General features: G+C 68.4%; 57 protein-coding genes (2 of these 57 only partly in view). 43 read left to right on the top strand and 14 right to left on the bottom strand.

Going from position 1 to position 55,615, the window contains the following annotated elements:
* The 5 genes from I5803_RS10820 to I5803_RS10800 form a co-directional block, all read left to right on the top strand.
* Window positions 1-801: the 3' portion of an esterase/lipase family protein gene (locus tag I5803_RS10820; RefSeq protein ID WP_231402385.1), read on the top strand. Its footprint begins 123 nt before the window's first position; 801 of the gene's 924 nt are visible here — the last part of the coding sequence; the start codon falls outside the window, past its left edge; it ends in the stop codon at window positions 799-801.
* A gap of 91 nt (window positions 802-892) precedes the next feature.
* The gene (locus I5803_RS10815) at window positions 893-1,546 is read left to right on the top strand and encodes a helix-turn-helix transcriptional regulator (protein WP_196986371.1); all 654 of its coding nucleotides are present in this window, start codon (window positions 893-895) and stop codon (window positions 1,544-1,546) included.
* Window positions 1,547-1,615: 69 nt separating this feature from the next.
* On the top strand, window positions 1,616-2,275 hold the full coding sequence (locus I5803_RS10810; protein ID WP_196986370.1) for a Crp/Fnr family transcriptional regulator: 660 nt from the start codon (window positions 1,616-1,618) through the stop codon (window positions 2,273-2,275).
* 120 nt (window positions 2,276-2,395) lie between these two features.
* Window positions 2,396-3,352, top strand: a complete 957-nt coding sequence (locus I5803_RS10805) for a M4 family metallopeptidase (RefSeq protein ID WP_196986369.1) — start codon at window positions 2,396-2,398, stop codon at window positions 3,350-3,352.
* Between the two features lie 95 nt (window positions 3,353-3,447).
* Window positions 3,448-6,576 (top strand): AAA family ATPase, encoded by a 3,129-nt coding sequence (locus tag I5803_RS10800; protein WP_196986368.1) that lies wholly within the window; start codon window positions 3,448-3,450, stop codon window positions 6,574-6,576.
* An 18-nt stretch (window positions 6,577-6,594) separates the two neighbouring features.
* On the opposite strand, the gene I5803_RS10795 is transcribed toward I5803_RS10800, so the two are convergent.
* Window positions 6,595-7,107: a hypothetical protein gene (locus I5803_RS10795; RefSeq protein ID WP_196986367.1), complete on the bottom strand. Its 513-nt coding sequence runs from the start codon at window positions 7,105-7,107 to the stop codon at window positions 6,595-6,597.
* A 93-nt stretch (window positions 7,108-7,200) separates the two neighbouring features.
* On the opposite strand from I5803_RS10795, the gene I5803_RS10790 reads away from it, so the two are divergent.
* Entirely contained in the window at window positions 7,201-7,902 is a 702-nt protein-coding gene (locus I5803_RS10790) for a methyltransferase domain-containing protein (protein WP_196986366.1), read from the top strand.
* Here I5803_RS10790 and phhA read toward each other — a convergent pair.
* Window positions 7,820-8,668, bottom strand: coding sequence for a phenylalanine 4-monooxygenase (phhA, locus tag I5803_RS10785; protein WP_196986365.1), 849 nt, complete (start codon window positions 8,666-8,668; stop codon window positions 7,820-7,822). The genes I5803_RS10790 and phhA overlap by 83 nt on opposite strands.
* A gap of 1 nt (window position 8,669) precedes the next feature.
* Window positions 8,670-9,800, bottom strand: coding sequence for a 4-hydroxyphenylpyruvate dioxygenase (hppD, locus tag I5803_RS10780; protein WP_196986364.1), 1,131 nt, complete (start codon window positions 9,798-9,800; stop codon window positions 8,670-8,672).
* Window positions 9,801-9,911: 111 nt separating this feature from the next.
* On the opposite strand from hppD, the gene I5803_RS10775 reads away from it, so the two are divergent.
* The 10 genes from I5803_RS10775 to I5803_RS10730 all read left to right on the top strand — a co-directional run bounded on the left by I5803_RS10775 (window position 9,912) and on the right by I5803_RS10730 (window position 22,839).
* Window positions 9,912-10,394: an Lrp/AsnC family transcriptional regulator gene (locus I5803_RS10775; protein ID WP_196986363.1), complete on the top strand. Its 483-nt coding sequence runs from the start codon at window positions 9,912-9,914 to the stop codon at window positions 10,392-10,394.
* Window positions 10,395-10,492: 98 nt separating this feature from the next.
* Window positions 10,493-11,152 (top strand): GNAT family N-acetyltransferase, encoded by a 660-nt coding sequence (locus I5803_RS10770; protein WP_196986362.1) that lies wholly within the window; start codon window positions 10,493-10,495, stop codon window positions 11,150-11,152.
* Window positions 11,153-11,232: 80 nt separating this feature from the next.
* Window positions 11,233-12,111, top strand: a complete 879-nt coding sequence (locus tag I5803_RS10765; protein ID WP_196986361.1) for a CorC family transporter — start codon at window positions 11,233-11,235, stop codon at window positions 12,109-12,111.
* 5 nt (window positions 12,112-12,116) lie between these two features.
* Window positions 12,117-13,655 carry an apolipoprotein N-acyltransferase gene (lnt, locus tag I5803_RS10760; RefSeq protein WP_354001649.1) on the top strand — a complete coding sequence of 513 codons (1,539 nt, stop codon included), beginning with the start codon at window positions 12,117-12,119 and terminating at the stop codon, window positions 13,653-13,655.
* A gap of 69 nt (window positions 13,656-13,724) precedes the next feature.
* Window positions 13,725-14,630 (top strand): glycine--tRNA ligase subunit alpha, encoded by a 906-nt coding sequence (glyQ, locus tag I5803_RS10755; protein ID WP_196986360.1) that lies wholly within the window; start codon window positions 13,725-13,727, stop codon window positions 14,628-14,630.
* A gap of 3 nt (window positions 14,631-14,633) precedes the next feature.
* A complete protein-coding gene (gene glyS, locus I5803_RS10750) occupies window positions 14,634-16,742 on the top strand; it encodes a glycine--tRNA ligase subunit beta (RefSeq protein ID WP_196986359.1) in 2,109 nt (702 codons plus the stop codon).
* A gap of 18 nt (window positions 16,743-16,760) precedes the next feature.
* Window positions 16,761-17,339 (top strand): D-glycero-beta-D-manno-heptose 1,7-bisphosphate 7-phosphatase, encoded by a 579-nt coding sequence (gene gmhB / locus I5803_RS10745; RefSeq protein WP_196986358.1) that lies wholly within the window; start codon window positions 16,761-16,763, stop codon window positions 17,337-17,339.
* A gap of 15 nt (window positions 17,340-17,354) precedes the next feature.
* A complete protein-coding gene (locus I5803_RS10740) occupies window positions 17,355-18,095 on the top strand; it encodes a lysophospholipid acyltransferase family protein (RefSeq protein ID WP_196986357.1) in 741 nt (246 codons plus the stop codon).
* An 86-nt stretch (window positions 18,096-18,181) separates the two neighbouring features.
* Complete coding sequence (locus I5803_RS10735; protein WP_196986356.1) at window positions 18,182-19,129, top strand: M48 family metallopeptidase; 948 nt, start codon at window positions 18,182-18,184, stop codon at window positions 19,127-19,129.
* An 83-nt stretch (window positions 19,130-19,212) separates the two neighbouring features.
* Window positions 19,213-22,839, top strand: coding sequence for a PAS domain-containing protein (locus I5803_RS10730; RefSeq protein ID WP_196986355.1), 3,627 nt, complete (start codon window positions 19,213-19,215; stop codon window positions 22,837-22,839).
* Here I5803_RS10730 and I5803_RS10725 read toward each other — a convergent pair.
* Window positions 22,749-23,873, bottom strand: coding sequence for an MBL fold metallo-hydrolase (locus I5803_RS10725; protein ID WP_196986354.1), 1,125 nt, complete (start codon window positions 23,871-23,873; stop codon window positions 22,749-22,751). The genes I5803_RS10730 and I5803_RS10725 overlap by 91 nt on opposite strands.
* Window positions 23,874-23,963: 90 nt before the next feature.
* Here I5803_RS10725 and I5803_RS10720 point away from each other — a divergent pair, with 90 nt between their 5' ends.
* The 13 genes from I5803_RS10720 (at window position 23,964) to I5803_RS10660 (ending at window position 33,932) form a co-directional block, all read left to right on the top strand.
* Window positions 23,964-24,374 (top strand): MerR family transcriptional regulator, encoded by a 411-nt coding sequence (locus tag I5803_RS10720; RefSeq protein ID WP_196988527.1) that lies wholly within the window; start codon window positions 23,964-23,966, stop codon window positions 24,372-24,374.
* Window positions 24,375-24,450: 76 nt separating this feature from the next.
* Complete coding sequence (locus tag I5803_RS10715; RefSeq protein WP_231402383.1) at window positions 24,451-24,912, top strand: PaaI family thioesterase; 462 nt, start codon at window positions 24,451-24,453, stop codon at window positions 24,910-24,912.
* Window positions 24,913-24,934: 22 nt separating this feature from the next.
* Window positions 24,935-26,113, top strand: a complete 1,179-nt coding sequence (locus I5803_RS10710; protein ID WP_196986353.1) for an isovaleryl-CoA dehydrogenase — start codon at window positions 24,935-24,937, stop codon at window positions 26,111-26,113.
* Window positions 26,110-26,790 (top strand): Type 1 glutamine amidotransferase-like domain-containing protein, encoded by a 681-nt coding sequence (locus I5803_RS10705; protein WP_196986352.1) that lies wholly within the window; start codon window positions 26,110-26,112, stop codon window positions 26,788-26,790. The genes I5803_RS10710 and I5803_RS10705 overlap by 4 nt, the downstream gene beginning before the upstream one ends.
* Window positions 26,791-26,835: 45 nt before the next feature.
* Window positions 26,836-27,489 (top strand): carbonate dehydratase, encoded by a 654-nt coding sequence (gene can, locus I5803_RS10700; RefSeq protein ID WP_196986351.1) that lies wholly within the window; start codon window positions 26,836-26,838, stop codon window positions 27,487-27,489.
* 19 nt (window positions 27,490-27,508) lie between these two features.
* Window positions 27,509-29,341, top strand: a complete 1,833-nt coding sequence (gene aceK / locus I5803_RS10695; protein WP_196988525.1) for a bifunctional isocitrate dehydrogenase kinase/phosphatase — start codon at window positions 27,509-27,511, stop codon at window positions 29,339-29,341.
* Complete coding sequence (locus I5803_RS10690; protein ID WP_196986350.1) at window positions 29,338-29,826, top strand: hypothetical protein; 489 nt, start codon at window positions 29,338-29,340, stop codon at window positions 29,824-29,826. Before aceK ends, I5803_RS10690 begins: the two co-directional genes overlap by 4 nt.
* A gap of 28 nt (window positions 29,827-29,854) precedes the next feature.
* Entirely contained in the window at window positions 29,855-31,036 is a 1,182-nt protein-coding gene (locus I5803_RS10685; RefSeq protein WP_196986349.1) for an acetyl-CoA C-acyltransferase, read from the top strand.
* A 1-nt stretch (window position 31,037) separates the two neighbouring features.
* Window positions 31,038-32,168, top strand: a complete 1,131-nt coding sequence (locus tag I5803_RS10680) for an acyl-CoA dehydrogenase family protein (RefSeq protein ID WP_196986348.1) — start codon at window positions 31,038-31,040, stop codon at window positions 32,166-32,168.
* On the top strand, window positions 32,165-32,605 hold the full coding sequence (locus I5803_RS10675; RefSeq protein ID WP_196986347.1) for a YchJ family protein: 441 nt from the start codon (window positions 32,165-32,167) through the stop codon (window positions 32,603-32,605). Before I5803_RS10680 ends, I5803_RS10675 begins: the two co-directional genes overlap by 4 nt.
* Complete coding sequence (locus tag I5803_RS10670; RefSeq protein WP_196986346.1) at window positions 32,602-33,279, top strand: HAD family hydrolase; 678 nt, start codon at window positions 32,602-32,604, stop codon at window positions 33,277-33,279. The genes I5803_RS10675 and I5803_RS10670 overlap by 4 nt, the downstream gene beginning before the upstream one ends.
* A gap of 87 nt (window positions 33,280-33,366) precedes the next feature.
* Window positions 33,367-33,558 (top strand): DUF3606 domain-containing protein, encoded by a 192-nt coding sequence (locus I5803_RS10665; RefSeq protein ID WP_196986345.1) that lies wholly within the window; start codon window positions 33,367-33,369, stop codon window positions 33,556-33,558.
* 173 nt (window positions 33,559-33,731) lie between these two features.
* Window positions 33,732-33,932, top strand: coding sequence for a hypothetical protein (locus I5803_RS10660; protein ID WP_196986344.1), 201 nt, complete (start codon window positions 33,732-33,734; stop codon window positions 33,930-33,932).
* Between the two features lie 25 nt (window positions 33,933-33,957).
* Here I5803_RS10660 and I5803_RS10655 read toward each other — a convergent pair whose 3' ends face one another.
* Complete coding sequence (locus I5803_RS10655; protein WP_196986343.1) at window positions 33,958-34,731, bottom strand: ferredoxin--NADP reductase; 774 nt, start codon at window positions 34,729-34,731, stop codon at window positions 33,958-33,960.
* A gap of 33 nt (window positions 34,732-34,764) precedes the next feature.
* Here I5803_RS10655 and I5803_RS10650 point away from each other — a divergent pair, with 33 nt between their 5' ends.
* Window positions 34,765-35,877 (top strand): PQQ-dependent sugar dehydrogenase, encoded by a 1,113-nt coding sequence (locus I5803_RS10650; RefSeq protein WP_196986342.1) that lies wholly within the window; start codon window positions 34,765-34,767, stop codon window positions 35,875-35,877.
* On the opposite strand, the gene I5803_RS10645 is transcribed toward I5803_RS10650, so the two are convergent.
* Genes I5803_RS10645 through I5803_RS10630 form a run of 4 tightly spaced genes read right to left on the bottom strand, consistent with a single transcriptional unit; the run spans window position 35,865 to window position 39,659 of the window.
* Complete coding sequence (locus I5803_RS10645; protein ID WP_196986341.1) at window positions 35,865-36,923, bottom strand: aldo/keto reductase; 1,059 nt, start codon at window positions 36,921-36,923, stop codon at window positions 35,865-35,867. The genes I5803_RS10650 and I5803_RS10645 overlap by 13 nt on opposite strands.
* A gap of 44 nt (window positions 36,924-36,967) precedes the next feature.
* Complete coding sequence (locus tag I5803_RS10640) at window positions 36,968-38,338, bottom strand: MATE family efflux transporter (protein WP_196986340.1); 1,371 nt, start codon at window positions 38,336-38,338, stop codon at window positions 36,968-36,970.
* Window positions 38,335-39,036, bottom strand: a complete 702-nt coding sequence (locus I5803_RS10635; RefSeq protein ID WP_196986339.1) for an SDR family oxidoreductase — start codon at window positions 39,034-39,036, stop codon at window positions 38,335-38,337. Before I5803_RS10635 ends, I5803_RS10640 begins: the two co-directional genes overlap by 4 nt.
* Before the next feature lie 32 nt (window positions 39,037-39,068).
* The gene (locus I5803_RS10630) at window positions 39,069-39,659 is read right to left on the bottom strand and encodes a TetR/AcrR family transcriptional regulator (RefSeq protein WP_196986338.1); all 591 of its coding nucleotides are present in this window, start codon (window positions 39,657-39,659) and stop codon (window positions 39,069-39,071) included.
* Between the two features lie 183 nt (window positions 39,660-39,842).
* Between I5803_RS10630 and I5803_RS10625 the strand changes: the two genes are divergently transcribed.
* Entirely contained in the window at window positions 39,843-40,850 is a 1,008-nt protein-coding gene (locus I5803_RS10625; protein WP_196986337.1) for a carbohydrate-binding domain-containing protein, read from the top strand.
* A gap of 24 nt (window positions 40,851-40,874) precedes the next feature.
* Here the strand turns inward: I5803_RS10625 and I5803_RS10620 are convergent, their stop codons facing one another.
* The 3 genes from I5803_RS10620 to I5803_RS10610 all read right to left on the bottom strand — a co-directional run bounded on the left by I5803_RS10620 (window position 40,875) and on the right by I5803_RS10610 (window position 43,367).
* Window positions 40,875-41,630, bottom strand: a complete 756-nt coding sequence (locus I5803_RS10620; RefSeq protein ID WP_196986336.1) for a YecA/YgfB family protein — start codon at window positions 41,628-41,630, stop codon at window positions 40,875-40,877.
* 34 nt (window positions 41,631-41,664) lie between these two features.
* Window positions 41,665-42,939 carry a hypothetical protein gene (locus I5803_RS10615; protein ID WP_196986335.1) on the bottom strand — a complete coding sequence of 425 codons (1,275 nt, stop codon included), beginning with the start codon at window positions 42,937-42,939 and terminating at the stop codon, window positions 41,665-41,667.
* 125 nt (window positions 42,940-43,064) lie between these two features.
* On the bottom strand, window positions 43,065-43,367 hold the full coding sequence (locus I5803_RS10610; protein ID WP_196986334.1) for a hypothetical protein: 303 nt from the start codon (window positions 43,365-43,367) through the stop codon (window positions 43,065-43,067).
* A gap of 226 nt (window positions 43,368-43,593) precedes the next feature.
* Between I5803_RS10610 and I5803_RS10605 the strand changes: the two genes are divergently transcribed.
* From I5803_RS10605 to I5803_RS10595, 3 genes are read left to right on the top strand one after another with little or no spacing between them, the layout of a single operon-like run.
* Window positions 43,594-44,397, top strand: a complete 804-nt coding sequence (locus I5803_RS10605; RefSeq protein ID WP_196986333.1) for an alpha/beta fold hydrolase — start codon at window positions 43,594-43,596, stop codon at window positions 44,395-44,397.
* 7 nt (window positions 44,398-44,404) lie between these two features.
* Entirely contained in the window at window positions 44,405-45,535 is a 1,131-nt protein-coding gene (locus I5803_RS22415; RefSeq protein ID WP_354001648.1) for a PAS domain-containing sensor histidine kinase, read from the top strand.
* Between the two features lie 60 nt (window positions 45,536-45,595).
* Entirely contained in the window at window positions 45,596-47,152 is a 1,557-nt protein-coding gene (locus I5803_RS10595; protein WP_196986332.1) for a fatty acyl-CoA synthetase, read from the top strand.
* Here the strand turns inward: I5803_RS10595 and I5803_RS10590 are convergent.
* On the bottom strand, window positions 47,149-48,054 hold the full coding sequence (locus tag I5803_RS10590) for a recombination-associated protein RdgC (protein WP_196986331.1): 906 nt from the start codon (window positions 48,052-48,054) through the stop codon (window positions 47,149-47,151). The genes I5803_RS10595 and I5803_RS10590 overlap by 4 nt on opposite strands.
* 107 nt (window positions 48,055-48,161) lie before the next feature.
* Window positions 48,162-48,668 carry a cupin domain-containing protein gene (locus I5803_RS10585; protein WP_196986330.1) on the bottom strand — a complete coding sequence of 169 codons (507 nt, stop codon included), beginning with the start codon at window positions 48,666-48,668 and terminating at the stop codon, window positions 48,162-48,164.
* A gap of 183 nt (window positions 48,669-48,851) precedes the next feature.
* On the opposite strand from I5803_RS10585, the gene I5803_RS10580 reads away from it, so the two are divergent.
* The 9 genes in view from I5803_RS10580 to I5803_RS10540 are tightly spaced (at most 29 nt apart) and all read left to right on the top strand, a layout consistent with a single transcriptional unit that may run on beyond the window.
* Window positions 48,852-49,241, top strand: coding sequence for a hypothetical protein (locus tag I5803_RS10580; RefSeq protein WP_196986329.1), 390 nt, complete (start codon window positions 48,852-48,854; stop codon window positions 49,239-49,241).
* Window positions 49,238-49,531, top strand: a complete 294-nt coding sequence (locus I5803_RS10575) for a phosphopantetheine-binding protein (RefSeq protein ID WP_196986328.1) — start codon at window positions 49,238-49,240, stop codon at window positions 49,529-49,531. The genes I5803_RS10580 and I5803_RS10575 overlap by 4 nt, the downstream gene beginning before the upstream one ends.
* 7 nt (window positions 49,532-49,538) lie before the next feature.
* The gene (locus I5803_RS10570) at window positions 49,539-49,949 is read left to right on the top strand and encodes a COG4648 family protein (RefSeq protein WP_196986327.1); all 411 of its coding nucleotides are present in this window, start codon (window positions 49,539-49,541) and stop codon (window positions 49,947-49,949) included.
* Between the two features lie 6 nt (window positions 49,950-49,955).
* Entirely contained in the window at window positions 49,956-51,674 is a 1,719-nt protein-coding gene (locus tag I5803_RS22410; RefSeq protein WP_196986326.1) for an AMP-binding protein, read from the top strand.
* Window positions 51,674-52,558 carry a lysophospholipid acyltransferase family protein gene (locus tag I5803_RS10560; RefSeq protein WP_196986325.1) on the top strand — a complete coding sequence of 295 codons (885 nt, stop codon included), beginning with the start codon at window positions 51,674-51,676 and terminating at the stop codon, window positions 52,556-52,558. Before I5803_RS22410 ends, I5803_RS10560 begins: the two co-directional genes overlap by 1 nt.
* Window positions 52,555-53,115, top strand: a complete 561-nt coding sequence (locus I5803_RS10555) for a LolA-related protein (RefSeq protein ID WP_196986324.1) — start codon at window positions 52,555-52,557, stop codon at window positions 53,113-53,115. Before I5803_RS10560 ends, I5803_RS10555 begins: the two co-directional genes overlap by 4 nt.
* A 29-nt stretch (window positions 53,116-53,144) precedes the next feature.
* Window positions 53,145-54,212 carry a class I SAM-dependent methyltransferase gene (locus I5803_RS10550; RefSeq protein ID WP_196986323.1) on the top strand — a complete coding sequence of 356 codons (1,068 nt, stop codon included), beginning with the start codon at window positions 53,145-53,147 and terminating at the stop codon, window positions 54,210-54,212.
* Between the two features lie 28 nt (window positions 54,213-54,240).
* Window positions 54,241-55,413, top strand: coding sequence for a beta-ketoacyl-ACP synthase (locus tag I5803_RS10545; RefSeq protein WP_196986322.1), 1,173 nt, complete (start codon window positions 54,241-54,243; stop codon window positions 55,411-55,413).
* A gap of 1 nt (window position 55,414) precedes the next feature.
* Window positions 55,415-55,615: the 5' end (the start) of a beta-ketoacyl synthase chain length factor gene (locus I5803_RS10540; RefSeq protein WP_196986321.1), read on the top strand. The gene runs 615 nt beyond the window's last position; only the first 201 of its 816 coding nucleotides appear in the window; it begins with the start codon at window positions 55,415-55,417; the stop codon falls past the right edge of the window.

Genomic DNA, 55,615 nt, shown 5'->3' with positions numbered 1-55,615 from the left:
GTGCTGATCGGCATGGGCTACTCGCTCTTCCTCGCAGCGGAATTCATCGCGCTGCGCCTTGCCGGACGGGCACCGGCGGCGTTGCGGCCCGGATGGAAGGAATTGCTGCGGGCCTGGCTCGCCGAAACCGCCACGGCGCCCCGCGTGTTTTGCTGGCGCCAGCCCTTTCGCTGGAAGGCGGTGCCCGACGAACTCGGCGCCTCGCGGGATGCGGGCCGCAAGCGCGGGGTCGTTTTCATTCACGGATTCTTCTGCAACCGCGGCTTCTGGGCGCCATGGCTGACCCGTGCACGCGCGGAGGGCCGTTGCTATGCGGCCGTGAACCTCGAGCCGGTGTTCGGCAGCATCGACGAGTACGCGCCCCTGATCGGCCGCGCGGTTCGTGCGGTGACGCAGGCGACGGGGCTCGCACCGGTGGTTGTGTGCCATAGCATGGGCGGCCTTGCCGCGCGCGCGTGGCTGCGGGCGCAAGGGGGCGCCGCGGTGCATCACGTGGTCACCATCGGTTCGCCGCATCGGGGGACCTGGCTCGCACGGTTTTCGCGCGGCGGCAATGGTCGCCAGATGCAAGAGGGCGGCATGTGGCTGGCCGAACTCGAGCGGGTCGAGAGCGCCCGCCAGGCTCCCGAATTCACCTGCTGGTACTCCAACTGCGACAACATCGTCTTTCCCGTCCTCACCGCCACCTTGCCCGGCGCGGACAACCGGCTCGTGCGCGGGGCCGCGCACGTCGACCTGGCGTTCCGTCCCGAAGTCATGGACGCGACCTTCCTGCTGTTCGAACGCAGCGACCCGAGGTGAATTTCTCACACGCAGCGGGCGCCTTATTCACGCCACGGCGTGCGGGCCGGTTCCTATGCTTTCCCCACAAACAACAAGGATGGGAGAAGCGATGGACATGCTTGTGGAGGCCGGCGACCCGGTCACTGCCTTTGCGGGGGACGCCGATCCTGGCCTGAGTGCGGGCCTCGCGTACCTTGTCGATGAACTCGCCCACGGCGTGATCGTCGCCACCACCCAAGGGCGCATGCTGCACGCCAGCCAGCCTGCCCGCCATGAATTGAGCCGGCGGCGCATCCTCTTCATCAGCGAAGGACGGCTGATGGCCTGCACACCGGAAGGCGCCCATGTCCTGCAGGAAGCGCTTGCGAAGGTCGCGGAGGGCAAGCGCAGCCTGGTCGAACTCGTCGCACCCTCCGGCCCGGGCCTGACGCTTGCGCTACTTCCCCTGAAAGGCGGGTCGAGCCGCTCACCCCGCGCCGCGATCCTGCTTGCGCGGGCGTCCGTGTGCGATTCGCTCATGCTCTGCTTTTTCGCGCGCAACCATGGCCTCACATCGACCGAAGAGCAGGTGCTGGGCATCCTGTGCCAGGGATCCTCGGCGCCGCAGGTCGCGCAGCAGTTGAAGGTGGCCGTGTCGACAGTGCGCAGCCATGTACGCAGCATGTGCGCCAAGACAAGGTCCAGCGGGGTGCGCGAACTCATCAACCGGGTCGCCGTCCTGCCGCCCATCGCGCCCCCGTTTCGACACGAGCCCATGCACTGATGGCGCGTTCCGCCACAGTGGGTTGCAGCTCGACCGTCTGCTAGAGTTCGCCCGTTTGGGGGAACAACAATGAATGCGAACGGCCGCACTGCTGCCCAGGAAAGACTCATCGACGCACTGAATCCCGGCCTTCGGGCCCTCGCGGTCCGCGGCGTCTTTCGCAACTACAAGAAGAACAGCGTGATCATCAACGAGGGCGAGATGGGGGACTCCATCTTCGTGCTCCTCGAGGGCGCGGTGAAAGTGTTTTCCACGGACCAGAACGGCCGCGAAATCACGTACGGGGACATCCGCGCCGGGGATTACTTCGGCGAACTGTCCCTCGATGGCGGCCCGCGTTCGGCCTCGGTGATGACACAGGAGCCTTCCGTCTGTTCGGTGGTGAGCCGCGCGGCGGTTCGCGAGCACCTCGCCGAAGAACCCGAATTCGCCCTCGACCTGGTCGCCCAGGTCATCCGGCGAGCGCGTGCGGCGACCGAGACCGCCCGCAACATGGCGTTGCTGGATGTTTATGGCCGCGTGATCGCCACGCTCGAGGGGCACGGGGGACCCGCGCGCCCGGGCGCACCCATCCTCCTGACCCAGATCACCCACCAGAGCATCGCGAGCCGCGTCGGCGCGTCGCGCGAGATGGTCAGCCGCCTCCTGAAGGACCTCGAGAAGGGCGGCTACATCGAGCTCGGTGTCAAGCGCATCACCCTGCTGAAGAAGCTTCCCGCGCGCTGGTAGGCGGTGGCGGCGATGAACTCCCCGCCCTTCGCTCCCCGCTGGCATTGTGTGTGCTGCGCTTTGCCGCCGCGGCTGTTGCGGCATGTCGCGTCGAGAGCCGAGGGCGAGCACGCGGGCCGGATGCTGGCGCACGCGCAGGCGTCGGCGGACATCCGGGCGCAACGGCGCCGCGAAGCCGACGGTGCCGTGCAGCACAAGGCGGCGGGCCGAGCCGGCCGGGCGATCTACGACGCGGGCGGAAAAAAGCAGCTCCCCGGCAAACTGGTCCGCAGCGACGCCGGCGGTGAAACGGACGACGCGGCGGTCAACGACGCGTGGCGCAACGTCGGCATCACGCTCGATTTCTACGCCAAGGTCTTCAATCGCAATTCTCTCGACGGCCGGGGCATGCGCGTGGACTCGTCCGTGCATTACGGCGATCGATTTCCCAACGCCTTCTGGTCGGGCAAGGAAATGCTCTTCGGCGATGGCGACGGGATTCACGTGCTGGGATTCACGCGCTCGCTGGACATCGTCGCGCACGAACTCGCGCATGCGGTCACCCAGCACACCGTCGCCGGCGGACTCGGCGAGTCGCACCGCGGCCGCCAGGTGGACCTCGTGGGCCAGGCCGGAGCCCTGAATGAATCCCTGTCCGACGTGTTCGCGAGCATGGTGAAGCAATGGCACGCGAAAGAAGACGTGCACGCGGCGAACTGGCTGGTCGGCGAGGGCATCCTGGCGCCGCATCTCGGGCGCGCGGTGCGTTCGCTGAAGTCCCCGGGCGACACGCGGCTGACGTATCCGGACGACGACCAGGCGGCCGACATGAGGGCCTTCGTGCCGGGTGGGGAAGTGCACACCAACTCGGGCATCCCCAACCGCGCGTTCTACCTCGCGGCCACTGCCATCGGCGGCAACTCCTGGGAAGGCGCGGGACCGATCTGGTACCGCGCGATGGGCCGCCTCACGTCCACGGCCACCTTCGCGGACGGGGCCGAGGCGACGGTGGAAGTTGCAAGCGATCTCGCGGGACCCGGCTCGAAGCCGCACAAGGCCGTCATCGCGGCCTGGCGCAAGGTGCGCGTCATCCCCTGAGATGATCCCGGGCCGCGACGGTTTGCTATCCTCTCAGCCTGCGGCACCCGGGACCCCGGCGTGCAAGAGAGAGGCGCATGCGTTGTTCGTCCTGCATGACGGTCAACCCGACCGGCAACCGATTCTGCGAAAGCTGCGGCGGGCAGTTGCAGCGCGCCTGCCCGTCCTGCGGGCACGACGTTTCCCCAGGCGCGCGCTTTTGCGGCGCCTGCGGCTCCTCGATGGAGACGGCGGCCGCCACGGCGTCCGAATCGGTGCCCAAATGGGGTGAACTCAAGCAGGCCACCGTGCTCTTCGCCGACATCGTCGGCTCCACCGAACTGATCGCCGGGATGGGACCCGAAGAGGCCATGGGCCGGTTGCGGCCCGCGGTCCTTCGCATGCGCCACTCGGTGGAGCGCTTCGGCGGCACGGTCGTGCGCACCTTGGGCGACGGCGTGATGGCGCTGTTCGGCGTGCCGCACACGCTGGAGGGCCACGCGCTGCTCGCGTGCCAGGCGGCGCTCCATATGCAGAAGGTGTTCGCGCGCGACGCGCACGGACCGCAGATCCGCGTGGGCCTGCACTCGGGCGAGATCGCGTCGGATCCCCAGGATGCGAGGGACGGACAGGGCGGCGGCGCGCACGGCCTCACGATTCACATCGCAAGCCGCGTGGTGGCACTGGCGGATCCCGGCGGGGTCTGCATGACGCAGACTTGCCGCCTGCTCGCGGGCAATGCCTGCAAGACACGCTGCATCGGCGTCCACCCGCTCAAGGGCATCCGCGATCCGGTGGAACTCCACGAGCTGCTGCGCATGGAGTTGTCGGGCGCGATGGAGCAGGGCGCTCGCAGCGGTACGTTCCGCGGCCGCGCGCGGGAACTCGCGCGACTGGTCCGCGCCATCGACGCCCTCGACACGGGAGGGGCCAATGCCATCGGCATCGCGGGCGACTCGGGCGCGGGCAAGAGCCGGCTTTGCCATGAATTCGCGCAGCTGTGCCGCGGTCGCGGCGTGCCGGTGTTCGAGGTCCGCGCGCAGCTCTATGGCCACGCGCTGCCCCTGCAGCCCATCCTCGAACTCTTTCGCACGCACTTCTTCGGCATCGCCGCTGCCGACGATGCGCAGGCGGCGCGCGATCGCATCCAGGCCCGGTTCCAGCCGCTCGACCCGGCACGCGCGGACCTCGAACTGCTGTTCGAGTTCTTCGGCGTGGGGGCGTCCGGCGCGGACGCGGGCATCGGCGCCCATGCGAGGCAGGCGCGCCTGCTCGCCTTGCTCAAGGCGCTGGTGAGGCACGACGCAGCCGTCACCCGCGTGATCCTCATCGAAGACCTTCACTGGCTCGACGACGCGAGCGAGGAATTCGTTTCCGCACTGATCGAAGCCGTCGGCGGCACGCGCACGGTGCTGCTGCTGAATTACCGCCCGTCCTACCGGTGCCCGTGGCTGGGCGTGGCGCACTTCGAGCAGATGGAGCTGCACGAGCTCTCCGGCGACGAGATGCAGGCGCTCGTCGCCGAACTGATGACGCCGGTCAGCACCTTGCCCGACCTCTGGCGCCTCGTGTGCCGGCGCGCGGGCGGCAACCCGTTTTTCGCCGAAGAGCTCGTGCGCGCCATCGCGGAGAGCAACCTGCTGTCTACGGAAACCGGCCTGCCGCTCGAGGGGCTCGCCGCGGTGGAACGCGCACTGCCCGCGACAGTTCAGGCCGTCGTCGGCGCGCGGCTGGACCGGCTGGGTGAACCGGAAAAAACCTTGCTCCTGATGTGCGCCATCATCGGCAAGGAAATTCCGCTCTCCGTCCTGGAGCATGTGGCCAGTCCCCTGGCCAGCCAGATCGAAAAGGGCCTCAATGGATTGCTCGAGGCCGGGCTGATCCTTCCGCAGCCGGCAGAAGGCGGCAGGCGCTTCGCCTTTCGCCATCCGCTCATCCAGGAAGTTGCCTACAACGGCCAGCTGAAGGTGCGGCGCGGCCAGCTGCATTCCGCGGTGGCCGAAGCGATGGAGCTCTACTACGCCCCGCGGCTGGACGAATTCGCGGGCCTGATCGCCTACCACTTCGAGGCGGCGAAGCGCCATCTCGATGCGGCGCGCTACACCGCCCGCGCCGCCAACTGGATTGCTTCCACCGATTCGGCGCGCGCGACCGGCAGCTGGCGCAAGGTGCGCGAACTGTTGCGAACGGTGGAGGCGTCGGCCGAAGTGGACAGCCTCAAGGTGCTCGCGTGCGGCAAGATCGCCTGGCTCAGCTGGCGCGACGGCCTGCCCATGCCCGAGGTGATGCGCTTCATCGAAGAGGCGCGCGAGATCGCCGGCCAGCACGACGCGCGCATCCTGGGGCTCCTGCTGTTCCTCGAGGGGCGGATGCTGCAGGCCAACGGCGGATCGGTGGACCGCTACGTCGAACTCGTGCAGCAGGCGCGCGCCCTGCTCGGCCCGGACGCCACCCCCGGCAGCCGGGTGCTGCTGGACACGGCCCTGTGCCAGGGCTACGGGTGGGCGGGCATGTTCGGCAAGGCGCTGGCCGCGAGCGACGCCGCGCTCGGCGGCGCGCAGGCCGCCGACAGTTTCGAGGAAGCCTTCATCGGGTTCAGCCTGCGGCAATGGACGCTGGTGCTGCGCGGCCGCCTGTTGATCCGCATGGGCCAACTCGATGCCGCGGCGCAGTGCCTGCGCGAAGTCACGTGCATGGACGAACAGTCGGTCGATCCCATCCTGATGCAGATCGCGCACTTCGGCCAGGCCGAGGCGGCCTGCCTCGCGGGCGACGGCGACGCCGCGGAGCGGCACGCGCGGGCCGTGCAGCAGATCGCCCAACGCCAGGGCAACGCGTACCTGCATGTGTTCGCGCATGCCTGCCGCGCGCTCGTCGATCACGCGCAGGATCGCTACGAGGTCGCGATCTCGGGCTTCCGGCGCGCGCTGGACCTGGTTCGACGCGACAACGTGGCCCGGGAATTCGAGACCGAGCTCCTCGCCTGCCTGGCCGAGTGCTGCTACGCCACCGACGACCTGGAGGCGGCGGAAGCCCTGTGCGGCGAAGTGATGGACTTGTCGCACCAGCGCAAGAACCGCCACCAGCACGTGCGTGCGCTCGTGATCGCCAGCGCGGTGCGCAATGCAAGGGGGGACGAGTCCGCCCATGAATTGCTGGCGCGCGCGAGGGAACTGGTGCGCGCCACCGAGGCGGGACCGCTCGCTTTCAGGGTGAAGGCGCTGCCGGAAATCGTGCTGCACTGACCGGCCGTGCCGGGCGGGTCACTTCTTCTTCGGCCTGGCCTTCGCGGGCTTCGCCTTGTCGTTCCAGGGCTTCATGGGCAGCGAGATCACGAGGTAGTCGCGCTCGATGTAGAACACGGGCCGGCCCTTCGGCGTGATCAGCACCTTCTCGCTGTCGCCGCCGTCGCGCATGTCGTGCGAGGTGAAAAAAACCGGCATCGGTTGGGGCGCCTTCAGGTTTTTCACGAGCGCGGCGACGATCGCCTGGTCGCCGTTCAGCTTTCCCTGGTTGGAGCCGTGATCGGAAAGATGCTCCAGCAGTTCGTGCCAGTGGTTCTTCGCGTCGTTGTTGTACGCGGCGAGATTGAGCACGGCCACGCTCACCGAGAGCGGGCGTCCGGTCTTGAAGATCTTGAACTCCTTTTGCAGCGCCGCCATTTCCTCGATGCCGCCGTACGTCTTCTCCTTGCCCTGCGGCGGTGCAAACCGCAGGTTGAGCTGATCCAGCATGCTGCCGATCAGGATGTCGTTGTGCTTCATGAAATAGCCCATGGGGGAGTCCTCCGGTTTGATGTTCGTAACAAAATCCAACGTCAGTGTACGAGCTGAAACATTTTTTGCGAAGTGCCCGCATCCTCCAAACTGATGACGAACTTTGCCGGCGACACACACCCCGCGCTCGCGGTGGAGCGCTACTACTCGCGCCTCGTGCGGCGGCACGGCGCAACGCCCTGGGGCGTGGACTGGACGTGCGAACCCACGCAGCGATTGCGCTTCATCCAGCTCATGAAAATCGCGGGCCGGCGCCGTCGGTACTCGCTCAACGACCTCGGTTGCGGCTACGGGGCGCTGCTCGGATTCGTGCGGGAGCGCCATGGCGACACGCGCGTCGACTACTGCGGCGTCGACCTCTCCACGGCCATGATCGGGCAGGCTCGCGCAGCGGGGGCAGGCGACGCGAGCGCGGCATTCGTCGTGGGCAGCGTGCTGCCCCGCGTGGCGGATCTATCGGTGGCGAGCGGCCTCTTCAATGTGCAGCTCGGATTTTCGAGGGCCCAGTGGCAGGGATGGATTCGCCGCACCCTGCGCCAGCTCGCTGGCGGAAGCCGGCTGGGTTTCGCGGTGAATTTCATCGCGCCGGTCGCGCGCGGTGTCGAGCCCCTGCCGGGCCTGTACCGCACGCGGCCCGAGCCGTGGATCCGGTTCTGCGAACGTGCCTTCGGGGCGCAGGTGGAACCGGTCGCGGACTACGGCCTGCGCGAATTCACGTTGCTGGTTCGGCTTCCACCGTCGGCGCCTCCGCCGCGATCTCGGGCAGCGCCTTCACGCGCTCATACACCGGCGTGAAGTCCGGCGCCGTCTTGTCGAAAAGCTCCTGGAAGCTTTCGATCACGAAGTAGGTCTGCTGGTAGCTGTCGATCTTGTAGCGCGTACGCATCACGCGCTCGATGTCCAGCGGCAGCCGTTGCGGCGCCGGGCCCTCCACGGCATGCAGCAATTCGCCGGGCGAGCTCAGGATGCCGGCGCCGTACGCGCGCAGGCCATCGTCCTGCGCGATGAGGCCGAATTCGATCGTGTACCAGTAAAGCCGGCTCAGGAGTTCGCATGCCTGCAGGCCGTGCGCCTTGAGGCCGCCCTTGCCGTACTCCTGCATGTGATCGGCGAAGACCGGGTCGAACAGCAGCGGCACATGCCCGAACAGGTCGTGGAACACGTCGGGCTCCACGATGTAGTCGAACTCGTGCGGCTTTCGGATCCAGTCGGTGACCGGGAAGCGCCGGTTGGCGAGCAGCGTGAAGAAGGGGACTTCCGGAATCAGTCCTGGCACCGTCACGATTTCCCAGCCGGTTGCCTTGCGCAGGCGCGCATTGATCTCGTCGAAGTGCGGGATGCGCTCCTTCGCGCCGAGGGACGGCAGTGCGCGGATGAACTCGTCGCATGCGCGGCCGGGCACGAGCGCGGCCTGGCGTTCGTACAGGCGCCGATAGGTGTCGTGGTCCTCTTCGGTGTACGCGGCGTAATCCTGCTCACAGGTGTAGTCGCTGCCAGCGCGGGTGTAGTCGCCGCGCGGCGGACGCTCGCTCGCCCCGTACACCGCCGGTTCGACAGCCATCTCAGGCCTTCTTCGGTTCGAGCACGCCGCGGCGCATCTGGTCGAGCTCCATCGTCTCGAAGAGCGCCTTGAAGTTGCCCTCGCCGAAACCCTCGTTGCCCTTGCGCTGGATGAATTCGAAGAAGATGGGGCCGAGCTGGTTCTCGCTGAAGATCTGCAGCAGCAGATCGCCGGGCTTGCCGTCGACCAGGATGTTGCGCGACTGCAGGCCCGGCAGGTCTTCACCGTGATTCGGGATGCGCTTGGGCAACAGCTCGTAGTAGGTGTCGCTGGTCTCGAGCAGCTTCACGCCGTTCAACTGGAGCGCGTCCACCGTGTCGTACAGATTGGTCGAACCCATGGCGATGTGCTGGATACCCTCGCCCTGGTAGCGGTCCAGGTATTCCTGGATCTGGCCCGACTTCTCGTTGCCCTCCTCGTTGATCGGGATGCGGATCTTGCCGCAGGGGCTCGTCATCGCCTTGCTCTTGACGCCCGTGGCCTGGCCTTCGATGTCGAAGTAGCGCACCTCGCGGAAGTTGAACAGCCGCTCGTAGAAGCCCGACCACTCGGCCATGCGGCCCCGGTGCACGTTGTGCGTGAGGTGGTCGATGTAGGTGAGGCCGATGCCCGCGGGATTGAGCTCCGCCCCGGGCAGCGGCTCGAAGTCCACGTCGAAGAAGCCGATGTTGCCGATGTCGCCTTCCTTCGCGCCATTCTTGCCGCGCCACTTGTCGATGAAGTAGATGATCGAATCACCGATGCCCTTGATGGCGGGGATGTTCAATTCGCCGGGGCCGGCCTGGCCCGCGTAGCCCCAGGCGCCGAGCGAAATGGCGCGCTCGTAGGCAGCCTTCGCATCCTTCACGCGGAAGGCGATCGCGCACACGCTGGGCCCGTGCAGGCGCGCGAAGCGCTGCGCGAACGAATCGGGCTCCGCATTGATGATGAAGTTGATGCCGCCCTGCCGGTACAGCGTGACGGCCTTGTGCCGGTGCTTCGCGATCGGCTTGAACCCCATGCGCTCGAACAGCTCCCCCATCGCCTTCGGGTCCGGCGCGGCGTATTCGATGAACTCGAAACCGTCCGTCCCCATGGGGTTGTCCCAGGTCTGCGGCGGCTGGGTGACGGACTGGGGCAGGGCCTTGTTCATGCGGTGTCTCCGGATTCGAGGGGAAAGGATGCTGCGACTGTAAGGTCCACGCAACTCACTTTTCCGGCGAAAAAGGGCGAATATGGCAGATCGGCGCAATAATCATGCGTCATGACAGAATCGCAAGCACTCGACAAGCTCGACAAGGCCATCCTGCGCGCCCTGCAGCGGAACGGCCGGGAAACCTATGACGTCATCGGGGAGCACGTGGGCCTGTCCTCCAGCGCCGTGCTGCGGCGGGTCAAGCGGCTCGAGGAAAGCGGCGTGATCGACCGGTACGTGGCGCTCGTCCAGCCGCAGGCGGTCGGTCTCGGCCTGACCGCGTACCTCAATGTTCGGCTGGAAAAGCACACCGAGAGCCACAAGCGCAACCCCATGGATGTGTTCCGCGCGAGCGTTCAGACCTGGCCGGAAGTGGTGGAGTGCGCCTCGCTCACCGGCGACATGGACTACCTGCTGCGCGTGGTGGTGCGGGACATGTCGCATTACAGCCGCTTCATCATGGACACCTTGCTCAAGCATCCCTCGGTGCAGGATTGCAGGACCAGCTTCGTGCTGGACCTCGTCAAGGCCACCACGGCGCTACCGGTGTAACGAATGGTTGAGCCACGGCGTTTAGGTAGAACTACGTCAGCCGTTGCGTAATGGCCGGATGGACTTGCCTCCCTAGTGAAAACCCGTAAATTGGGAACATGACTGATCTACATGACGTCATCCAGGGCACCGCGGTGGTGGTTCCGATCCGATCGCTCGGACCCGGCCACCGCGAGCGCATCGCCGTCCACCTGATGGCGCTGGATGAACACGACCGCTACCTGCGCTTCGGCTACCCCGCCAACGACGAACACATCCGGCGCTACGTCGACGGCCTGGACTTCGAGCGCGACGACATCTTCGGCATCTACAACCGCAAGCTCGAACTCATCGCGATGGCGCACCTCGCGTTCTCGCGCGATCCCGAACACCTCGAATGCGCCGAATTCGGCGTCTCTGTGCTGGGCAAGGCGCGCGGGCGCGGGTACGGCTCGCGCCTCTTCGAGCGCGCGGTAATCCATGCGCGCAACGAAGGCGTGGAACTCCTGTTCATCCACGCGCTGTCCGAGAACACCGCCATGATCAAGATCGCGCGCAACGCCGGCGCGACGCTCGAGCGTGCGGGGTCGGAGACCGACGCCTACCTGCGCCTGCCGCCGGCGACGCTGGACAGCCGCATGAGCGAAATGCTGGATGAGCAGATTGCCAGGAGCGACTACCGCCTCAAGGTGCAGGCCAAGAGCTTCTGGGATTTCCTGGCCGGCGTTCAGGAAATGCGCCGGGGCATCCAGGACGCGCGCCGCAGGACGCCCCGGTAGCGGCCGCGCACCCGCCCGGTGCGGGCGTTTCCGCTATCCTATTGGTCCCTCCACTACCGCACGTCCTGCATCCCAAGGCTGTGTCCGACCCCCACCCTGCGCGACCTTCCACGCTGAAGGAAGACAAGCGCACTTTCCTGCAGAAGATCGCCGAGTTCATCCACCCCGGGCCGGACTCCAAGGCCGAGCTGATCGAAACGCTGGCGGACGCTGAGGACAACGACATCATCGGAGCGGAGTCGCGCATCATGCTCGAGGGCGTGATCCGGATGGCCGAGCTCACGGTCGCGGACGTCATGGTCGCCGCGCCCCGCATGGACCTGCTGAACATCGATTCGGCGCACGACGACATCCTGGGCATCGTGATCGACACCGCCCACTCGCGCTTCCCGGTTTACGAGGGCGAGCGCGAGAACATCATCGGCATCCTGCTCGCCAAGGACCTCCTCAAGCTGCAGCGAGCGCCCGAGCTGAACATCCGGGCGCTGCTGCGCCCGGCGGTGTTCGTCCCCGAAAGCAAGGGGCTCAACGACCTGCTGCGCGAATTCCGGGGCAACCGCAACCACCTCGCGATCGCGATCGACGAATTCGGCCGCGTCGCGGGCCTCATCACCATCGAGGACGTGCTCGAGCAGATCGTCGGGGAGATCGAAGATGAATTCGACATCGACGACAACGAGGGCGACATCTTCGGCCTCGCGGACCGCACCTACCGCGTGAGCGGCGACACCGCGATCGACCGCGTGGGCGAAGCCTTCGGCGTGAAGCTCCTGCCGACGGACGCGGAGCAGCAGTTCGACACCATCGGCGGGCTCATCGCGCACGAGATGGGCCACGTGCCCAAGCGCGGGGAGCACCACCTGCTCGCGGGCCTGAACTTCGTCGTGCTGCACACCAAGGGCGGCGCGGTGCGCTGGTTCAAGGTCTCGCCGGCCAGAGACGAAGACGCCACGGGTTGAAGCGCGTGGCGTTGCGCTTGCTGCCGTTCGCGTGCGCGCTGCTGGCGGGGTGGCTGCAGGCCGCTTCGATCGCCGCGCCCTGGAGCGGCCAGCCGGTGTGGTGGCTGCAGCTGCTGTCGCTCGCGTGGCTGGCCTGGGCTGTGCAGCGCGCGCCCTCCTGGCGCTACGCAGGACTGCTCGGCTGGGCCTTTGCCACCGCGTGGCTGTGCGGCACCTTCTGGTGGCTCTTCATCTCCATGCACGTCTACGGCGGGCTCGCTTCGCCACTGGCCGTGTTAGCGGTGCTGGCGCTGGCGCTGTTTCTCTCCAGCTATTACGCGGCCGCCTGCGCAGCGATTCGCGCATGGGACCGCATTCCCACGGCCGGCCGCGCGCTCTCTTTCGCGGCGGCATGGATGTTCGCGGAACTGGCGCGCACCGTCTGGTTCACGGGCTTTCCGTGGGGCGCGGGCGGCTATGGGCATGTCGACGGGCCGCTCGCCGCCCTGGCTCCGTATGTCGGCGTGCATGGCATCGGGTTTGTGGCATCGCTGCTGGCCTACGCGCTCGCATTGCTCGCCCGACCGGGCGTGCTGCGCTCGTGGCGATATTGGCTGGCGGTCGCGGCAGGCGCGGGCCTGCTGGCCGCCTGCAACGTCGTCGCACATCCGAAGCAGGGCGCGGCGGCGGAACCGAAGCTCTCGGTCGCGCTGCTCCAGGGCAACATCGCGCAGGACGAGAAATTCGAGGCGGGCACGGGCGTGGCGTTGGCGCTCGCCTGGTACGGGCAGCAACTGGACGCGAGCACCGCATCGCTGGTCGTGACGCCGGAGACTGCGATCCCCATGCTGCCGTCGCAACTGCCCGCCGGCTATTTCGACGCGATGCGCGACCGCTTCACCACGCGCGCGCAGGCGGCGCTGATCGGAATCCCCATGGGCGGCTACAAGGAGGGCTACGCCAACTCCGTGCTGGGCCTGAAGCCCGGCGCGGCGCCGTACCGGTTCGACAAGCACCACCTCGTGCCCTTCGGCGAGTTCGTGCCGCCGCTCTTCAAGTGGTTCACGCGCCTGATGAACATTCCGCTGGGCGATTTCGACCGCGGCGCGCTGGGCCAGGCGCCTTTCGAGTGGCAGGGCCAGCGCCTCGCGCCGAACATCTGCTATGAGGATCTGTTCGGCGAGGAACTCGGCCTCCAGTTCGCCGACGAAGCGCGCGCACCCACCATCCTCGTGAACGTCAGCAACATTGCGTGGTTCGGCGACTCCATCGCGATCGACCAGCACCTGCAGATCAGCCGCATGCGCACGCTGGAATTCGCACGGCCGATGCTGCGCGCCACCAACACGGGCGCCACGGCCATCATCGACCGCTATGGCCGCGTCACCGCCGCATTGCCGCGCCAGACGCGCGGCGTGCTCACCGGGGAGGTCGAAGGCGGAACCGGCATCACGCCCTATGCGTGGTGGATTTCGCGCGCCGGCCTGTGGCCATTCTGGCTGGCGACGTTCGCGATCCTCGGGATTGCAGCCTGGCGCGGTCGCCGTTCGCACGGCAACCCGTAAAATCAAGGGTTTCGCGGGCTGCGGCCCGCTGTCTTGCGCACCGGGGCGCCGCCGCCCATCGCTCCACCTATGTTGACCTTCCAGCAAATCATCCTGAAATTGCAGTCCTACTGGGACGGGCAGGGCTGCGCCCTGCTGCAGCCCTACGACATGGAGGTCGGCGCGGGGACATCGCATACGGCGACGTTCCTGCGCGCCCTCGGTCCCGAGCCGTGGAAGGCCGCCTACGTGCAGCCCAGCCGCCGGCCGAAGGACGGCCGCTACGGCGAGAACCCCAACCGCCTGCAGCATTACTACCAGTACCAGGTGGTGCTCAAGCCCGCGCCGTCCAACATCCTGGAGCTCTACCTCGGCTCGCTGGAAGCGCTCGGGTTCGATTTGAAGAAGAACGACATCCGTTTCGTCGAAGACGACTGGGAGAACCCCACGCTCGGCGCCTGGGGCCTGGGCTGGGAGGTCTGGCTGAACGGGATGGAAGTCACGCAGTTCACCTACTTCCAGCAGGTCGGCGGCATCGACTGCAAGCCGATCACCGGCGAGATCACCTACGGCCTGGAGCGCCTCGCGATGTACCTCCAGGGCGTGGACAACGTCTATAACCTGAAGTGGACCGAAGGTCTCTCTTACGGCGACGTCTACAAGCAGAACGAAGTGGAGCAATCCACGTACAACTTCGAGCACAGCGACGCGGAGTTCCTTTTCACCGCTTTCGGTGCGCACGAGAAGCAGGCGAAGCACCTGATGGAGCAGCAGCTCGCGTTGCCGGCCTACGAGCAGGTGCTCAAGGCGGCGCACAGCTTCAACCTGCTGGACGCGCGCGGCGCGATCAGCGTGACGGAACGCGCGGCCTACATCGGCCGTATCCGCAACCTCGCGCGCGCCGTCGCGCAAAGCTACTACGACAGCCGCGAGCGCCTGGGCTTCCCGATGGCCCCGCGCGAATGGGTCGCCCACATGAACAAGAAGGCGGCTTGACCCATGGCAGCGAAAAACCTCATCGTCGAATTGTTCGTGGAAGAGCTGCCGCCGAAGGCGCTGCGCAAACTCGGGGACGCTTTCGCCGGCGTCTTGTTCGAGCAGCTCAAGAGCCAGGGCCTGGCCACCGCGGAATCGAAGCTCACGTCCTATGCATCGCCGCGCCGCCTGGCTGCGCACGTGAGCGCGGTGTCCGCGCAGGCCGCCGACAAGTCCGTGTCGCAAAAGCTGATGCCTGCCTCCGTCGGCTTGGACGCATCGGGCAACGCAACGCCCGCGCTGCTCAAGAAGTTGCAGGCGCTGGGCGCGGACCCGTCCGCCGTCGCCAGCCTGAAGCGTGCGATGGACGGCAAGGCCGAGGCGCTCTTCTACGAAAGCAACGTGACCGGCGCGACGCTGGCGGAAGGGCTGCAGAAGGCACTCAACGAGAGCATCGCGAAGCTGCCGATCCCCAAGGTCATGACCTACCAGTTGGCCGACGGCTGGAGCGACGTGAAGTTCGTCCGCCCGGCGCACGCACTGCTCGCGCTGCATGGCAGCGAGATCGTGCCCATCGAGGCGCTGGGCCTGAAGGCCGGCAACGTGACGCACGGGCATCGCTTCGAGGCCTCGGTGGACCCCGTGCAGGTGAAGGATGCCGACAGCTACGCGTCCGCACTCGAGAAGGACGGCGCGGTCATCGCGAGCTTCGAAGCGCGGCGCGCGGAGATCGTGCGGCAACTGGCCGCGGCGGCCGACAAGGCCGGCGGTGGAGCCAAGGCAATCGAAGACGACGCGCTGCTCGACGAAGTCGCGTCCCTGGTCGAGCGGCCGAACGTGCTCGTCTGCGAGTTCGACAAGGAATTCCTCGACGTCCCGCAGGAATGCCTGATCCTCACGATGAAGGCCAACCAGAAGTACTTCCCGCTGCTGGACACGCAGGGCAAGCTCACCAACAAATTCCTTGTCGTGAGCAACATCCGCCCGCAGGACGCCAGCGCGGTGGTCGGCGGCAACGAGCGGGTGGTGCGCCCCCGCCTGGCCGATGCGAAATTCTTCTTCGACCAGGACCGCAAGAAGAAGCTCGAGGACCGCGTGCCGGGCCTCGGCAAGGTCGTGTACCACAACAAGCTGGGCACGCAAGGCGAGCGCATCGAGCGCGTGCGTGCCATCGCCAGGTCGATCGCCGGGCAGTTGGGCGGCGGTGAACTCGCGTCCAACGCGGACCGCGCGGCGCAACTCGCCAAGGCCGACCTCGTGACCGACATGGTGGGCGAATTCCCCGAACTGCAGGGCGTGATGGGCCGCTACTACGCGCTGCACGACGGCCTCGGCGCCGACATCGCCGACGCGATCGAGGACCACTACAAGCCGCGCTTTGCCGGCGATGGCTTGCCGCGAAACATGACCGGCGTGGCGGTCGCGCTGGCCGACAAGCTGGAAACGCTGGCGGGCCTCTTCGCCATCGGCCAGCTGCCCACCGGCGACAAGGACCCGTTCGCGCTGCGCCGCCATGCCCTGGGCATCGTGCGCATGCTGATCGAGAAAGACCTGCCGCTGGAACTGGACACGCTGCTCGCCGCCGCCGTCGCCTTGTTCCCGCAGGCCAGTGCGGACACCGTGCGCCTGCTCTCCGAATTCATCTACGAGCGCCTCGCGGGCTCCCTGCGCGAGCAGGGCTACAGCGCGCAGGAAGTGGACGCCGTCCTGGCCCTGCGCCCCCAGCGCCTCGGTGATGTCGCCAAGCGGCTCGCCGCGGTGCGCGCTTTCGCGGCCCTGCCCGAAGCGCCCGCACTGGCGGCCGCCAACAAGCGCATCGGCAACATCCTGAAGAAGGCCGACGGCACCGTGGACCCCCACGTGAGCGAGGTGCTGCTCAAGGAAAGCGCGGAGAAGTCGCTCTACGCCGCGACCCGGGAGGTGGCTCCCAGGGCGTCCGCGCAGTTCGAGGCCGGCGATTACACCGCGTCGCTGCAGACGCTTGCCGCGCTGCGCGCGCCGGTCGATTCCTTTTTCGACGACGTGATGGTCAACGCGGAAGAAACCGACCTGCGCCTGAACCGCCTGGGCCTCCTGGCCACGCTGCACCAGGCGATGAACCGGGTGGCGGACTTGTCGCGCCTCGCCACCTGACCTGCGGAAGGCCTGCCCATGAAACTCGTCATCCTCGACCGCGACGGCACCATCAACGCCGACAGCGACGAATTCATCAAGTCGCCCGAGGAATGGACGCCGCTGCCGGGGGCGCTGGAAGCCATCGCGAAACTGAACCACGCGGGCTGGCACGCGGTGATCGCTTCGAACCAGTCCGGCCTCGGGCGGGGCCTGTTCGACGTCGCGTCGCTCAACGCGATGCATGCCAAGATGCACAAGATGCTCTCCGCGCAGGGCGGCCGCATCGATGCGGTGTTCTACTGCCCGCACACGCCCGATGAGAGCTGCACCTGCCGCAAGCCGCTGCCCGGCCTGTTCGAACAGATCGCCGACCGTTTCGGCGTGGACCTGCGGGCCTCGCGCACCCCGGTCGTCGGCGACGGCCTGCGCGACCTGCAGGCCGGGTCCGCCGCGGGTTGCGAGCCGCACCTCGTGCTCACCGGCAAGGGCGCGGAATTCCGCGGTCGCGCGCTTCCCGACACGTACCCGGCCGGCACCACGATGCACGAGGACCTCGCCGCCTTCGCCGACTGGCTGGTCGCGCGCCAGGCCGCCGGCAAAGCCGCTCCCACCTAACAGGCTCCCTTTCGCATGTCATTGATCCGCTCGATAGTTCACGCACTCTGGATGCTCGTGACGGTGGTGCCCTGGGGCATCTACATGGTCACCGCCTCGCTGTGGAGCAACGGCACGCAGATGTGGTGGATGGCGCAGCGCTGGCTCACCTGGGCCGTCGGCCCCATCGGGCGCGGCATCCTGGGCATCGAAGTGCGCGTGACGGGCTACGACAACCTGCCCCTGGGCGAAAAGAGCCCCGCGATCCTGCTCGTGAAGCACCAGTCGACGCTCGAGACCTTCCTGATCCCCACGCTGATGCCGCACCCGCTCGCCTATGTCTTCAAGAAGGAGCTGATCTACGTGCCCTTCTTCGGCTGGGCCATGGGGCGCATGGACATGATCCACATCGACCGCAGCCTGCGCGCGCAGGCCTTCGCCAAGGTTGTCGAACAGGGCAAGCGCCTGCTCGCGCAGGGCGTGTGGGTCATCATGTTCCCCGAGGGCACGCGCATCCCCCGCGGGCAGAAGGGGGTCTACAAGCACGGCGGCACGCGGCTCGCCTGCGAAACCGGCGCGCCCGTCATCCCCATCGCCGTGACTTCGGCGAAGGTGTGGCCGCGCAAGGCTTTCATCAAGCACCCGGGCGTGGTGGACATCTCCATCGGCAAGCCGATCCCGAGCGCGGGGCGCGAGCCCGACGAATTGCTGCGCGAGGTCGAGGCCTGGATCGAAGCCGAGATGCATCGCCTCGACCCCGAGGCCTACCGCGACTGACGCGCGGCGCGGTGGCTCTTTCGAGCCCCCGTGCGAACCCTGCGGCCGGGCTCGCGCGCGCGCCGCCGCGGATAAACTCGGGCCCCATGCACCGGCTGCTGCAACTCACGCTGGATTTCTTCGACGCCGCGCCCGCGGCGCCTGCGCGCCCACGCACGCGAAAGTCCGCACCCAAGCCGGAGCGTCCCGCCAAGCCTGCCTTCGACGCTCCTGAAAAAAGAGCAGATGGTCCCCCCGCGGAACTGCTCGACAAGGTGCTGGCGCCCGCCGACTTCCGCCACCCGCGCGCCAACCGCGAGGCCATGCTCGGCGATTCCGTGGTCGCCTACGAACTGCGCCGCGCGAAGCGCCGCACCATCGGCTTCGCTGTCGGGCCGGAAGGCCTCACCGTCACGGCGCCGAAGTGGGTGCCCTTGTACGAAGTCGACTCCGCGGTGCAGAGCAAGTCCGCCTGGATCGTGAAGAAGCTCGGCGAGGCCGGCGAGCGTCAGCGGCGCATCGAGTCCGCGCGCATCGAGTGGAAGGAGGGTGCCACCTTCCCCTTCATGGGCGAACCGGTCATCGTGGTGCTCGACCCGCGCCATGGCTTCGACGAAGTCGGCGGCGTGCTGGAGACGGATGACGCGGCGCTCCCCGGCGTCGCGCGCCACACCCTGCGGCTGGGCCTGCCCCAGAACGCACAGCCGTCGCAGATCCGGGATGCGGTGCAGGCCTGGCTCATGCGCCAGGCGAAGCGGCTGTTCACCGAGCGGCTCGACCACTACGCGCCGCAGCTCGGCGTGAGCTGGCGCAAGCTGGTCCTCAGCAGCGCGGGCACGCGCTGGGGCACCGCGCATTCGGACGGCCTCATCCGGCTCAACTGGCGCCTGATCCATTTCCGGCTCCCGGTGATCGACTACGTGGTCGCCCACGAGCTCAGCCACCTGCGCGTGATGGACCACAGCCCCCGCTTCTGGGAGACGGTCGGCACCGTGGTGCCCGACTACGCGCACCTGCGCGGCCAGCTCAAAGACGAGCACATCCCGCCCTGGTGAGTCGCCCGGGAGGGTGGCCGGCTTGCCCCGTACACTCGGGAGCAAGCGGAGCCGCATCGGCCGCCACAGGGAGTAGTCAAAAAATGCGTGGTCGCCTGAGCCTGCAGCAGCGCGTCGTGATCCTGATGGTTGCGGCGATCCTGCCGCTTTCGGCCTTGTCCGTCTGGCTCGCGGTGCGCGAGACGCGATCGACCAGGGAACTCGCGCAATCGCAGCTGAAGTTCGCCGCGTCCGCCATCGCGTCCAGCCAGGACCGCACCATCGAGTCCGCCCATGCGCTGCTCACCGCGATCGCGGCGATGCCCGAGCTGCGCGCCTTGCCGGCGTCCCGCTGCCAGGCCTACTTCGCCGAGCTGAAGGCGAGCAATCCGATCTACTTCAACATCGGCTACTTCGACACCGAGGGCCGGTCCGTGTGCCACGCGAACGCCGCCGCCGGTGCGATCCAGGGCGGCGACCGTGCATTCTTCCGGCAGGCGCTGACGCAGCGGCGGTTCGCGATGGGCGAGGAAATCGTCGGCCGCGCGGGCGGGCGCAGCACCATCCCTTTCGGCCTGCCGATCATCGAAGGCGGTGAGGTGAAGGGCGTCGCCTTCGCCACCTTGAACCTCGCGCAGGCCACCGCCGCGCTGGCGCGGCTCGAGTTGCCGCCGCGGGCGCGCCTGCTGGTGGCCGACCGGCGCGGCCAGGTCGTCATGGAATATCCACCGCGCCCGGCGCAACCGTTGCCGCGCGGACTCGCCAATGCCGACCTGCTGCGCGCGGCGGCCGCGATGTCCTCGGGCACCGGGGAAACCGAGGACCCGCAGGGAGACCATCGCATCTTCGCCTTCGCCCCTTCGATGCGCGTCGGCGTGGAGGGCCTGCTCGCGGTGGCGAGCATCGACGGCAACATGCTCGCCGCCAGCAGCATCGCGAGCCTGCGCGACGAGCTCATGGGCATGGCGCTCATGCTGCTGCTCGGCCTGCTCGGGGCCTGGATCTTCGCCGGCCGGGCCATCGTCGCGCCGACCCGGCTGGTCGTGGACGCCGTGCGCCGGCTCGAGCACGGAGACCTCGATGCCCGGGTGCCGCTGAAGGACACCCGCCTCGGGGGGGAATTCACGCGCATCGGGTCGGCGTTCAACCTGATGGCCGAATCGCTGCAGCTGCGGCAGGCCGACCTGCAAAGCGAGCTGCGCCGCAGCCAGGCCGCGTACGTGGTGCTGGACCAGGTGCTCAACAGCATGCAGGAGGCGCTGCTCGCGATGGATGCGGGCGGCGGCTTCTTCATGTACAACGAGGCGGCACGGGCGCTGTTCCCGCTGGACGGCCCGCTCGCGCCCCGCGCGCAGCGTCCCCTCGCCTGGGGCCTGTTCGAGCGCGACAAGGTGACCCCTTACGCGCTGGAAGACCTTCCGCTTTCCCGCGCGCTGCGGGGCGAGAGCGGCCGGCAACTGGCGCTCTTCGTGCGCAACGCACTCGTGCCCGAAGGCCGCATGCTGCTGTGCAGCTGGCAGCCCGTGACCACCCCCGAGGGCATCCGGGGCGGGCTGGTCGTCTTCACCGACGTCACGCATCTGGAGCGCCTGCAGTCGGAGCAGGCCGCGCAGCTGCGCGAACTGCGGGAAACGCAGGGCAAGCTGATCGAGGCCCAGCGCATCGGACGCGTCGGCAACTGGGAGCTCGACCTTGCCACCGGCAGGCTCGGATGGTCCGACGAGGTGTATGTCCTCGTCGGCCGTGAGCCGGGCGAATTCGAGCCGTCGATCCAGGGCTTCGAGGGCCTCGTGCACCCGCAGGACCGCGCCCTGCTGAAACCGGCGCGCGACAGCGCGCTGCGCGACGGGCAGGTGATGCGTGTGGAATACCGGGTCGTCAAGCCCGACGGCTCGATCGCCTGGATGAGCGAGATCGCGGACGCGCGCCGCGACGAAGGCGGCACGCCCGTGTGGTTCGGCGGCGTGGTCCAGGACGTGACGGAGCGCAGGATTGCCGAAGAGGCGGTGCGGGCGCGCGAGAAGGAGCTGGAGGAGTACACGCTGCAGCTGCAGCGCGCCGCCGAGGCCGCGCAGGCGATCACCTCGCGGCCCGACCTCGAGGCCATGCTCCGCGAAGTGGCCGACCAGGCGCGCAGCGTGATCGGTGCTCACATGGCGGTGGTGAGCCTCACGAAGGGCAGCGACTGGAGCCAGGCGATCTCCTCGCTCTCCATGTCCGACCGGTACGGGGCGTGGCGCGATTACGCGGAGCCGCCCAACGGCGAGGGCATCTATGCGGTGGTGTGCGAGACCGGGCGCGCGCTGCGCCTCACGCAGGCCGAGCTGCTCGCGCACCCGCGCTATCGCGGCTTCGGCGCGCACGCCGCCGACCACATGCAGCTGCGCGGCCTGCTGGCGGTGCCGCTCACCGGACGCGACGGCGCGAACATGGGCCTGCTGCAGCTGTCCGACAAGAGCGATGGCGAGTTCTCGGAGCGTGACGAATACGTGGCCCTCGAGCTGGCGCAGCTGGCGTCGATCGCGATCGAGAACGCCCGCCTCTTCGGCGAAGTGACGCAGCTGAACGCGGGCCTGGAAGAGCGCATCGCGCAGCGCACGGCGGAACTCGCGCGCCAGGAACTGCTGTACCGCACCCTCGCGGAACAGGCGCCGGAAGTCGTCTGGAACACGGACGCGAGCGGCGAGCGCCTTACCTTCCTCAACCGCGCGTGGTACGAGCTCGTGGGCGGCACGCCGCAGCAATGGCTGGGAGACAACGGGCGGCGCGCCATCCACCCGGACGACCGCGAGGAGGTCGCGGCCAACTGGCGCCGGTCGCGCGCTACCCGCCAGCCCTTCATCGGCGTGCGCCGCCTGCTGGCCAAGGACGGCAGCTGGCACACGATGTCGTACAAGGGCACGCCGGTCCTGGACGACGCGGGCGAGGTCGCCTTCTGGGTGGGGATCGACGCGGACATCACCGAGTTCAAGGCGATCGAGCAGGCGCTGCGCAACTCGAACCTGGAGCTCGAGGCCTTCTCGTATTCCGTGTCGCACGACCTGCGCGCGCCCCTCGGCGCGATCGGCGGGTTCAGCAAGGCGCTGGCGCTGAAGATCGAATCGCAGGCGGACGACCGCGCGCGCCACTTCCTCGCGCGCATCCAGGCCGGCGTGGAAAAGATGGAGCAGCTCATCGACGCGCTGCTGCTGCTCTCGAAAGTCGCGCGCGCGCCGCTCAGCTACGGCGCGCTGGACATCGGCGCGCTCGCGCAGGAAGCGATCGACGAGCTGCAGGTGCGCGCGCCCCAGCGCAAGGTGGACGTGCGCATCGCACCCGGCCTGGCGGCGCAGGGCGACGCGCCGCTGCTGCGGCTGGTCGTGGACAACCTCGTGGGCAACGCCTGGAAGTTCACGTCCAACACGCCGGAGCCGGTGATCGAAGTCGGGCGCAGGCCCGCCGACGGGGCGTTTTTCGTGCGGGACAACGGCGTGGGCTTCGACATGGCGTACGCCGGCAAGCTGTTCGGCGCGTTCCAGCGCCTGCACACCGAGGCCGAATTTCCCGGCACGGGCATCGGGCTCGCGACGGTGCGCCGCATCCTCACGCGCCACCAGGGCCGCGTCTGGGCGGAGTCGGTGCCGGGCGAAGGGACGGTCTTCTACTTCACGCTGGGCGAGAGTGCGCCGCCCCAGTGGCTCGCATCCCCGGCGCGCGACGGCGGCACGGGGACCTGGGCGCTGAAGCGGTAGATGCCGTCCGCGCCGCGCGTGCGCTCGAGCTTGCCGGCAAACCACAGCGCATGCAGGTGCGCGACCGACTCGCCCATGGCGAAGGTGGTCTGGTGCAGGTCGAGGGGGCGCTTGAACATCACGGGCAGCACGTCCGCGCCGCACTGCGGCGCGCGTTCGCAGGCTTCCATCACTTCGGCAAGCCGGTCGCGATGGTGCGCGTGCAGTTGCGAGATGCGCTCGTGCAGCCCGCGAAAGGGCTTGCCGTGCGAGGGCAGCGTGAGGGTGCCGTCGGGGAGGCCGGCGAACTTGTCGATCGATTCGAGGAAAAGGCGCAGCGGATCGGATTCCGGCTCCACGTCGTAGACGCTCACGTTGGTGGAGATGCGCGGCAGCATCATGTCGCCGCCGATCAGTACCGCGAGTTCACCGCAGAAAAGCGCGATGTGTTCGGGCGCATGGCCGTACCCCGAGATGCAGCGCCACGCGCGCCCGCCGATGGTGAGCAGGTCGCCGTCCTGCATGCGGTGGAAACTGCGCGGCACGGCGGGCACCATGCCCGCGTAGTAGTTCGTGCGGCCGCGCACTTTCTCCAGCGCCTCCGGATCCGTGAGCCCGTGCGACGCGAAGAACTTCGCCGTCGCGTCGCCGCCGAAGCCGGTGGTGCTCTGCGAGGCGAGCCGCGAGGCGTTGTAGTCGGTGGCGCTGATCCACAGCGGCGCGTCCCAGCGCTCGCACAGCCAGGACGCGAGGCCGATGTGGTCGGGATGCATGTGCGTGACGACCACGCGAAGGATGGGCAGGCCCTGCAGCTGGGTGGCGAAGATCCGCTCCCATTGCGCCTTCGCTTCGTCGCGGCTGATGCAGCAGTCCACCACCGTCCACCCGGCGCGGCCGTCGATCTCGTCGCGCAGCAGCCACAGGTTGATGTGGTCCAGCGCGAAAGGCAGCGCCATGCGGATCCAGCGAACACCCGGCGCTACCTCCATCGTCTCGCCCGGGGCGGGAAGGCTGTCGCCGAACGGGTACTGCAGGCGTTGTTCGAGGGCGTTCATGGGGAGGGGGTTGAAAGCGGGCGGATTGCTGATTGACGTTGACGTAAACGTCATATGTAATCCCGCATTGTAGGGACGAACCCGGAACTCATAGTGGCAACCACGACATACACCATCGGCGACCTGGCGAAGGAATTCGACCTCACCACCCGCGCCATGCGCTTCTACGAGGACATGGGCCTGCTGCAGCCCGAGCGCTCGGGCCCGGGCGGGCGCAACCGCATCTACAGCGCGCGGGACCGCACGCGCCTGAAGCTCACGCTGCGCGCCAAGCGCCTGGGCCTGTCCCTGTCGGAGGCCAAGGAGCTGATCGACATGTACGACAGCCCGCGCGACACGGGCCCGCAGCTGAAGAAATTCCTCGCCATCCTCGCGCTGCACCGCAAGCAGCTGGAAGAGCAGATGGCCGACCTGCAGGCGAACCTCGAGGAGGTGCGCGCGCACGAGAAGGAGGCGCGGGCGCTGCTGTCGCGCACGGAGAAGTCCCGGCAGGCTGCTTGAGAAAAACCGGCAATCCGGTTGTTCAAAACTCGGCATAATTGACGTTTACGTAAACGTCAACTCGCCAGGAGTGTCCATGGCCCCCAGCTTCCAGCCGAAAGATGCCGCCTACGCCGACCGCGTGCGAACCAGTTTCGAGCGGCAGGCTGCCATGAAGACCATCGGCGCCACGCTCGGCGCGGTGGAACCGGGCCGGGTGGTGATCGAGCTGCCCTGGGCGAAGGCGCTCACGCAGCAGCACGGCTTCCTGCACGCCGGCATGGTGGCGACCGCGCTGGACTCCGCCTGCGGCTATGCCGGGTTCAGCCTGATGCCCCAGGACGCCGCAGTGCTCACCATCGAGTTCAAGATCAACCTGCTCGCGCCCGCGCAGGGCGAGCGCTTCCGCATGGAGGGCCTCGTCGTCAAGCCGGGACGCACCGTCACGGTGACCGAAGGCCGCGCCTTCGCCATTGCAGCCGACGGGCGCGAGAAGCTGATCGCCACCATGCATGCGACGCTGATGGCCGTGGTCGGGCGCGACGGCATCCAGCACTGAAACGACAAGAGGAGACCATCCCATGAACCTGCCAGGCCTGAATTTCCAGTTGGGAGAAGACATCGACGCGCTGCGCGATGCGGTGCAGTCCTTCGCGCAATCCGAGATCGCGCCGCGCGCCGCGGAGATCGACCGCAGCGACCAGTTCCCGATGGACCTGTGGCAGAAGATGGGCGCGCTCGGCGTACTGGGCATCACGGTGCCCGAGGAATACGGCGGCGCGGGCATGGGCTATCTCGCGCACATGATCGCGATGGAGGAAATCTCCCGCGCCTCCGCTTCGGTCGGCCTGTCCTATGGCGCGCACAGCAACCTGTGCGTGAACCAGATCAAGCGCAACGGCAGCGAGGAGCAGAAGCGGAAGTTCCTGCCGAAGCTGATCTCCGGCGAGCACGTGGGCGCGCTGGCGATGAGCGAGCCGGGCGCGGGCAGCGACGTCATCAGCATGAAGCTCAAGGCCCAGGAGAAGGGCGGCTGCTACGTCCTGAACGGCACCAAGATGTGGATCACCAACGGGCCGGACGCGGACACGATGGTGGTGTACGCGAAGACCGAGCCCGAGCTCGGCGCGCGCGGCGTCACCGCCTTCATCGTCGAGAAGGGCATGAAGGGCTTCTCCACGGCGCAGAAGCTGGACAAGCTGGGCATGCGCGGCAGCCACACCGGCGAGATGGTGTTCGACAACGTCGAGGTGCCGATGTCCAACGTGCTCGGCACCCTCAACGGCGGCGCGAAGGTGCTGATGTCCGGCCTGGACTACGAGCGCGCGGTTCTGGCCGCCGGGCCCATCGGCATCATGCAGTCGGTGATGGACAACGTGGTGCCCTACATCCACGACCGCAAGCAGTTCGGCCAGAGCATCGGCGAATTCCAGCTGATCCAGGGCAAGGTCGCGGACATGTACACCGTGCTGCAGGCCGGGCGCGCGTTCTGCTACACGATCGGCAAGAACCTGGACATGCTGGGCGCCGAGCACGTGCGGCAGGTGCGCAAGGACTGCGCGTCGGTCATCCTGTGGTGCGCCGAGAAGGCCACGTGGATGGCCGGCGAGGGCGTGCAGATCTTCGGCGGCAACGGCTACATCAACGAGTACCCGCTGGGCCGCCTGTGGCGCGACGCCAAGCTCTACGAGATCGGCGCGGGCACGAGCGAAATCCGCCGCATGCTGATCGGGCGGGAGCTCTTCGCGGAGACGATGTGAGCCAGGAGCTGGTGGCGATCGGCGGCGGAGGCTTCCTGATGGAGGACCTGAGCGGCTTGCAGGAGCGCTACCTGCTGACGCTGCTGCGTCGGCGCGCCACCCGGCCCCGGGCGCTTTTCCTCGGCACGGCGAGCGGCGACGGCGAGCGGGCACAACTTCGTTTCATGAAACTCTTCACCGCGCTGGGCTGCGAGCCCTCGACACTGCCCTTCTTCCCCTATGAGATGAAGCGCGACTATGGCCAGGCCGTTCGCGACGCCGACCTGGTCTACGTGGGCGGCGGCAACACCGTGGCGATGGTGGCCGTGTGGCGCGAATTCGGCTTCGACGCGGACTTGCATGCCGCATGGCAGGACGGCACGCTGCTGTGCGGCATCAGCGCGGGCGCCAACTGCTGGTTCGAGCGGTACATCACGGACAGCGTCCCGGGCGGCGGGACGCGCGAGGGGCTCGGCTGGGTCCCGGGTACTTTCTGCCCGCACCTGGACAGCGAGCCGTGGCGCCAGCCGCTGCTGGAGCAGGCCGGACCGCCGGCTTATGGTGCGCCCGACGGCGTGATGGTGCGCTTCGCCGGCGGGCGCTTCGTCGAAGCGGTGACCAGCCGCGAAGGCCGGCAGGCCGTGCGGAAATCCGACGGGCCGGCGCAGGCCCTGGACACCCGCCTGCTCGCTGCCTGATCCTACGGAACTCCACGTAACCGGACCCAAGGCGACAATGTTCCCATGACCACGATCCACGACCTCTTCACCCACAACCGGCAATGGGCCGAGCAGATGGAGCGCGAGCGCCCCGGCTTCTTCACGGGGCTGGTCAAGCAGCAGAAGCCCAAATTCATGTGGATCGGCTGCAGCGACTCGCGCGTGCCGGCCAACCAGATCACCGGGCTGGAGCCCGGCGAGGTGTTCGTGCACCGCAACGTCGCCAACGTCGTCGTGCACTCGGACCTGAACGCACTCTCCGCGATCCAGTTCGCGGTGGAGATGCTCAAGGTCGAGCACATCATGGTGGTCGGCCACTACGGTTGCGGCGGCGTGATGGCGGCGCTGCACGGGCAGCGCATCGGCCTGGCCGACAACTGGATCCGCCACATCCAGGACGTCCGGGACCGCCACCGCGGCCTGCTGGAGTCGCTGGCCGAGGACAAGCGCGGCGATGCGCTGGTGGACCTCAACGTGATTGAGCAGGTCGTCAACGTGTGCGTGAGCACCGTGATGGTCGACGCCTGGGCGAAGGGCCAGAAGGTCACCGTGCACGGGTGGGCCTTCGGCGTGCACGACGGGCTGCTGCAGGACCTGCGCATGTCGGTCGCCAGCGCCGATTCGATCGAACCCCTGTACCGGGCCGCGCTGGAAGGCGTGTCCGTGGGCCGCAAATAGGACCGGCGCGCGCATGGCGATGTTCCCCCAGCGGCTGGATTCGCCGCTCGCCTACGACATCGCCAAGGCGATGATGGACGGCTTCAACCGCCATTACCGGCTCTTTCGCACCGAGTCCGCGCGCGCCAAGCACCGGTTCGAGACGGCGGACTGGCACGGCCAGCAGCGCGCCCAGCGCGAGCGCATCGAGTTCTACGACCTGCGCGTGAAGGAAGCGACGACGCGGCTCGAGAAGGAGTTCAAGGCGGGGGAGCAGCCGATGGACGTGTGGCAGCAGGTCAAGCTGCACTACATCGGCCTGCTGGTGGACCATCACCAGCCGGAACTGGCGGAGACCTTCTTCAACTCCGTCACCACCAAGATCCTGCACCGCACGCACTTCCACAACGACTTCATCTTCGTGCGTCCGGCCGTCAGCACCGAGTACATCGAGAACGACGAGCCCGGCGCGCTGCCGACCTACCGCTCCTACTACCCGACGCGCGAGACGCTCGGCGAGACGGTGGAGCGCATCATCACCAACTTCCAGCTGCAGCGCGCCTTCGACGACCTGCCGCGCGATGCGGGCTACGTCGTGCAGGCGATGAGCGCGCGCCTGGTGCAGGTGAAGCTGCGCGCGAACTTCCAGATCCAGGTGCTGTCCTCCCTGTTCTTCCGCAACAAGGGCGCCTACGTGGTCGGCAAGATCATCAACGGCTTCAACGAGGTGCCGTTCGCGCTGCCGATCCTGCACAACAAGGCCGGCGCGCTGATCATCGACGCGTGCCTGTTCGGCGAGGACGACATGCAGGGCCTCTTCTCCTTCGCCCGCGCCTACTTCATGGTGGACATGGAAATCCCCAGCGCCTACGTGCAGTTCCTGCGCTCGCTCATGCCCCGAAAGCCCCGCAACGAGCTCTACAACGCGCTCGGCCTGGCCAAGCAGGGCAAGACGCTGTTCTATCGCGATTTCCTCTATCACACGAAGCATTCGAGCGACAAGTTCCGCATCGCGCCCGGCATCAAGGGCATGGTGATGCTGGTGTTCGACCTGCCGTCGTTTCCGTATGTGTTCAAGGTGATCAAGGACTGGTATCCGCCGCCCAAGGACACGACGCGCGAGCAGATCAAGGGCAAGTACCTGCTGGTCAAGCAGCACGACCGCGTGGGACGCATGGCCGACACGCTGGAGTACAGCGAGGTCGCCTTCGCGCGGGACCGCTTCGAGGACGAGCTGATCGAGGAGATCCGCAAGTTCGCGCCCAGCCAGCTGGAGATTTCCGACCGCGACGGCGACGGCCAGGAAGAGGTGATCATCAAGCACCTGTACATCGAGCGCCGCATGATCCCGCTCAACATCTACCTGCAGGAAGCCTTCGATGCCGGCCGCACATCCGAAGCCGACAGCGCGGCCGCTGGCAACGCACGCGACCAGATCGAGGCCGCGGTGATCGAGTACGGCAACGCGATCAAGGACCTCGTGGCCGCGAACATCTTCCCCGGCGACATGCTCTGGAAGAACTTCGGCGTCACGCGCAACGGCAAGGTCGTGTTCTACGACTACGACGAGATCGAGTACATCACCGACTGCAATTTCCGGCAGGTGCCCAAGGCCCGCAACGAGGAGGACGAGATGTCCGGGGAGGTCTGGTACAAGGTCGGCCCGCACGACGTGTTCCCCGAGACCTTCGGCCCCTTCCTGCTGGGCAACGACGCGGTGCGGGATGTGTTCATGAAGCACCATGCCGACCTGCTGGAGGCGTCGTTCTGGCAGCAGCACAAGGAACGCATCCAGGCCGGCTACGTGCACGACGTGTTCCCCTACGAGCGCAACAAGCGCTTCGTGCGCAAGGTGGCGCAGGCGGTCGCATGAACGCGCGCGACGCATGGGAGCTCGCAAGCTTCATCGTGACGGTGGTCGCGCTGCCCTTCGCGATCGTCTTTTTCGCCTGGGAGCAGCGCAAGGAACGCGACAACGAGGAGGAGGAGGGCTACCAGCTCCTGTCCAACGCGTACACCGACTTCCTCAAGGTCGTGCTGGCCCATCCGGACCTGCACCTGCGCACGAACGAGCCGCTCGCCAACCCGACCATCGAGCAGACCGAGCGCATGCTGGTGATTTTCGACATGCTGATGACGTTATTCGAGCGGGCGTATCTTGTGGCCTACAAGCCGAAGATGACCGAGACGGAGGCGCGGCGCTGGAACAGCTGGGACGACTACATGCGCGAGTGGTGCCACCGCGAGGACTTCTACCAGGCGCTGCCGCTGCTGCTGAAGGGCGAGGACCCGGAGTTCCAGAGTTACCTGCGCCGCATCGCGCAGGAAGAGCGCGGCGGCCTCATCCAGGTTTCCTGAACGACACTATTTTTTGAAGGAGCAATTCATGTCCGATTCCATCGTTATCGTCGGCGCCGCCCGCACCCCCATGGGCGGCTTCCAGGGCGATTTCTCGTCGCTCGCGGCGCACGACCTCGGGGGCGCCGCCATCAAGGCGGCCGTCGAGCGCGCCGGCATCCCGGGCGACGCCGTCGGCGAAGTCCTGTTCGGCAACTGCCTGATGGCGGGGCAGGGCCAGGCGCCCGCGCGCCAGGCCGCGTTCAAGGGCGGGCTGCCCAAGAGCGCGGGCGCGGTCACGCTGTCCAAGATGTGCGGCTCCGGCATGAAGGCCGCGATGTTCGCGCACGACATGTTGCTCGCGGGCACGCACGACGTGATGGTCGCGGGCGGCATGGAGAGCATGACGAACGCGCCCTACCTCCTGCTCAAGGGCCGCAGCGGCATCCGCATCGGTCACGACCGCATCTACGACCACATGATGCTGGACGGTCTCGAAGACGCCTACGAGCCGGGCCGCGCCATGGGCACCTTCGGCGAAGAGTGCGCGGCGAAGTACAACTTCACCCGCGAGGCGCAGGATGCCTTCGCCACCGCCAGCGTGAAGCGCGCGAAGGCGGCCACGGAATCGGGCGCGTTCGCGGCCGAGATCACGCCGGTGACGGTCAAGACGCGGGCGGGCGAAGTCGTGGTCTCCATCGACGAAGGCCCCGGCAAGGTCAAGCTCGACAAGATCCCGACGCTCAAGCCCGCATTCAAGAAGGACGGCACGATCACCGCCGCGTCCAGCTCCAGCATCAACGACGGCGCGGCCGCGCTCGTGATGATGAAGGAATCCACCGCGACGAAGCACGGCGCGAAGCCGCTGGCGCGCATCGTCGCGCACACCATGCACGCGCAGGAGCCGAACTGGTTCACCACGGCGCCGGTGGGCGCGGTGCAGAAGCTGCTGGCGAAAACGGGCTGGAAGGTGTCGGACGTCGACCTGTGGGAAGTGAACGAGGCGTTCGCCGTGGTGCCGATGGCGCTGATGGAAGAGCTCAAGGTCGCGCACGACATCGTCAACGTCAACGGCGGCGCGTGCGCGCTGGGCCACCCGATCGGTGCGTCGGGCGCGCGCATCATGGTCACGCTGATGCATGCGCTGAAAGCCCGCGGCAAGAAGCGCGGCATCGCCACGCTGTGCATCGGCGGCGGCGAGGCGACGGCCGTCGCGATCGAACTGCTCTGACATGCTTCTCTCCCAAGACCAGGAAATGATCCGCGACGCGGTGCGCGCGTTCGCGAAGGAAGAACTCTGGCCCCATGCCGCGCGCTGGGACAAGGAGCATCACTTCCCGCATGACGCGCACAAGGGCCTCGCCGCGCTGGGCGCCTACGGCATCTGCGTGCCGGAGGAGTTCGGCGGGGCGGGCCTGGACTACGTCACGCTCGCCCTGGTCCTGGAGGAGATCGCTGCCGGCGACGGCGGCACCAGCACCGCGATCAGCGTCACCAACTGCCCGGTCAACGCGATCCTCATGCGCTACGGCAATGCGGCGCAGAAGAAGCAGTGGCTCACGCGCCTCGCGCAGGGCGAGCTCCTCGGCGTGTTCTGCCTGACCGAGCCGCACGTGGGCAGCGACGCATCGGCGCTCAAGACGACGGCGGTGAAGGACGGCGACGGCTACGTGATCGACGGCGTGAAGCAGTTCATCACGAGCGGCAAGAACGGCCACCTCGCGGTCGTCATCGCCGTCACCGACAAGGGCGCGGGCAAGCGCGGCATGAGCGCGTTTCTCGTGCCCACCGATACGCCGGGCTATGTCGTCGCGCGGCTCGAAGACAAGATCGGCCAGCATTCCAGCGACACGGCGCAGGTCAACTTCGACCACTGCCGCATCCCGGCCGCCAACCTGATCGGCGAGGAGGGCGAGGGCTACAGGATCGCGCTGTCGGCGCTCGAGGGCGGGCGCATCGGCATCGCCGCGCAGAGCGTCGGCATGGCGCGCAGCGCCTTCGAGGTCGCGCTCGACTATGCCAAGCAGCGCGAGAGCTTCGGCACCGCGATCTTCAACCACCAGGCCGTGGGCTTTCGCCTCGCCGACTGCGCCACGCAGATCGAAGCGGCGCGCCAGCTCATCTGGCACGCCGCCAGCCTGCGCGACGCGGGGCTGCCGTGCCTGAAGGAAGCCGCCATGGCCAAGCTCTTTGCCAGCGAGATGGCCGAACGCGTGTGCAGCGCCGCCATCCAGACCCTCGGCGGCTACGGCTATGTGAGCGACTTTCCGGTCGAGCGCATCTGGCGCGACGTGCGGGTGTGCCAGATCTACGAGGGCACGTCGGACGTCCAGAAGATCATCATCCAGCGCGCCCTGGCATGAGTTCCGGCGAGCTCGCCCAAGCCGGCATTGCCGCGACCGCCTTGCAACCCTGTCCCTGCGGACGGCTGGATGCGCGTCGCAAGCCCCTCTCACTGGCCCGATGCTGCGGCCCTTTCCTTGGCGATGTCGAGGGCACGCCGGCGCCCGACGCGCAAGCGCTCATGCGATCGCGCTACACCGCGCATGTGCTGCAGGACGAGCCGTATCTCCTTGCCACCTGGCACCCCGACACGCGTCCGGGGTCGGCCGGCCTAGAGCCCGGCACGAAGTGGCTGGGCCTGGAGGTGCGCGCCCATCGCGTCATGGACGCGACCCATGCGCAAGTCGAATTCGTCGCGCGCTACCGCATCGCGGGCCGCGGCGCTCGCCTGCACGAGACAAGCCGCTTCGTGCGCGAGTCCGGCCGCTGGTATTACCTCGATGGAGACATGCAATGACACCCGCCCCGGCGCGTTTCGACGCCGTGCTTTTCGACTGCGACGGCGTGCTCGTGGACAGCGAGCCCATCACCAATGGCGTGCTGCGCGACATGCTGGAGGAGCTGGGCTGGAAGCTCTCGCCCGCCGAATGCATGCGCATCTTCATCGGCAAGGCGGTCAAGGACGAGCGTGCGTTGATCGAGGCGCACACGGGGCAGCCACTCACCGAGGCCTGGATGGTGCGCTTTCGCGAGCGCCGCAACCAGGGCTTGATGCACGGCCTGCAGGCGATCGCCGGGGCGGTGGAGGCGGTGGCGGCCGTCCATGCGCGTTTCTCGGGGCGCATCGCCTGCGCCTCCGGCGCGGACCGCTTCAAGGTGGAACTCCAGCTCGAAAAGTGCGGCCTCATGCCCTATTTCAAGGGCCGGATCTTCAGCGGCCACGAGCTGCCGCGCTCCAAGCCCGCGCCCGACGTCTACCTCGCGGCCGCCGCGTCGCTGGGGGTCGATCCGAAGCGCTGCGCCGTCGTGGAGGACACGGTGACCGGCGTCACCGCGGGCGTGGCCGCGGGAGCTACGGTCTTCGGCTACAGCCCGTCCGAGGCAGGGCACGACGCGCCGGCGGCGTTGCGCCGGGCGGGCGCCGTCCATGTCTTCACGGCCATGGCCGATCTGCCCGGCCTGCTCGACTGAAGCTCCCGGCTCCGGCACGCCGCATCCGCTGCGTCCTACACCGCACCGGAAGGGTGCCGCTAGCATGGTTGCAACCAGGGAGCACTCATGTCACTCACCACGCAATCCAAGTCCGACCGCATCGATATCGAGTACGACTACGCCGTCTGCGCGTGGGCGCGGCACTTCAACGTGAGCGAAAAGCGCGTGAAGGAAGCCGTGGCCGCCGTGGGCGACCGCGCCGACAAGGTCCGGGAGCATCTGTCTTCCGAAAACAGCGACCGGCCTTCCGGCCGGTGAAGCGCCGCGTCGGACAAGGTCGGGTGGCAGTCAGTCAAAACTGATGGCCCTGGCAAGCTCCCCGCCGAGTCCCGAAATCCGCTTGCGCCTATGTGAAGGGCCCGGACCGTCGACCATAGTGGAACCAAGGAGAGCAGGTGTTCTGCCTTCCGCCAGATTCCAGGAGATCCACCATGATCGACGCCAACGCCAACCAGTTTGAACTTCGCTTCCAGTCGCTGTTCGACAGCGGCCGGGGCTTTGCCTTCCCCTGCGACCCGCAGGGCCAGGTGAACCTCGATGGACTGAGCGAGAAGGCGCGCAACAACTACCTGTATGCCCGCGCCATGGTCGGGCGGGAGATGTCGGTCCCCCGCGTCCAGACCGTCCACTGATCGCGGCGCGGATGGCCGGCGGGGCTTATTGCTCCGCGAAAGCCCGCTCGATCACGAAAGCACCCGGTTTGGAGGTATTGCCCTCCACGAAGCCCTGCCCTTCCAGCATGTGCTTCAAGTCGCGCAGCATCCCGGGGCTGCCGCAGATCATGACCCGATCGCCCGCCGCATCCAGTGGGGGCAGGTCCAGGTCCTCGAACATCTTCCCCGTCTGGATGAGGTCCGTCACCCGGCCCATGTTGCGATACGCTTCGCGTGTCACCGTGGGGTAGTAGCGCAGCTGGCTGCTGATCATGTCCCCCAGGAATTCGTGCGCCGGCAGGTGCTCGACCAGCAGGTCGTGGTAGGCCAGCTCATCCTTTTGCCGCACGCCGTGCACGAGGATGATCTGCTCGAACTTCTCGTAGGTCGCGGGGTCCCGCACGATGCTCATGAAGGGCGCGAGGCCGGTGCCCGTGGACAGCAGGAACAGCCGCTTGCCCGGCAACAGGTAGTCGATGAGCAGCGTGCCCGTCGGCTTGCGGCCGACGATGACGGTGTCTCCCACCTGGATGTGCTGCAGGCGCGACGTGAGCGGACCGTCGGGCACCTTGATGCTCAGGAACTCGAGGTGGTCCTCGTAGTTGGCGCTCACGATGCTGTACGCGCGCAAGAGCGGCTTGTCGTTGACGCGCAGGCCGATCATCGTGAAGTGACCGTTGGAAAAACGCAGGGAGGCGTCGCGGGTGGTCTTGAAGGTGAACAGGCGGTCGGTCCAGTGATGGATGGACAGCACCCGCTCCTCGTTGAATGCGCTCATACAAAAGTCCGTTGTCTTGGACTAGAGTGTGCCATGCGCCATATTCTTCCTGCCTGCCTCTGGGCTTTGGCCCTCCTTCGCATCGCCACTCCCGCCCACGCGGCGGACCCTGCCGTCGACAAGCTCAAGCTCCCCGCGGGATTCACGGCGGAAGTCTGGGCGAAGGTCGACAACGCCCGGCAGATGGCGCTGGGGCGGGTGGATGGCAGCGGCGGCACGCTCTTCGTGGGATCGTCGCGCGCGGGCAAGGTGGAGGCGGTGCGCTTCGACGCGGCGTTCAAGGCGCAGCGCAACTACACGATCGCCACGGGCCTGCAGATCCCCATGGGTGTGGCCTACAGGGACGGCAACCTGTACGTGTCCGCCGTGAGCCGCATCGTGCGCTTCGACGGCATCGAGAAGGCCCTGGACAAGCCGCCCGCACCGGTGCTCGTCACCGACAAGCTCACCACCGACACGCACCACGGCGGCAAGTTCCTCGCCTTCGGCCCCGATGGCAAGCTCTATGTGCCTACGGGCGCGCCCTGCAACATCTGCGAGCCCGGTGCGCGCTATGCGCGCCTCGCGCGCATGAACCCGGACGGCAGCGGCATCGAAGTCTTCGCGAGCGGCATCCGCAACACGGTGGGCTTCGACTGGGATCCGGCCACGAAGCAGGTCTGGTTCACCGACAACGGCCGTGACATGCTGGGCGACGACCTCCCCGCCGACGAGCTGAACCACGCCCCGCGCGCCGGCATGCACTTTGGCTACCCGTATTGCCACCAAGGCGACGTGCCCGACCCGGAGTTCGGCGCCAAGCGCCCCTGCGGCGACTTCACACCGCCCGCGCAGAAGCTGGGGGCGCACGTCGCGTCGCTCGGCATGCGCTTCTACACCGGCACGATGTTCCCGCCGGAATACCGCGGCAGCATCTTCATCGCCGAGCACGGCTCGTGGAACCGCTCGTCCAAGAGCGGCTACCGCGTGACGAACGTGCGGCTGAAGGACGGCAAGGCCGTGGCGTACGAGCCTTTCCTCACCGGTTTCCTCGAGGGGCAAAGCGCGTGGGGCCGGCCGAGCGACGTCCTAGTGCTGCCCGACGGCTCGCTGCTGGTGGCCGACGACACGGCCGGCGCGATCTACCGCATCACCTACAAGCGCTGAGCGGCCGCCGCGGCGAGCTGCTTGCGGCGCATCTCGCCCTGGCGCTCCAGCATCCACGCGGGATATTCGCGGGGCAGGCGGCTCGCCTTGTCGATCGCGTCGAGTTCCGCGGCGCTGAGCGACACCGTCGTCGCGGCGATGTTGTCCGCGAGTTGCTCGGGCCGCTTGGCGCCCACGATCACGCTCGTCACCCGCGGTTGGTGCAGCAGCCACGCGAGCGCGATCTGCGCGACCGACACGCCCTTGCTGTCGGCAATGGGCTTCATGGCGTCGATGCAGTCCCAAGCCCGATCCTTGTCCACCGGCGGGAAGTCAAAGGCGACGCGACGGCTGCCGGCCTCGCCCTGCTTGTCGCGCCCGTACTTGCCGCTGAGCAGGCCGCCCGCGAGCGGGCTCCACACCATCAGGCCCAGGCCTTCGCTCTGCAGCATCGGCACGATCTCGCGTTCCAGGTCGCGGCCCGCCACCGTGTAGTACGACTGCAGCGATTCGAAGCGCGCGAGGCCCAGGCGCTCCGAGATGCCCAGCGCCTTCACGATCTGCCATGCCGCCCAGTTGGAGACGCCCACGTAGCGCACATGGCCGTGCCGCACGAGCTGGTCGAGCGCCCGCACCGTCTCTTCGATCGGCGTCGCGGGGTCGAACCCGTGGATCTGGTAGAGGTCGATATGGTCGAGCTGAAGGCGCTGCAGGCTCGCCTTCACGCTGTCCATGATGTGCCCGCGCGATGCGCCCTTGCCGTTCGGGTTCGGCGCGTCCACTTCGAGGCCGAACTTGGTCGCGACGATCACATGGTCGCGCGCGACCTTCAGGTTGCGCAGCGCCTGGCCGGTGATGCGCTCGGACGCGCCGCCCGCATAGACGTCCGCCGTGTCGATGAAGTTGATGCCCGCGTCCAGTGCCTGCCCCACCAGCCGCTCCGCATCGGCTTGCTGCAGTTCGCCGATCTTGGCCCACATGGATTCGCCGCTGCCCCCGAAAGTCATCGTGCCCAGGCACAGTTCGGAGACGAAAAGGCCGGTGCGGCCGAGGGGTACGTAGCGCATGGGGAACTCCTGGTGGGGCCCGCCAGCATACGCCGGATGTGGGCTTATCGCGTCCAGCCGCCCAGCCGGATCGCAGCCGCGAGCGTCAGCGCATACGCCGCGAAGCTCGCCGCCACGACGAAGAAGAACGCAGCGGCAGGCGCGTGAAACCCGTGCACGCAAGCCCAGCCGCCGAGGCCCACCACGACGAGCCGCGCCATGCTCGCGGTCAGCGGCCAGGCCATGCGTCCCGCGCCCTGCGACGCGAAGAAAAGGGCGAGGCCCAGGCCGAAGAGCCCGTAGCAGCCGCCCACGATGTTCAGGTACAGCCCGCCGAAGCTGCGCACCGCGGCGTCGGGCGTGAAGAGGTTCATCCAAAGCGCCGGTGCCAGCGCGGCGGCCAGGCCGATCGCGCCGGTGATCGCGAATACGACGCCCGCGCCGGTCCAGGTCACGCGCAGGGCGCGCTCGGGCTGGCCCGCGCCGATGTTCGTGGCGACCATGGCCGTGAGCGCGGTGCCGAAGCCGAACGCGATCGGCACGAGGATGTATTCCAGCCGCGCGGCCACGCCGTACCCCGCGAGGGCCACGGTGCCGTAGCTGCCCGCGAGGGCCGTGGCGATGGCGATGGACGCGTTGCTGATCACGGGGCTGAAGGACGCGGGAATGCCGACGCGCAGCAGGGCACGCAGGGGCTCTTTGCGCAGCGCCCAGGGCGCGCTGCCCAGTCGCACGGTGCCCGCGGGACGCAGCAAGTGCGCCGTCAGCACGGCGCTGGCGAGCGCGTTCACCGTCAAGGTGCTCGCGGCCGCGCCCGCGACGCCCAGCCCGGGCCACGCGCCCGCGCCGAAGACGAGCAGCGGGCACAGCACGAGGTGGACGAGCGCCATCCCGAGCAGGACGAGGGACGGCAGCAGCATGTTGCCCGCGCCGCGCACCACGCCGGAGAGCACGTTGGTGAGCCACACGAGGAGGGCGCCGCCGAAGATCACGTTGGAATACGCCAGCGCCTGGCCGAGCGGCGCGCCGCGCCCGCCCATGGCGGCGTAGATGAAGCTTCCACCGCCGACCAGCGCAAGGGTGAAGAGCGCCGCCGCGACGGCGGCGACCACCAGCGCGTGCTGCGCGAGGCGATTGGCTTCGCCGGGCTGCCCCGCGCCGATCGCACGCGCCACCGCGGCCGTCGTCGCCCCGCCGATGCCGCCCGCCGACATCTGCAGCATCAGCATCGACAGCGGCAGCACGAGCGCGACGCCGGCGAGCGCATCCGCGCCGAGGCGGCCGAGGATGAAGCCGTCGTAGCCGATGACGAGCGTCATCGCGAAGAGGCCCATGATGTTCGGCGCGGCCAGGCGCAGCAGCGTGGGCACCAGCGGCCCGAGCAGCATCTGCTGCGTGCGCGACATGGCGCCGGCCGGTACGGCGGCGGCGGTCATGCGGCCGCCAGGTAGACCGGCGGCTCGGCGTTCAACCCGAGCTTCACCTGCTTCGTGATGTCGTCCGCCAATACTTCCTCCGCGCCGGCCTCGAGGGCGTCGAGCGTGCGCTTGACGATGACGTCGGGCGAGGACTTGGGCATGTCGATGCCCTTGGTGAGGTCGGTGTCGACGAAACCGACGTGCATGCCGAGCACCTGCGTGCCCTGCCCGCGCAGCTCGTGCCGCAACCCGTTCGTGAGCGCCCATGCGGCGGACTTGGTGGCGCCGTAGACGCCGAGCATGGGGCGGTTGATCCAGCTCGCGACGGACAGCACATTCAGCAGCGCGCCGCCGCCATGGGCCGCGAGCACCGGGGCGAAGGCGCGCGTGAGCAGCAGCGGGCCGAAGAAGTTGGTGTCCATCTGCGTGCGCGCGGATTCGATGCTGCCCTCCGCAAGGAACCCGCCGAAGGAGGCGATGCCCGCGTTGTTGATCAACACCGTGACATCGCCGCAGCGCTGCGCGGCGGCCGCGATGTCCGCGGCGCTCGTCACGTCGAGCTGGACGGCCTCCACGCCGGGCAGCGTGACGGACGCCGGGTTGCGCGCGCCGGCGTAGACCTTGCGCGCCCCGCGTGCGAGCGCTTCGCGCGCGAAGGCGAGCCCGATGCCGCGATTGGCGCCGGTGACGAGGACGACTGCGTTGTGGAGCTTCATGACAATTCCTGTGGGTCTTGGAGGGAAGGGTGTTAGGAGCGGGACGGGGCGTCGTATTGCGCGAGCAGGTGCCGCCGCGTCTGCGAGAGCAGGGCCTTGCCTTCGGCCCCGTCGCCGAGCGCGCGCGCCATCTGCAGCGCGCCGACGAGCTGGCTCGCGATGAGCGGTGCATGCGATGCGGGCGTGCCCGCGGGAAGCGCCTTGCGCACGGTGGCGATCAGGCCGTGCACGCGCTCCGACGCGGCGGCGCGCACTTCCGGCGCCTGCCGGGGCATCTCGCCGAGGAGCGCGGCGACGGGGCATCCGCGTTCGGTCTCGCCCGCGTGGCTCTCCGACAGGTAGCCGTCCACCATGGCGCGGAACGCGCTGGCGCCGCCGGATTGCCTGGCCGCGGCGCCCTTGGCGATGCGCTCGCCGCTTTCGCGGCCGGCCTGCGCGAGCGCCTCGGCCAGCAGCGCGTCGCGCGAGGCGAAGTGCGCGTAGAAGCCGCCGTGCGTGAGCCCGGCTTCTTTCATGATGTCCGCGACGCCCACGCCATGGAAGCCGCCCCGGCGGATGGCGCGCGCGGCGGTCTCCACGATGCGGCGGTGCGTGAGTTCCTTCTTGGTGGCGGGAGTGTCCATGGCCCGCATCATGCCAAAATATGATGACCATCATATTTAGAGGGTCAAATGTGTCGAAGATGTGCGCATCGGTCACACCCTGAAACCCTTGCGCCCCTCGCGTAGTCCGAATGCGCCATGGCAGAGGCAGGGGTCGCTGCGTAGAGTCTGGACCATCGAACCAACCAATGTGAGAGGCTACCCATGGCAGACTTCAACGGCACCGCGGGCAACGACGCGATCCAACCCTTCGGCAGCAACCTGCTGCTGACGCTGAGCGGCTCCTCCGCCGAAGGCGGCGTCTACCCGGTCATCAACGTGCTCGTCAACGGCCAGAAGCTCGTCTCCGGCGTGACCATCAATGCGGACCACGCCATCGGCGCCACGCAGACGGTGTCCGTGCAGATTCCCGCGGGCGTGACGCCCAGCACCGTGAGCCTGGAATACACCAACGACGAGCAGCAGAGCTACACGGCGGGCGACCGCAACCTGTACGTGTCCAGCATCACGCTGAACGGAACGGTTTTGCCCGTGACGTCGGCCAGCTATTTCCGCAGCGCCGACGGTTCCACCATTCCCGGCCAGTCCGACCTGAACTGGGGCGGTGCGCTCAATTTCTCCGGCGCGGTCGTCGCCAACGCACCGGTGCACGCACCGGGCACGGTCTCGGTGGACGGCGCCGCCGGCCTCGACACCCTGTACCTCACGCATGCGAAGGCCAGCTACACGGTCGCCGCCACGTCGGCGGGCTACACCGTGTCGGGCAACGGAGAGACGGTCAACATGGCCAACGTCGAGCGCGTGCACTTCAGCGACCTGAGCCTGGCGCTCGACATGAACGGCCACGCCGGCACCGTCGCCAAGCTGATCGCCGCGGTGTTCGGCGAGGCCTACCTCGCCAACGAGCAGTACGTGGGCATCGGCCTCAACCTGGCGGACGCGGGCGTCACGGAGTTGCAACTCGCCACCCTGGCGACCTCGCTGCCGCTCGTGACGCAACTCGCGGGCTCGGCTTCCAACTCGGACTTCGTGAAGCTGGTGTATCACAACCTCACCGGCAGCGACCCGAGCGCGAGCGACCTGGCTTCCTACACCAGCATGCTGGACTCGGGCGCGAACACGCGCGGCGAACTCGCGGTGATCGCCGCCGAGTCGAACTACAACGCGGCGCACCTCGTCGGCGTCAACCAGAGCGGCATCGAATTCATCTGATGCGCTGAAGTTCGTGCACGGCGCTCAGGCGCCGTGGCACTTCTTGAACTTCTTGCCGCTGCCGCACGGGCACGGGTCGTTGCGGCCCGGCTGCTCGCCCTTGCGCACGGTTTCCACCTTGGGGCCCAGACTCTTCCAGAGCTGGCGCAGGTCGTACACCGCCCAGATCGCGGCGCCCAGATCGTCCAGGCGCGCCGTGCTCACGCTGGGCGGGCCATCCTCCGCGATCATCGAGACCTCCGGCTTGCCGGTGTCGTCCTCGGTGAGCACGACGATGCGCTCCAGCGCCTGGTCCAGCATCTCCGCGGCGTCCTTGTCGCGCGGCGCGGCCCATTCTTCCGGCCAGGTCTCCACCGCATACATGAAGCCGATCGCCCACACTTGCGCGTAGGCGGGCAGCGTGGAGAGGTCGATGTCGCCGCGCTCCGCTTCGGGCAGCATCAGCAGTTCGCCGCGCGTGTCCAGCGTCTCCGGCTGGAAGGTGCGTTCGTCGTCGAGGTCCTCGACCGGCGCGTCCAGCGACGCGGCGATTTCCTCCCAGCGCCGGCGCCAGCGCCACACGAACTCCATGTGCTCGTTGGGCTTGAAGCCGTCGCCCAGCAGCACGGGCCAGTATTCCTCCGGCGGGATCGCGCGGCGCGTGCACACCAGCGCGGCGAGGAAGCCTTCGCAGAATTCCCACTGCGGCACCTCCTCGTCGTGCTCGCGCAGCGCATCCAGCTCGGCGTCCTGCGCGTCGAAATCCTCGGGACCCAGGGGTTTGTCGTTGGCTTGGCTCATGCGCCCGATTGTGCCAAGGCGGGCACGCGCACCCTTACCAGCTCGCCGCCATCGAGTCCTTCGAAAAGCGCGGATCGGAGGTCACGGACTTCAGGTCGACGAACTCCATGTCGGCCATCGTGATGTTGCGCATCTGCGCGTTCGTGCGCAGGTCCCACGCGGCATTAGGCTCGCCCTGCACGAAGAAGTCGGCGCCGTTGTCCGTGACGTACAGGCCATAGCGTTTGGCCGCGGTGGCCAGGGCCTTCGCCTGCGTGGTCCAGTCGTCGGGGATCACGAAGTCCGCGCGCAGCCGCAGCAGCGAGCCGAAGGGGATGGCGCCGGGGTTGTCCCAACCGGAGGCGAAGCGCGCCGGCCACACGTGTTCCAGCGACAGCTTCGCGTCGCTGAAGTTCACGCGCAGCGCATGGCGGATCTCACCGGAGGAGGCCTCGGCCGCCTTCGCGAGCAGCGGCGTGATCGGCAGGCCCGCGGCATCGCCGGCGGCCCAGTCGTCGGGGCGCAGCGAGAGCGACTTCATGTCCCATGCCGCCGTCGCCATCGCGTACCACTGGCCGGAGAGCTGGTAGGCGAAGTACGCCTCCCACAGGCGGCAGGCGCCCTTCTCGACGACCAGCAGGTGACGGTCGCCGCAGGTGTTGGGGTCGTTGCAGTTGCCGTCCTCGTTGAGCACGCGCGAGGACAGGGGGAAGGGGAAGCGCCGCTGGCCGGTGGGCACCGCGCCGCAGGGCCGCGTGATCGCGTAGCCGTCGCCGCCGACGGTGGCGCAGTCGCTCTTGTCGGGATAGCCGCGCTCCATGCTCACCCCGGAGGTGGAGAAGTCGTAGGAGACGACGGGCCAGTCGGTGGTCGCGGCGCTGCCGTCGATGATGTTCACCGGCATGCCCCAGTAAGTCGAGTAGCTGGCGGGGTTGTCGTTCACGCCCCAGTCGGTGCTGAACGGCACCGAGGTGCCCACGAGGTTCTTCCAGGTGGCGCTCTGCGCGTGGACGGGGAAGCGCGAGGTGTCGTCGATGCGTGTGTTGAAGATCGCGGAGGCGGGGAAGAGTTCGCAGTCGGCCAGCATCGGCGCCGCGGCCAGGGCGCCGGAGGGCGTGGTGCTGGCGGTGGGGAGCTGCGCGGCGGGAGTGGTCGACGCAGCTTGCGTCGAAGTCCCCGGCGATGCCGAAGGGGAAGAAGTCGAGGAGGATGGCGCCGAGACCGCGGCCGCAGCGGGCGAGTCCGTCCCACCACCACCACCGCCGCATCCAGCCAGCGCCAGGGCGAGCACACCCATCACCATCGATCCACGCGTCACGTCCTGTTGCATCCGAACTCCAAAAGCCAAAGGCGGCCATTGTGAGGACGAGTCACCCGCGAACAAACGTCACGGGCTGCAAGGGACTGCAGCGTTACGTTACGTACGCTGCGAAACCGTGGAATTCTTGGCGCGGATCAGGCCGAGGCGGGCTGCTTGAAGTCAGCCAGCGGGATCAGGCCCTGGTCGCCGTCTTCGTAGAGCAGGTGGGCAGCTTCGCCGTCGACGGCCCAGCAGGCGCTGAAGGACTGGCCTTGCACCACGGCGCGCGCGTCGCGCAGGATGGCGCGTGCGCGCGGCGAGATCTGGCTCAGCACCTTCTCGCTGGAGCACGGGCTGTCGGACAGGCGGACCTGGTCGGCGCCGTTGACGGCGACCAGCTCATCCGCGAATGCGGGTGCGGTGGCGAGGACGGCGGCGCAAAGGAGGGCGAATCGCATGATGTCATCTCCGTGGGTGGGGAGCGCAAGCGAGTCGCCGCGCCTGCATCCATGCTCGTCCCGGGGCGGCGCCGCTCCTGTAGGAGCGCCGCGTCTCAGCGGGTCGTCGCGCGCCGCGCCGCCGTGTCGCCGGGGGCGCTTTACATCGCGGACGCACTCGGGAGGCACAATGTGCGGGCTGTTGCGCTGTTTGCTCCAGCGCATCCCAGCAGGAAGGCCTCCCCCCATGAGCGTGCAACGCCGCAACAACGTCCAGGTCCAGGGGAAAGGTCCGGCCACGGTGTTTTTCGCCCATGGGTTCGGCTGCGACCAGAACATGTGGCGGCTGATGGCGCCCACGTATGCCGGGCGCTTTCGCACCGTGCTCTTCGACCTGGTGGGCAGTGGCAACTCCGACCTCGCCGCGTACGACAGGACCAGGTACGACTCGCTGCACGGCTATGCGCACGACGTGTGCGAGATCGTCGACGAGTTCGCCGAGGGGCCTTCCATCTTCGTGGGCCATTCGGTGAGCGCGATGATCGGCATGCTCGCCGACATCGCCAAGCCCGGGCGCTTCGCGGCGCAGGTGATGGTCGGCCCGTCCCCCTGCTACATCAACGACGGCGATTACGTGGGCGGCTTCGAGCGCAAGGACATCGACGGCCTGCTCGAGGCGCTGGAAAGCAACTACCTCGGCTGGGCCAGCAACATGGCGCCGGCCATCATGGGCGCGCCGGAGCAGCCCGCGCTCGGCATGGAGCTCACCAACAGCTTCTGCCGCACCGACCCGGAAATCGCCAAGCAGTTCGCGCGCGTCACCTTCCTCTCGGACAACCGCGCGGACCTGCACAAGCTCGACACGCCCACGCTGATCCTGCAGTGCAGCGACGACATCATCGCGCCGCGCGCGGTCGGCGAGTACCTGCAGCGCACGCTGCCGAAGGCGACGCTCGCGATCATCGAGAACCAGGGCCACTGCCCGCACTTGAGCGCGCCGGGCGCGAGCGCCGACGCGATCGACGCCTTCCTGGCCCGGCAGGGGTACTGAGCAGGCCGTGACACAGCCCGCGGAACCCTGGCCGGACGCGTTCACCGCGATCCAGGACGCCGCCTGCGGCCTCGCACAGACGGACGGCGAGGGCGTCTTCCTGTGGGCCAACCGCACGCTGTGCCACTGGGTGGGCTACGAGCCCGGCGAGCTCGCCGGCAGGAAGAAGTTGCAGGAGCTCTTCACGATGGGCGGGCGCATCTTCCACCAGACGCACTGGCAGCCCCTGCTGCAGATGCAGGGGTCCGTCTCGGAAGTGAAGCTGGAGCTCGTGCCCAAGGTGGGCCCGGGCATCCCGATGGTGATGAACGCGATCCGCCGCGACCGGGGCGGCGGCGGATGGGTGCACGAGATCGCGCTCTACGTCGCGCGCGATCGCGACAAGTACGAACGCGAGCTCGTGTCCTCGCGCCGCAAGCTGGAAGACGCCGTGACCGAGGCGAAGCGCCTGCAGGCCGAGGCGAAGGACCGGGCGCTCTTCGCCGAGCAGATGGTGGGCATCGTGAGCCACGACCTGCGCAATCCGCTGTCCACCATCCAGATGGGCGCGGTGCTGCTGTCGCGCGGCGAGGTCACGCCGAACCAGCTCAACGTGCTCGGCCGGGTGACGCGCGCGACCGAGCGCGCCAACCGCCTGATCGCGGACCTGCTGGACTTCACGCAGGCGCGCGTGGGCAATGGGCTGTCCGTCACGCGCAAGCCGGTGCTCCCGCACAGGATCGCGGCCGACAGCGTCGACGAGCTCACGCTCGCATTCCCGGACCGGCAGTTGCGCCACGCGCAGGAGGGAGAAGGAGAATGCCTCGCCGACCCCGACCGGCTCGCGCAGATGATCGGCAACCTCGTCGCCAACGCGATGGCGTACGGCCAGCCCGGCACGCCGGTGACCGTGACTTCACGCGTCGATGAGCGCGAATTCACGCTGGCCGTGCACAACCTCGGGCCGGAGATTCCGCAGTCGCTGCGGCCGGAGCTGTTCAAGCCGATGTCGCGCGGCGACGAAGCGGGCGCGCAACGCTCCGTCGGGCTGGGGCTGTACATCGTGAACGAAATCGCGAAGGCGCACGGGGGGGTGATGGCGGTCGAGAGCACGGCGCAGGCGGGAACGACCTTCTCGGCGCGATTGCCCAGGCAGTGACGCCCGGTTGATGGGGAGGGTGCCCGCCGCTACGATGTGACGCACTTGAAGGAGACCCGCATGGACCCCGCCATCCGCCGCCAGACCATCGCCGACCTGCTGCACCGCACGGCGAAGCGTTTCCCGCGCAAGCCCGGCCTCATGTGCGGCGCCACGCAATGGACCTTCGCGGAGTTCGACGCGGTGGTCGACCGTGTGGCGGCCGGCTTGTCGAAGATGGGTGTGGCGCATGCCGGCAAGGTGGCCGTGCTCGCGCGCAATTCGCACGGTTTTGCGGCGCTCCGATTCGCGCTGGCGCGCCTGGGCGCGGTGATGGTGCCGATCAACTTCATGCTGAAGGCGGAGGAAGTGGCGTACATCCTGCGCCACGCCGGCGCGCAGACGCTGGCCACCGACTCCGGCCTGGCCGAGGTGGCGCGGGCCGCGGCGGCGATGGACACGTCGGTGAAGCAATTCATCTGGCTGCCGTCCGAAGACCCGTCGCAGCCGGTGGCCGGCATGACGTCCTTCGACGAGCTCGCGCGCACCGGGGGACCCGCGCCCGCGATGCCGCAACTGGCGAGCACCGACCTCGCGCAGATCGTCTACACCAGCGGCACGGAATCGATGCCCAAGGGCGCGATGCTCACGCACGACGCGGTGATCTCGCAATATGCGAGCTGCGCGGTGGACGCGAACATCGCGAGCGGCGACGTGCTGCTGCACGCGCTGCCGCTCTACCACTGCGCGCAGCTCGACGTCTTCCTCGGCCCGGCCATCTACGTCGGCGCGACCAGCATCGTCACCGCCAAGCCCACGCCGGACAACCTGTTGCCGCTGATCGCGAAGCACGGCATTACGAGCTTCTTCGCGCCGCCCACCGTCTGGATCGCGCTGCTGCGCTCGCCGCTGCTGGACGCCACCGACATGCGCAGCTTGCGCAAGGGCTACTACGGCGCATCCATCATGCCGGTGGAAGTATTGAAGGAACTCGCGCGCCGGCTGCCCGGGGTCGGCTTCTGGAATTTGTATGGACAGACGGAGATCGCGCCGCTGGCGACGATGCTCGGCCCGCAGGACCAGCTGAGGAAGCCCGGCTCCTGCGGGCGCGCGGTGCTGAACGTGGAGACGCGCGTGGTGGACGAGGACTTGCGCGATGTGAAGCCCGGCGGAGAAGTGGGCGAGATCGTGCATCGCAGCCCGCACCTGATGCTCGGCTATTTCCACGACGAGGAGAAGACCAAGGCCGCCTTCGCCGGCGGCTGGTTCCACAGCGGCGACCTCGCGACCATCGACGACGAAGGCTTCATCACCGTGGTGGACCGCAAGAAGGACATGATCAAGAGCGGCGGCGAGAACGTCGCGAGCCGCGAGGTCGAAGAGATGATCTACAAGCTGCCCGCGGTGAGCGAAGTCGCGGTGATCGGCGTGCCGGATGCGAAGTGGGTCGAGGCGGTGGCGGCCGTGGTGGTGGTGAAGGCCGGCCAGTCGCTCACCGAGGCCGAGGTCATCGCGCATTGCGCGAAGCACATGGCCGGGTTCAAGGCACCCAAGCGCGTGATCTTCGCGGAGAGCCTGCCGAAGAACCCGAGCGGGAAATTGCTGAAGCGGGAGTTGCGGGAGCGCTACGCGCGCTAGGCGACCAGTTCCCCGCCCAGCGACTCCAGCAGCTGCGGCAGCAGCATGGAGAGCTCACCGGTCGCGATCGCGACGTCCGCGTCGAACCCGTCCTCGCCCTTGGGCGTCTCCTCCACGTCGCGGATGTCGATCTTGCGGATGCCCAGCTGTTCCGTGAGCACGAAGGACACCTTGTCGTTCCAGGTCATCGCGAGCTGCGTGGGCAGCTTGCCTTCGCCGATGTGCTGCGCGATCTCGTCGAGCTCCAGCGTGTGGCGTGCATAGCGCACCACGGACTTCTCCTCGCCGGGATTCTTCAGCTCCAGGTCGCGCTCGATCGCGAAGCCTTCCGGCGCCTGCCGGGTCGTAAGCCATTCGCCCATGGCCGTGGCCGGCGCGACGGAGGTGGAGACGGGGGCGAGCGGCATCGCGTGGCCGAGTTCCGCCATGACGTCGAGCAGGTGCTTCACCACGGGCTCGGCCGCCTTCATGCTTCCGGCGGCGATGACCACGCAGCGCTGCTCGAGGTCGAGCCAGAGGGAGTGCGTCGCGTGCTTGCTGAACGCGCGCGGCAGGAAGGTGAGGACGATCTCGTCCTTCATCTCCGACTTCTCCTTGCGACCCGGCTTGCGGCCGGTCTGCGCCTCGACCTGCTTGCAGCGCGCCTCCAGTTCGGCACGCACGGCGGCGCCGGGCACGGCCTTGCGTTCGACGGCGAGCTTGAGGATCCATTGCCCGTTCACGCCCTCCACCATGGCGCCGTGCTCGGCGCCGCGCGGCGGGATCCAGCCCGTGGAAAGTTCCTGCGTGGGTTGGCAAGGGGTGAAGGCGAGCCGCTGCAGCTGCGCGTCCAGACGCTCCATGGATGGCGGCGCCCAGTCGGCGGCGATGCGGTAGAAAACGATGTTCTTGAAAAGGGGCATGGGCTTTGCGATGGAATGCGGATTCGTGGAGGGTTCGCATTCTGCCTGCGCCGCTGCCTGTCATCCGCACTTGCTGCATGCGGTTTCAAATTCCATCGCGCGATCGGCTATTCCTGCACGGGCTCGTACTTCATCCGCGCGACGCGTTCCATGTTGGTTCCTTCGATGCGAAGGAGGCGCGTCGGCCCCGCGCGGCTCGGCGCGTGCAGGTCGCCTTCGTTGTACACGTGCGCCACGCCGGGTGTGAGCGAATATTCGCGCACTTGCCTCACCTTGCCCGGCTTGTCCGGCGTCGCGGCTTCCAGCAGTTCCCAATCGGTCATCACCGTTTCGCCGTCGGCCTGGCCGTAGATCGCCCACGAGGGCCCGTGATCGTGCGGCGGGCTGTTTTTCGCGCCCGTGTAGCGGTGCGCGAGGATGCAGAAACCCAGCTCGGGGTCTTCGTAGACCACCTTGCGCTCGGGCGACGCCTCGTCGAACAGGGACTCGATGAAGGACCGGTCGGCCAGCGCCTCGCGCACCAGCGCCGCGACTTTCTCGCGGCCCGCGGGCGTGTCGTCCTCGAGCAGGATGCCGCGCACCTGGGCGGCGAAGGCGGGAAGGGTGTGGGTCATGCAGACATGATAGGACTTCCCCCTGTTGTTTATTGGCTAGGCCACAGTGACTTTTCATGGAGACGAAAACCGCTTCGCTAGAATTGCCGTTGCCCAGGATGCGACGCGCATTCAAAGTCGTGCCATGGGCGAGCCGGCAGCGAGGGCTGCCGACGCCATCATCAACATCCGGAGGAGATTCCCATGCGTTTTCACGTTGTTTTCGGCGCGCTGGCCGTCGCCGTCGCCCTGGCGGGTTGCAACACGATGCCCATCCAGAACGTCGACCAGGCCGCTGCCACCAGCGCTTCGGGCAAGCCGCTCACGCGCGAGCAGGTTCGTGCCGCGATCGTGCGCGCCGGCGCGGGCCTGGGCTGGCAGATGAAGGACGAAGGCAACAACACGCTGGTCGGCACGCTGAACCTGCGCAAGCACGTGGCCGTGGTCGCGATCCCCTACACGGCCAACAGCTACAGCATCAAGTACCGCTCCAGCGAAGGCCTGGACGAGAAGGACGGCCAGATCCACAAGAACTACAACGGCTGGATCCAGAACCTCACGCGCAGCATCAACGCGCAACTGTCCGCGTCATGAGCCTGAACGTGGACGGGCCCGCCGCGCAGGTCTCCGCCAGGGACCTCGCCGCCCTCGTGGTCGAGGGGTTGAATCTCGAGGATGTGAATCCGGACGAGATCGACCTCCTCGCGCCCCTTTTCGGCGGAGGGCTCGACCTCGATTCGCTGGACGTGCTGGAGATTTCCCTGCTCGTCCAGCAGCGCTACGGCGTCAAGCTGAAGGCCGGCGACCCGAACAACGAGGCGATCTTCGCCTCGATGCAAAGCCTCGCCGACCACATCGCCGGCACGCTCGCCGCGCAGCGCTGAGCCTCCCGTGGACTGGTTCGAGCCGCTGGACGCACCAGCCTTCTGGCGCGTGGCGTCCGCCTGCTTCCTCGCCGGTTCCGCGTTCTTCTTCGGGCGCACGCTGCGTGCGGGCCGCATCCCCCTCATCGAACAGATCGCACGCGTGAGCGACCCCGACATGACGCCCGCGATGCGCCGTTACACGCGCGGGCTCACCGCCCTCTGGTCCCTGTACTTCGCCGGCGCGGCGGCGCTGGCCATCGGCTGGCGCGACGCCGGGGCGGGCGCCGGCGCGTGGGTGTGGGCCGGCGCGATCCTCCTGTTCGTCGGCGAGCACCAGCTGCGGCCACTGTTCTTTCCCGGCAAGTCCTTCCCCGGGCTCGGCCAGCAGCTGCGCGACACGTGGAGCGTCTGGCATCCCCGGCGTCCGGTGGAGTGATTCGCCGTGGACGCACTCCTCGACACCCCGCTCGCCGCCGCTGAGCGCTACCTGGACCGCACCGCGGTCACCGGCGAGTTGGCATGGACCTGGCGGCAGGTGCACGCCGAATCGCTGCGGCTCGCGCAGCGGCTGGAGGCCGGCGGCATCGTCTTCAACCTGTGCGCCTCCCGTTGCGCATTCCTCATCGCCTGGCTTGCCGCGCTGCGGCGCGGCTGCGTGCAGATGCTGCCGCCCTCCGGCGGTCCCACCGACCTCGCGCTGCTGCTGCAATCGAGCGCCGCGCCCGTGATCGTGGTCGACGACGCCGGCGCGATCGATGGGCGCTGGGGCGGCATGGCACGTTGCCTCTTGATCGACGCGCGGCCGGAATCCGGCGGCGCTGCGTCGCATCCGCCGCTGGCATGGTCGCCCGACTGGGACGCGCCGCAGGTCTGCCTGCACACGTCGGGCAGCACGGGGCAGCCGCAGCCCCAGTGGAAGTCGCTGCGCCAGCTCGCGCGCGGCGCGCAGGTGCTGGCCGAACGGCTGGACGGCGATGTCGCGGGCGGGCTGCAGGCGGTGCGGCAGCTCGTGTGCAGCGTTCCGCCGCAGCACATGTTCGGCCTGGAGAGTTCGGTGATGCTGCCGCTGGCGACGGGCCTCGCGGTGGTGGATGCCAAGCCCTTGCTGCCCGGCGATGTTCGCGCCGCCTTCGACGATGCGGCGGGCCTCACCGCATGGGTCGCGACACCGCTGCACCTGCGCGCGCTCGCGCAGGCGGCCGAGACGCTGCCGCGCTGCGCATTCGTGCTGGCCTCCACCATGCCGCTTGCGGCGCAACTCGCGGCGCGCTGCGAAGCGTTGACGCGCGCGCCCGTGCTGGAGATTTACGGATCGACGGAGACGGGCGTCGTCGCGATGCGCCGCACCGCCGCCGAGCGACGTTGGCGGCCGGTGGCGGGCGTTCGCATCGCGTCCGCGGCCGAGGGCAGCGAAGTCTGGGGCGAGCACTTCACCTCGCCCCGCCAGCTCTCCGACGCCGTCGCGTTCGACGCGGACGGCAGCTTCGAATTGCTCGGCCGGCAGGGCGACCTGATCAAGATCGCGGGCCGCCGCGCTTCGCTCACGGGGCTGAACCTGCTGCTGCAGGACATGCCGGGGGTGACGGATGGCGTGTTCTACCTGCCGCAGACCGGATCGGCCACCGAGCGCCTCGTGCTCATCCATGCGGGCGCGCCGCTCGACAAATCCGCCGCGCTGCGCTGGCTGCGCGAGAGAATGGACCCCGTGTTCCTTCCGCGTACCTTGATCCATGTCGAACGGCTGCCCCGCTCGGAACTCGGCAAACTGCCGCGCGCCGCGCTCGATGCGCTCCATGCCCGGCGCAACCCGGCCCATGGCGCACGCGCTCCCGGTTCCTCTGCGCCGTCAGTCCTCGACTTCGCTTTCGCCGTGGCAGGGGATCACCCCTGCCTGCCGGGCCATTTTCCGGGCCGGCCCGTGGTGCCGGGCGTGCTGCTGCTCGACCGGGTGTTCGATGCCGTGCAGCGCCGCACCGGACGGGCCATCGCGCGCGTGCAGCGTGCGAAGTTCACCGCGGCGCTTCTGCCGGACGAACCCGCGCAATGCCACTGCGGGATCGACGGGGCGCGCATGAATTTCCGCGTCACGGTCGCACGCGGCGGTGCGCCGGTGCTCGTGGCCGAAGGCGCCGCGACCCTTTCCGTGGAGACGGTGTCGTGATGCGCTGGAGCGCCAAGGCCGAGCGCGGCAGCGCCTGGCTGATCACGTTGATCGTGTGGCTCGCGCGCCGCGCGGGACGGCCGCTGTGCCGCGCGCTGCTCTATCCCATCGTGCTGTACTTCGTCGTCACCGATCGCATGGCGCGCACGGGTTCCTTGGAATTCCTGTCGGCCGTGTACGGGCGGCCCGCGCGCCTGCGCGAGGTCTTCGCGCACATCTACAGTTTCGCGGCGACGCTGCTCGATCGCGTCTACATGGCGGCGGGCGATTTCGACCGCTTCGAGGTGACGATCGAGGGCGTCGCCCTGCTGGATCGCGCCCTGCAGGACGGGCGCGGCTGCGTGCTCCTCGGCTCCCACCTCGGCAGCTTCGACCTGATGATGCTTGCCAACCGCGCGATGGACGGGCGCCCCGTCAGCGTGCTGATGCATGTCGACCCGCGCGCGCGCCTGCGGCGCATCGCGGGCATCGACGAAGGCACGCTCACGGTGATCCCGCTCGGGCGGCCCGACAGCTACCTGCGCGCGCACGAGATCCTCACCGGCGGAGGCATCGTCGGCATCCTCGCGGATCGCGTGGACGGCGCCGGCGCGAGCCTGGCGACGCCGTTCCTCGGTCGTCCCGTGGGGCTGCCCGTCGCGCCGCACGTGCTCGCGGCGCGCAGCCGCGCCGCGGTGCTGATGTGCTTCGGCGTGTACGAGGGCGGCAACCGCTACCGCATCGAATTCCTGGAGTTCGGCGACCCCGCGGCGCAAGGCAGTCGCGGCGCCTCGTTGCAGCCGGTGGTGGACCGCTACGCGGGAAAGCTGGAGCACTACGCGCGCCGCTATCCCCTCAACTGGTTCAACTTCTATCCGTACTGGTCGGCCGGGGAGCGCGCATGAAGCGATTGGCCTTGCTGCTGTCGCTGATGCTGGGTTGGCTGCACGCTGCGGCGGCGCCCTTTACCGTGGCCGAACTCGAGCGACTGCTGCGGTCCGCGCCCCCGTCGGCGGTGACGTTCCAGGAGGAGCGCGAGTCGCCCTGGCTGTCGACGCCCGCCATGAGCCGCGGCAGCTTGCGCGTCATTCCCGGCGGCCTCGAAAAGCGCGTGGACTCGCCGCGCGAGGAAACCTGGCGCCTGCTCGCCGACCGCATCGAGTGGACGGGGCCGGGCGGCAAGGAGACGAAGCAGATCCTGTTTGCGCAGGTGCCCGCGGTCGCCGCGCTGTCGGACCTGCTGCGGCAGGTGGTGACGGGCGACTTCGCCGCGCTGCAGCGCGACTTCCGCATCGAGCTGAGCGGCGACGAGCGCGTGTGGTCCGCGCAGCTGCAGCCGCGCAGCGCGCAGGCCTCGCGCTACCTCGAGCATGCGCAGCTGCAAGGCACGCAGGGCCAGCTGCAGGTCATTGTCGTCACCCTGAAGAACGGCGAGCGCACCACCACGCGCCTGAAGCCCTGAGCCCATCCCCCACCACCCAGAAGGCAACGATGTACGACAAGGATCCGCTGAATGCGATGGAGGCCGTCACGGCCGCCCAGTGGCTCGCCTTCGCCCCGCTGGCATTCCAGGCTACGGCCGTCATGCGGGACCGGGGCGTGCTCGCGGCCCTCTCGGAAACCGGAAAGCCCGTCGGGCGGACGATCGAGGAAGTGGCGCAGGCCACGAGCCTCTCCGTGTATGCGGCACGCGTGCTGCTCGAAGCCGGCCTCGGCCTGCACATCGTGTGGCGCCAGGAGGGCCGTTACTTCCTCGGCCGGCTCGGCCGCTTCCTGCTGGACGACGAGATGACGCGCGTGAACTTCGACTTCACGCGAGACGTCTGCTACCAGGCGGCCGCGCACCTGGACGAATCGCTCATGCAGGGCCGCCCTGCGGGCCTGAAGGAACTCGGTCCGTGGCCGACGCTCTACGAAGGCCTGTCGGTCATGCCGGAGCCCGCGCTTTCGAGCTGGCATGCGTTCGACCATTTCTACTCCGACGGCGCCTTCCCCGTGATGTGCGAACGCCTGGCCGCGGCGCCGCCGCGCAAGCTGCTGGACATCGGCTGCAACACGGGCAAGTGGGCGCAGATGTGCCTGCAGCGGCTGCCCCAGCTCGAAGTCGGCCTGGTCGACCTGCAGCCACAGCTCCATCGCGCGCGCGCAAGGCTCGAGGCGGCGGGCGTCGCGCAACGCGCGCACCCGCACCCGATGGACCTGCTCGATCCCTTGCTCGCGCTGCCGCGGGGCTACGACCTCGTGTGGATGAGCCAGTTCCTCGATTGCTTCTCCGAGGACCAGGTCGTCCACATCCTGCGCAAGGCGGGCGAGTGCCTGGAGCCGGGCGGTCGCCTCTGGGTCCTGGAGCTGTTCTGGGACCGCCAGCGTTTCGAGGCGGCGGCCTTCAGCCTGCAGCAGACCTCGCTTTACTTCAGCTGCGTTGCGAACGGCAATAGCCAGATGTACGATTCCTCCGTGTTCCTGGGCCTCGTCCAGCGCGCCGGACTCGAGATCTCCTCGTTGACCGACGGCGTCGGCGGCTACCACACCCTGCTGGAATGCAGGGTCGCGTCCTGACGCCGCACCTACTTCGAAAAGCAACCACGTGCTCGGACTCACCGCCACCACCATCGTGCACCCCGCCGGCCATGACGTGGCCTCGCTGTGGGAGGCCGCCTCGCTCGGCCGCACGGCGCTGAGGCCCAATCCGCTCGACTGGTGCGAGCTGCCCTGCTGGCTGGGCGCGGTGCCGGGTGTGGACGAGGCCGTGCTGCCGCCTGAATGGCAGGCCTGGGACTGCCGCAACCACCGGCTCGCCTGGCTCGCCTTGCGCGACGAAGGGTTTCGCCGCGCCGTCGCCGCGGCCGTCGCGAGGCATGGCGCGGGCCGTGTCGGCCTGGTCCTCGGTACCAGCACCTCCGGCATCCGCAGCACGGAGCTCGCCTATGCGGCGCGGCGGGAGACCGGCGCGTGGCCCGCATCCTTCGACTATCGGCGCGTGCACTCGGTCGATGCGCTGTGCCGCTTCACCGCCCAGGTGCTCGGGCTGCAAGGCCCGATGGCCACGATGTCCACGGCGTGCTCGTCCAGCGCGAAGGTGTTCCTCACCGCGCAGCGATGGATCGAGCTCGGGCTGGTGGACTGCGCGGTGGTCGGCGGCGTCGACAGCCTGTGCCTGTCGACCTTGCACGGCTTCGACGGCCTGCAGCTCCTGTCCGACGAGGTGTGCCGCCCGTTCGACGCTGCGCGCAAGGGCATCTCCATCGGCGAGGCCGGCGGCTTCGCCCTGCTCGAGCGCACGCCCGCCGAAGTGCTGTTCGCCGGCGGCGGCGAGTCGAGCGACGCCTGGCACATGTCCACGCCGCATCCGGAGGGCGAGGGCGCCCAGGCCGCGATGCGCGCGGCGCTGGACGCCGCGCGGCTCGCCCCGGGCGATATCGGTTACCTGAACGCACATGGCACCGCGACGCAGGCCAACGACAAGTCCGAGTCCGCCGGCATCCGCGCGGTCTTCGGCGCGCATCGCGTGCCGGTGTCGTCCACCAAGGGCGTGACCGGGCACACGCTGGGCGCCGCGGGCATCGTGGAGGCGATCGTCACGGCGCAGGCCCTGGCGCACCAGTCGCTGCCGCCTGCCGCGAACTGGCGCGAGGCCGACGCGCAACTCGACGTCGATGTCGTCACCGCGCCGGCCGCCGCGAAGTTCGCGCACGCGATGAGCAACAACTTCGGGTTCGGCGGCAGCAACTGCGCGCTGGTCTTCAGCCTGGCGCGATGACATGAAGCCGCTCGAATTTCACCTTCACGCCGCGGGCGCCGTCGCGCCGGGCATCGGCTCCCTGGCCATGCTGCGCGCCATCGCAAGCGGCGCCGCTTCCTACGAGGCCGCGCCGCTGCAACTGCCCAGCCCCGCGATGCTGCCCGCGCAGGAGCGCCGCCGCGCGAGCCAGGCGGTGCGCCTGGTGCTCGCCTGCATCGAC

This window comes from Caenimonas aquaedulcis, assembly GCF_015831345.1.
Classification (GTDB): domain Bacteria; phylum Pseudomonadota; class Gammaproteobacteria; order Burkholderiales; family Burkholderiaceae_C; genus Ramlibacter; species Ramlibacter aquaedulcis.
This window is presented reverse-complemented; position numbering and strand designations above follow the sequence as displayed.

Bases quoted from the DNA above. Each gene is read 5' to 3' on its own strand.
- I5803_RS10735 (WP_196986356.1), top strand. From the start codon at position 18,182: ATGCACCGGCTGCTGCAACTCACGCTGGATTTCTTCGACGCCGCGCCC.
- I5803_RS10805 (WP_196986369.1), top strand. From the start codon at position 2,396: ATGCTGGCGCACGCGCAGGCGTCGGCGGACATCCGGGCGCAACGGCGC.
- I5803_RS10635 (WP_196986339.1), bottom strand. From the start codon at position 39,036: ATGAAGCTCCACAACGCAGTCGTCCTCGTCACCGGCGCCAATCGCGGC.
- I5803_RS10575 (WP_196986328.1), top strand. From the start codon at position 49,238: ATGAGCCTGAACGTGGACGGGCCCGCCGCGCAGGTCTCCGCCAGGGAC.
- I5803_RS10550 (WP_196986323.1), top strand. From the start codon at position 53,145: ATGTACGACAAGGATCCGCTGAATGCGATGGAGGCCGTCACGGCCGCC.
- can (WP_196986351.1), top strand. From the start codon at position 26,836: ATGACCACGATCCACGACCTCTTCACCCACAACCGGCAATGGGCCGAG.
- I5803_RS10555 (WP_196986324.1), top strand. From the start codon at position 52,555: ATGAAGCGATTGGCCTTGCTGCTGTCGCTGATGCTGGGTTGGCTGCAC.
- I5803_RS10595 (WP_196986332.1), top strand. From the start codon at position 45,596: ATGGACCCCGCCATCCGCCGCCAGACCATCGCCGACCTGCTGCACCGC.
- I5803_RS10625 (WP_196986337.1), top strand. From the start codon at position 39,843: ATGGCAGACTTCAACGGCACCGCGGGCAACGACGCGATCCAACCCTTC.
- I5803_RS10670 (WP_196986346.1), top strand. From the start codon at position 32,602: ATGACACCCGCCCCGGCGCGTTTCGACGCCGTGCTTTTCGACTGCGAC.
- I5803_RS10795 (WP_196986367.1), bottom strand. From the start codon at position 7,107: ATGGGCTATTTCATGAAGCACAACGACATCCTGATCGGCAGCATGCTG.
- I5803_RS10615 (WP_196986335.1), bottom strand. From the start codon at position 42,939: ATGCAACAGGACGTGACGCGTGGATCGATGGTGATGGGTGTGCTCGCC.
- I5803_RS10715 (WP_231402383.1), top strand. From the start codon at position 24,451: ATGGCCCCCAGCTTCCAGCCGAAAGATGCCGCCTACGCCGACCGCGTG.
- I5803_RS10800 (WP_196986368.1), top strand. From the start codon at position 3,448: ATGACGGTCAACCCGACCGGCAACCGATTCTGCGAAAGCTGCGGCGGG.
- I5803_RS10770 (WP_196986362.1), top strand. From the start codon at position 10,493: ATGACTGATCTACATGACGTCATCCAGGGCACCGCGGTGGTGGTTCCG.
- phhA (WP_196986365.1), bottom strand. From the start codon at position 8,668: ATGGCTGTCGAACCGGCGGTGTACGGGGCGAGCGAGCGTCCGCCGCGC.
- I5803_RS10650 (WP_196986342.1), top strand. From the start codon at position 34,765: ATGCGCCATATTCTTCCTGCCTGCCTCTGGGCTTTGGCCCTCCTTCGC.
- I5803_RS10740 (WP_196986357.1), top strand. From the start codon at position 17,355: ATGTCATTGATCCGCTCGATAGTTCACGCACTCTGGATGCTCGTGACG.
- I5803_RS10725 (WP_196986354.1), bottom strand. From the start codon at position 23,873: ATGAACGCCCTCGAACAACGCCTGCAGTACCCGTTCGGCGACAGCCTT.
- I5803_RS10660 (WP_196986344.1), top strand. From the start codon at position 33,732: ATGATCGACGCCAACGCCAACCAGTTTGAACTTCGCTTCCAGTCGCTG.
- I5803_RS10645 (WP_196986341.1), bottom strand. From the start codon at position 36,923: ATGCGCTACGTACCCCTCGGCCGCACCGGCCTTTTCGTCTCCGAACTG.
- glyS (WP_196986359.1), top strand. From the start codon at position 14,634: ATGGCAGCGAAAAACCTCATCGTCGAATTGTTCGTGGAAGAGCTGCCG.
- I5803_RS10605 (WP_196986333.1), top strand. From the start codon at position 43,594: ATGAGCGTGCAACGCCGCAACAACGTCCAGGTCCAGGGGAAAGGTCCG.
- I5803_RS10665 (WP_196986345.1), top strand. From the start codon at position 33,367: ATGTCACTCACCACGCAATCCAAGTCCGACCGCATCGATATCGAGTAC.
- I5803_RS10640 (WP_196986340.1), bottom strand. From the start codon at position 38,338: ATGACCGCCGCCGCCGTACCGGCCGGCGCCATGTCGCGCACGCAGCAG.
- I5803_RS10810 (WP_196986370.1), top strand. From the start codon at position 1,616: ATGAATGCGAACGGCCGCACTGCTGCCCAGGAAAGACTCATCGACGCA.
- I5803_RS10560 (WP_196986325.1), top strand. From the start codon at position 51,674: ATGCGCTGGAGCGCCAAGGCCGAGCGCGGCAGCGCCTGGCTGATCACG.
- I5803_RS10685 (WP_196986349.1), top strand. From the start codon at position 29,855: ATGTCCGATTCCATCGTTATCGTCGGCGCCGCCCGCACCCCCATGGGC.
- I5803_RS10680 (WP_196986348.1), top strand. From the start codon at position 31,038: ATGCTTCTCTCCCAAGACCAGGAAATGATCCGCGACGCGGTGCGCGCG.
- I5803_RS10580 (WP_196986329.1), top strand. From the start codon at position 48,852: ATGCGTTTTCACGTTGTTTTCGGCGCGCTGGCCGTCGCCGTCGCCCTG.
- I5803_RS10590 (WP_196986331.1), bottom strand. From the start codon at position 48,054: ATGCCCCTTTTCAAGAACATCGTTTTCTACCGCATCGCCGCCGACTGG.
- I5803_RS10655 (WP_196986343.1), bottom strand. From the start codon at position 34,731: ATGAGCGCATTCAACGAGGAGCGGGTGCTGTCCATCCATCACTGGACC.
- hppD (WP_196986364.1), bottom strand. From the start codon at position 9,800: ATGAACAAGGCCCTGCCCCAGTCCGTCACCCAGCCGCCGCAGACCTGG.
- I5803_RS10775 (WP_196986363.1), top strand. From the start codon at position 9,912: ATGACAGAATCGCAAGCACTCGACAAGCTCGACAAGGCCATCCTGCGC.
- aceK (WP_196988525.1), top strand. From the start codon at position 27,509: ATGTTCCCCCAGCGGCTGGATTCGCCGCTCGCCTACGACATCGCCAAG.
- I5803_RS10610 (WP_196986334.1), bottom strand. From the start codon at position 43,367: ATGCGATTCGCCCTCCTTTGCGCCGCCGTCCTCGCCACCGCACCCGCA.
- I5803_RS10710 (WP_196986353.1), top strand. From the start codon at position 24,935: ATGAACCTGCCAGGCCTGAATTTCCAGTTGGGAGAAGACATCGACGCG.
- I5803_RS10585 (WP_196986330.1), bottom strand. From the start codon at position 48,668: ATGACCCACACCCTTCCCGCCTTCGCCGCCCAGGTGCGCGGCATCCTG.
- I5803_RS10815 (WP_196986371.1), top strand. From the start codon at position 893: ATGGACATGCTTGTGGAGGCCGGCGACCCGGTCACTGCCTTTGCGGGG.
- I5803_RS10620 (WP_196986336.1), bottom strand. From the start codon at position 41,630: ATGAGCCAAGCCAACGACAAACCCCTGGGTCCCGAGGATTTCGACGCG.
- gmhB (WP_196986358.1), top strand. From the start codon at position 16,761: ATGAAACTCGTCATCCTCGACCGCGACGGCACCATCAACGCCGACAGC.
- I5803_RS10730 (WP_196986355.1), top strand. From the start codon at position 19,213: ATGCGTGGTCGCCTGAGCCTGCAGCAGCGCGTCGTGATCCTGATGGTT.
- I5803_RS10790 (WP_196986366.1), top strand. From the start codon at position 7,201: ATGACGAACTTTGCCGGCGACACACACCCCGCGCTCGCGGTGGAGCGC.
- I5803_RS10675 (WP_196986347.1), top strand. From the start codon at position 32,165: ATGAGTTCCGGCGAGCTCGCCCAAGCCGGCATTGCCGCGACCGCCTTG.
- I5803_RS10690 (WP_196986350.1), top strand. From the start codon at position 29,338: ATGAACGCGCGCGACGCATGGGAGCTCGCAAGCTTCATCGTGACGGTG.
- glyQ (WP_196986360.1), top strand. From the start codon at position 13,725: ATGTTGACCTTCCAGCAAATCATCCTGAAATTGCAGTCCTACTGGGAC.
- I5803_RS10630 (WP_196986338.1), bottom strand. From the start codon at position 39,659: ATGGACACTCCCGCCACCAAGAAGGAACTCACGCACCGCCGCATCGTG.